This is a genomic window from Asticcacaulis sp. YBE204 (assembly GCF_000495855.1).
Lineage (GTDB): Bacteria > Pseudomonadota > Alphaproteobacteria > Caulobacterales > Caulobacteraceae > Asticcacaulis.
On the sequence record NZ_AWGF01000001.1, the window covers coordinates 115,343 to 171,347 of the forward strand.

At 61.0% G+C, this 56,005-nt stretch carries 55 protein-coding genes and 1 pseudogene (2 of these 56 cut by a window edge); 19 read left to right on the forward strand and 37 right to left on the reverse strand.

The genetic code is table 11. From position 1 onward, the window contains the following. Positions 1–428, forward strand: partial view of a folylpolyglutamate synthase/dihydrofolate synthase family protein gene (locus AEYBE204_RS21465; RefSeq protein ID WP_023460415.1) — the final stretch only. 871 nt of this gene lie to the left of the window's left edge; only the last 428 of its 1,299 coding nucleotides appear in the window; its start codon lies beyond the left edge, outside the window; its stop codon occupies positions 426–428. 180 nt (positions 429–608) lie between these two features. Here the strand turns inward: AEYBE204_RS21465 and trxA are convergent, their stop codons facing one another. The 7 genes from trxA to AEYBE204_RS21500 all read right to left on the reverse strand — a co-directional run bounded on the left by trxA (position 609) and on the right by AEYBE204_RS21500 (position 10,569). After that, a complete protein-coding gene (gene trxA, locus AEYBE204_RS21470) occupies positions 609–941 on the reverse strand; it encodes a thioredoxin TrxA (RefSeq protein WP_023460416.1) in 333 nt (110 codons plus the stop codon). 79 nt (positions 942–1,020) lie between these two features. Continuing rightward, a complete protein-coding gene (addA, locus tag AEYBE204_RS21475) occupies positions 1,021–4,512 on the reverse strand; it encodes a double-strand break repair helicase AddA (RefSeq protein WP_023460417.1) in 3,492 nt (1,163 codons plus the stop codon). Further along, the gene (addB, locus tag AEYBE204_RS21480; RefSeq protein WP_023460418.1) at positions 4,509–7,529 is read right to left on the reverse strand and encodes a double-strand break repair protein AddB; all 3,021 of its coding nucleotides are present in this window, start codon (positions 7,527–7,529) and stop codon (positions 4,509–4,511) included. Before addB ends, addA begins: the two co-directional genes overlap by 4 nt. Beyond that, positions 7,522–8,235, reverse strand: coding sequence for an N-acetylmuramate alpha-1-phosphate uridylyltransferase MurU (gene murU, locus AEYBE204_RS21485; RefSeq protein WP_023460419.1), 714 nt, complete (start codon positions 8,233–8,235; stop codon positions 7,522–7,524). Before murU ends, addB begins: the two co-directional genes overlap by 8 nt. Then, complete coding sequence (gene amgK, locus AEYBE204_RS21490) at positions 8,232–9,305, reverse strand: N-acetylmuramate/N-acetylglucosamine kinase AmgK (protein ID WP_023460420.1); 1,074 nt, start codon at positions 9,303–9,305, stop codon at positions 8,232–8,234. Before amgK ends, murU begins: the two co-directional genes overlap by 4 nt. Continuing rightward, positions 9,302–9,748 carry a tRNA (adenosine(37)-N6)-threonylcarbamoyltransferase complex ATPase subunit type 1 TsaE gene (gene tsaE, locus AEYBE204_RS21495; RefSeq protein WP_023460421.1) on the reverse strand — a complete coding sequence of 149 codons (447 nt, stop codon included), beginning with the start codon at positions 9,746–9,748 and terminating at the stop codon, positions 9,302–9,304. Before tsaE ends, amgK begins: the two co-directional genes overlap by 4 nt. Next, positions 9,745–10,569, reverse strand: a complete 825-nt coding sequence (locus AEYBE204_RS21500) for a GNAT family N-acetyltransferase (RefSeq protein WP_023460422.1) — start codon at positions 10,567–10,569, stop codon at positions 9,745–9,747. The genes tsaE and AEYBE204_RS21500 overlap by 4 nt, the downstream gene beginning before the upstream one ends. A 73-nt stretch (positions 10,570–10,642) precedes the next feature. On the opposite strand from AEYBE204_RS21500, the gene AEYBE204_RS40180 reads away from it, so the two are divergent. The 3 genes from AEYBE204_RS40180 (at position 10,643) to AEYBE204_RS21510 (ending at position 12,274) form a co-directional block, all read left to right on the forward strand. Beyond that, entirely contained in the window at positions 10,643–10,780 is a 138-nt protein-coding gene (locus tag AEYBE204_RS40180; RefSeq protein ID WP_155908172.1) for a hypothetical protein, read from the forward strand. A 75-nt stretch (positions 10,781–10,855) separates the two neighbouring features. Further along, complete coding sequence (locus AEYBE204_RS21505; protein ID WP_023460424.1) at positions 10,856–11,623, forward strand: hypothetical protein; 768 nt, start codon at positions 10,856–10,858, stop codon at positions 11,621–11,623. Positions 11,624–11,722: 99 nt separating this feature from the next. After that, positions 11,723–12,274: a hypothetical protein gene (locus AEYBE204_RS21510; RefSeq protein ID WP_155908174.1), complete on the forward strand. Its 552-nt coding sequence runs from the start codon at positions 11,723–11,725 to the stop codon at positions 12,272–12,274. A 65-nt stretch (positions 12,275–12,339) separates the two neighbouring features. Here the strand turns inward: AEYBE204_RS21510 and AEYBE204_RS21515 are convergent, their stop codons facing one another. Together AEYBE204_RS21515 and AEYBE204_RS39795 are read right to left on the reverse strand one after the other, a co-directional pair. Beyond that, positions 12,340–13,467, reverse strand: a complete 1,128-nt coding sequence (locus AEYBE204_RS21515) for a PQQ-dependent sugar dehydrogenase (RefSeq protein ID WP_023460426.1) — start codon at positions 13,465–13,467, stop codon at positions 12,340–12,342. Between the two features lie 291 nt (positions 13,468–13,758). After that, positions 13,759–14,577, reverse strand: a complete 819-nt coding sequence (locus AEYBE204_RS39795; protein ID WP_162148388.1) for a DUF3800 domain-containing protein — start codon at positions 14,575–14,577, stop codon at positions 13,759–13,761. Between the two features lie 377 nt (positions 14,578–14,954). Between AEYBE204_RS39795 and AEYBE204_RS39300 the strand changes: the two genes are divergently transcribed. Further along, on the forward strand, positions 14,955–15,722 hold the full coding sequence (locus AEYBE204_RS39300; RefSeq protein ID WP_023460427.1) for a slipin family protein: 768 nt from the start codon (positions 14,955–14,957) through the stop codon (positions 15,720–15,722). A gap of 51 nt (positions 15,723–15,773) precedes the next feature. Here AEYBE204_RS39300 and rplS read toward each other — a convergent pair whose 3' ends face one another. The 9 genes from rplS to AEYBE204_RS21570 all read right to left on the reverse strand — a co-directional run bounded on the left by rplS (position 15,774) and on the right by AEYBE204_RS21570 (position 22,867). Next, entirely contained in the window at positions 15,774–16,202 is a 429-nt protein-coding gene (gene rplS / locus AEYBE204_RS21530; protein WP_023460428.1) for a 50S ribosomal protein L19, read from the reverse strand. 22 nt (positions 16,203–16,224) lie between these two features. Next, complete coding sequence (trmD, locus tag AEYBE204_RS21535; RefSeq protein WP_023460429.1) at positions 16,225–17,001, reverse strand: tRNA (guanosine(37)-N1)-methyltransferase TrmD; 777 nt, start codon at positions 16,999–17,001, stop codon at positions 16,225–16,227. 160 nt (positions 17,002–17,161) lie between these two features. Continuing rightward, complete coding sequence (locus AEYBE204_RS21540) at positions 17,162–19,507, reverse strand: TonB-dependent receptor (protein ID WP_023460430.1); 2,346 nt, start codon at positions 19,505–19,507, stop codon at positions 17,162–17,164. A gap of 308 nt (positions 19,508–19,815) precedes the next feature. Then, positions 19,816–20,319 carry a hypothetical protein gene (locus AEYBE204_RS21545; protein ID WP_023460431.1) on the reverse strand — a complete coding sequence of 168 codons (504 nt, stop codon included), beginning with the start codon at positions 20,317–20,319 and terminating at the stop codon, positions 19,816–19,818. A 71-nt stretch (positions 20,320–20,390) separates the two neighbouring features. Then, positions 20,391–20,639 carry a hypothetical protein gene (locus tag AEYBE204_RS21550; protein WP_023460432.1) on the reverse strand — a complete coding sequence of 83 codons (249 nt, stop codon included), beginning with the start codon at positions 20,637–20,639 and terminating at the stop codon, positions 20,391–20,393. A 66-nt stretch (positions 20,640–20,705) separates the two neighbouring features. Beyond that, entirely contained in the window at positions 20,706–21,164 is a 459-nt protein-coding gene (locus tag AEYBE204_RS21555; RefSeq protein ID WP_023460433.1) for a YaiI/YqxD family protein, read from the reverse strand. Continuing rightward, positions 21,164–21,838, reverse strand: a complete 675-nt coding sequence (locus AEYBE204_RS21560) for a pentapeptide repeat-containing protein (RefSeq protein ID WP_023460434.1) — start codon at positions 21,836–21,838, stop codon at positions 21,164–21,166. Before AEYBE204_RS21560 ends, AEYBE204_RS21555 begins: the two co-directional genes overlap by 1 nt. Further along, entirely contained in the window at positions 21,838–22,188 is a 351-nt protein-coding gene (locus AEYBE204_RS21565) for a hypothetical protein (RefSeq protein WP_023460435.1), read from the reverse strand. Before AEYBE204_RS21565 ends, AEYBE204_RS21560 begins: the two co-directional genes overlap by 1 nt. Before the next feature lie 40 nt (positions 22,189–22,228). Further along, entirely contained in the window at positions 22,229–22,867 is a 639-nt protein-coding gene (locus AEYBE204_RS21570; protein WP_023460436.1) for a hypothetical protein, read from the reverse strand. A 52-nt stretch (positions 22,868–22,919) separates the two neighbouring features. Here AEYBE204_RS21570 and coaBC point away from each other — a divergent pair, with 52 nt between their 5' ends. The 3 genes from coaBC (at position 22,920) to AEYBE204_RS21585 (ending at position 25,087) form a co-directional block, all read left to right on the forward strand. After that, the gene (coaBC, locus tag AEYBE204_RS21575; protein ID WP_023460437.1) at positions 22,920–24,116 is read left to right on the forward strand and encodes a bifunctional phosphopantothenoylcysteine decarboxylase/phosphopantothenate--cysteine ligase CoaBC; all 1,197 of its coding nucleotides are present in this window, start codon (positions 22,920–22,922) and stop codon (positions 24,114–24,116) included. Next, the gene (gene dut / locus AEYBE204_RS21580) at positions 24,113–24,574 is read left to right on the forward strand and encodes a dUTP diphosphatase (protein WP_023460438.1); all 462 of its coding nucleotides are present in this window, start codon (positions 24,113–24,115) and stop codon (positions 24,572–24,574) included. Before coaBC ends, dut begins: the two co-directional genes overlap by 4 nt. A gap of 165 nt (positions 24,575–24,739) precedes the next feature. After that, positions 24,740–25,087 carry a hypothetical protein gene (locus AEYBE204_RS21585; RefSeq protein ID WP_023460439.1) on the forward strand — a complete coding sequence of 116 codons (348 nt, stop codon included), beginning with the start codon at positions 24,740–24,742 and terminating at the stop codon, positions 25,085–25,087. Here the strand turns inward: AEYBE204_RS21585 and dapB are convergent. Further along, on the reverse strand, positions 25,084–25,824 hold the full coding sequence (gene dapB / locus AEYBE204_RS21590; protein WP_369751791.1) for a 4-hydroxy-tetrahydrodipicolinate reductase: 741 nt from the start codon (positions 25,822–25,824) through the stop codon (positions 25,084–25,086). The two genes, AEYBE204_RS21585 and dapB, sit on opposite strands and share 4 nt — an antisense overlap. Before the next feature lie 114 nt (positions 25,825–25,938). On the opposite strand from dapB, the gene AEYBE204_RS21595 reads away from it, so the two are divergent. Then, positions 25,939–26,427, forward strand: a complete 489-nt coding sequence (locus AEYBE204_RS21595; RefSeq protein WP_031229508.1) for a DUF3828 domain-containing protein — start codon at positions 25,939–25,941, stop codon at positions 26,425–26,427. Position 26,428: 1 nt separating this feature from the next. Beyond that, on the forward strand, positions 26,429–26,914 hold the full coding sequence (locus AEYBE204_RS21600) for a DUF3828 domain-containing protein (RefSeq protein ID WP_023460442.1): 486 nt from the start codon (positions 26,429–26,431) through the stop codon (positions 26,912–26,914). Here the strand turns inward: AEYBE204_RS21600 and AEYBE204_RS21605 are convergent. The 4 genes from AEYBE204_RS21605 to AEYBE204_RS40185 all read right to left on the reverse strand — a co-directional run bounded on the left by AEYBE204_RS21605 (position 26,895) and on the right by AEYBE204_RS40185 (position 31,312). Then, on the reverse strand, positions 26,895–27,470 hold the full coding sequence (locus AEYBE204_RS21605) for a methyltransferase (protein WP_023460443.1): 576 nt from the start codon (positions 27,468–27,470) through the stop codon (positions 26,895–26,897). The genes AEYBE204_RS21600 and AEYBE204_RS21605 overlap by 20 nt on opposite strands. A gap of 49 nt (positions 27,471–27,519) precedes the next feature. Further along, on the reverse strand, positions 27,520–28,683 hold the full coding sequence (dnaJ, locus tag AEYBE204_RS21610; RefSeq protein WP_023460444.1) for a molecular chaperone DnaJ: 1,164 nt from the start codon (positions 28,681–28,683) through the stop codon (positions 27,520–27,522). A gap of 141 nt (positions 28,684–28,824) precedes the next feature. Then, positions 28,825–30,723, reverse strand: a complete 1,899-nt coding sequence (dnaK, locus tag AEYBE204_RS21615; protein ID WP_023460445.1) for a molecular chaperone DnaK — start codon at positions 30,721–30,723, stop codon at positions 28,825–28,827. Between the two features lie 250 nt (positions 30,724–30,973). Continuing rightward, entirely contained in the window at positions 30,974–31,312 is a 339-nt protein-coding gene (locus AEYBE204_RS40185; RefSeq protein ID WP_155908176.1) for a hypothetical protein, read from the reverse strand. A gap of 350 nt (positions 31,313–31,662) precedes the next feature. Here AEYBE204_RS40185 and AEYBE204_RS21620 point away from each other — a divergent pair, with 350 nt between their 5' ends. Then, on the forward strand, positions 31,663–32,607 hold the full coding sequence (locus tag AEYBE204_RS21620) for a dienelactone hydrolase family protein (protein WP_023460446.1): 945 nt from the start codon (positions 31,663–31,665) through the stop codon (positions 32,605–32,607). A gap of 70 nt (positions 32,608–32,677) precedes the next feature. After that, positions 32,678–33,031, forward strand: a pseudogene (locus AEYBE204_RS39800) (endonuclease domain-containing protein). Between the two features lie 145 nt (positions 33,032–33,176). Here AEYBE204_RS39800 and AEYBE204_RS21625 read toward each other — a convergent pair. The 4 genes from AEYBE204_RS21625 to hrcA all read right to left on the reverse strand — a co-directional run bounded on the left by AEYBE204_RS21625 (position 33,177) and on the right by hrcA (position 35,800). Continuing rightward, entirely contained in the window at positions 33,177–33,503 is a 327-nt protein-coding gene (locus tag AEYBE204_RS21625) for a BlaI/MecI/CopY family transcriptional regulator (protein WP_023460447.1), read from the reverse strand. 2 nt (positions 33,504–33,505) lie between these two features. Continuing rightward, positions 33,506–33,967, reverse strand: a complete 462-nt coding sequence (locus AEYBE204_RS21630; RefSeq protein ID WP_023460448.1) for a hypothetical protein — start codon at positions 33,965–33,967, stop codon at positions 33,506–33,508. A 126-nt stretch (positions 33,968–34,093) separates the two neighbouring features. Beyond that, positions 34,094–34,690, reverse strand: a complete 597-nt coding sequence (gene grpE / locus AEYBE204_RS21635; protein ID WP_023460449.1) for a nucleotide exchange factor GrpE — start codon at positions 34,688–34,690, stop codon at positions 34,094–34,096. Between the two features lie 24 nt (positions 34,691–34,714). Then, positions 34,715–35,800, reverse strand: coding sequence for a heat-inducible transcriptional repressor HrcA (gene hrcA, locus AEYBE204_RS21640; RefSeq protein ID WP_023460450.1), 1,086 nt, complete (start codon positions 35,798–35,800; stop codon positions 34,715–34,717). A gap of 110 nt (positions 35,801–35,910) precedes the next feature. Between hrcA and AEYBE204_RS21645 the strand changes: the two genes are divergently transcribed. Continuing rightward, positions 35,911–36,240 carry a hypothetical protein gene (locus tag AEYBE204_RS21645; RefSeq protein WP_023460451.1) on the forward strand — a complete coding sequence of 110 codons (330 nt, stop codon included), beginning with the start codon at positions 35,911–35,913 and terminating at the stop codon, positions 36,238–36,240. After that, positions 36,241–36,510, forward strand: coding sequence for a hypothetical protein (locus AEYBE204_RS21650; RefSeq protein WP_023460452.1), 270 nt, complete (start codon positions 36,241–36,243; stop codon positions 36,508–36,510). 3 nt (positions 36,511–36,513) lie between these two features. Here AEYBE204_RS21650 and AEYBE204_RS21655 read toward each other — a convergent pair whose 3' ends face one another. Beyond that, positions 36,514–37,515: a glycoside hydrolase family 43 protein gene (locus AEYBE204_RS21655; RefSeq protein ID WP_023460453.1), complete on the reverse strand. Its 1,002-nt coding sequence runs from the start codon at positions 37,513–37,515 to the stop codon at positions 36,514–36,516. 119 nt (positions 37,516–37,634) lie between these two features. Between AEYBE204_RS21655 and rph the strand changes: the two genes are divergently transcribed. Beyond that, the gene (gene rph / locus AEYBE204_RS21660; RefSeq protein ID WP_023460454.1) at positions 37,635–38,387 is read left to right on the forward strand and encodes a ribonuclease PH; all 753 of its coding nucleotides are present in this window, start codon (positions 37,635–37,637) and stop codon (positions 38,385–38,387) included. Positions 38,388–38,417: 30 nt separating this feature from the next. Here rph and AEYBE204_RS21665 read toward each other — a convergent pair whose 3' ends face one another. Together AEYBE204_RS21665 and AEYBE204_RS21670 are read right to left on the reverse strand one after the other, a co-directional pair. After that, on the reverse strand, positions 38,418–38,630 hold the full coding sequence (locus AEYBE204_RS21665; RefSeq protein WP_023460455.1) for a helix-turn-helix transcriptional regulator: 213 nt from the start codon (positions 38,628–38,630) through the stop codon (positions 38,418–38,420). Next, complete coding sequence (locus AEYBE204_RS21670) at positions 38,627–39,148, reverse strand: DUF2975 domain-containing protein (protein WP_023460456.1); 522 nt, start codon at positions 39,146–39,148, stop codon at positions 38,627–38,629. The genes AEYBE204_RS21665 and AEYBE204_RS21670 overlap by 4 nt, the downstream gene beginning before the upstream one ends. 130 nt (positions 39,149–39,278) lie before the next feature. Here AEYBE204_RS21670 and rdgB point away from each other — a divergent pair, with 130 nt between their 5' ends. Next, entirely contained in the window at positions 39,279–39,890 is a 612-nt protein-coding gene (gene rdgB, locus AEYBE204_RS21675) for an RdgB/HAM1 family non-canonical purine NTP pyrophosphatase (RefSeq protein ID WP_023460457.1), read from the forward strand. Positions 39,891–39,931: 41 nt separating this feature from the next. Further along, entirely contained in the window at positions 39,932–40,699 is a 768-nt protein-coding gene (locus tag AEYBE204_RS21680; RefSeq protein ID WP_031229517.1) for a dienelactone hydrolase family protein, read from the forward strand. Here the strand turns inward: AEYBE204_RS21680 and AEYBE204_RS21685 are convergent. From AEYBE204_RS21685 to AEYBE204_RS21700, 4 genes are all read right to left on the reverse strand, one after another. Beyond that, on the reverse strand, positions 40,676–41,206 hold the full coding sequence (locus AEYBE204_RS21685) for a copper chaperone PCu(A)C (RefSeq protein ID WP_023460459.1): 531 nt from the start codon (positions 41,204–41,206) through the stop codon (positions 40,676–40,678). The two genes, AEYBE204_RS21680 and AEYBE204_RS21685, sit on opposite strands and share 24 nt — an antisense overlap. 108 nt (positions 41,207–41,314) lie before the next feature. Continuing rightward, a complete protein-coding gene (gene trpS, locus AEYBE204_RS21690) occupies positions 41,315–42,310 on the reverse strand; it encodes a tryptophan--tRNA ligase (RefSeq protein ID WP_023460460.1) in 996 nt (331 codons plus the stop codon). Between the two features lie 124 nt (positions 42,311–42,434). After that, positions 42,435–44,045: a murein biosynthesis integral membrane protein MurJ gene (gene murJ, locus AEYBE204_RS21695; protein ID WP_023460461.1), complete on the reverse strand. Its 1,611-nt coding sequence runs from the start codon at positions 44,043–44,045 to the stop codon at positions 42,435–42,437. A gap of 127 nt (positions 44,046–44,172) precedes the next feature. Then, positions 44,173–44,721 carry a dihydrofolate reductase family protein gene (locus AEYBE204_RS21700; RefSeq protein ID WP_023460462.1) on the reverse strand — a complete coding sequence of 183 codons (549 nt, stop codon included), beginning with the start codon at positions 44,719–44,721 and terminating at the stop codon, positions 44,173–44,175. Positions 44,722–45,011: 290 nt separating this feature from the next. Here AEYBE204_RS21700 and AEYBE204_RS21705 point away from each other — a divergent pair, with 290 nt between their 5' ends. After that, on the forward strand, positions 45,012–47,384 hold the full coding sequence (locus AEYBE204_RS21705) for a TonB-dependent receptor (protein WP_023460463.1): 2,373 nt from the start codon (positions 45,012–45,014) through the stop codon (positions 47,382–47,384). 66 nt (positions 47,385–47,450) lie between these two features. On the opposite strand, the gene AEYBE204_RS21710 is transcribed toward AEYBE204_RS21705, so the two are convergent. Beyond that, positions 47,451–50,330, reverse strand: a complete 2,880-nt coding sequence (locus tag AEYBE204_RS21710) for a [protein-PII] uridylyltransferase (protein WP_023460464.1) — start codon at positions 50,328–50,330, stop codon at positions 47,451–47,453. Next, positions 50,314–53,052, reverse strand: coding sequence for a DNA mismatch repair protein MutS (gene mutS, locus AEYBE204_RS21715; protein ID WP_023460465.1), 2,739 nt, complete (start codon positions 53,050–53,052; stop codon positions 50,314–50,316). The genes AEYBE204_RS21710 and mutS overlap by 17 nt, the downstream gene beginning before the upstream one ends. A gap of 409 nt (positions 53,053–53,461) precedes the next feature. On the opposite strand from mutS, the gene AEYBE204_RS21720 reads away from it, so the two are divergent. Beyond that, entirely contained in the window at positions 53,462–55,744 is a 2,283-nt protein-coding gene (locus AEYBE204_RS21720) for an NADP-dependent malic enzyme (protein ID WP_023460466.1), read from the forward strand. A 41-nt stretch (positions 55,745–55,785) separates the two neighbouring features. On the opposite strand, the gene AEYBE204_RS21725 is transcribed toward AEYBE204_RS21720, so the two are convergent. Beyond that, a protein-coding gene (locus tag AEYBE204_RS21725; RefSeq protein ID WP_023460467.1) for an MFS transporter crosses the window boundary here: on the reverse strand, positions 55,786–56,005 show its end. The gene runs 1,466 nt beyond the window's last position; only the last 220 of its 1,686 coding nucleotides appear in the window; its start codon lies beyond the right edge, outside the window; the stop codon is at positions 55,786–55,788.

Sequence of the window (56,005 nt, forward strand, 5' to 3'; positions counted from 1 at the left end):
AGCGCCTGCGGTCCGGACCGTTGGTGGCCGCTCTGCCCGCCGACAGCGAACTATGGCTCGACGGCGGGCATAATCCCCATGCCGCCCGTGCTTTGCGCGCCCATATCGAAGCGCTTAATGTACGTGACCCTAAGCCGCTGCATCTGATCTGTGGTCTGATCAACACCAAGGACGCCGGTGAATTTTTCGGCCATTTCGAAGGTCTCGACCTCGATATAACCTGTGTCAGTTTTTCGTCCGACGCTGTGATACCGCCCGAACAATTGGCCGCGACCGCACACGAAAAAGGGCTTAAGGCCACGGTGGCCACAAGCCCTTTGGAAGCTATTCAGCGCCTTAGACCGGAACCCGCACGGGTGCTGATCTGTGGTTCGCTCTATCTGGCCGGCGATGTGCTCGCGCTCTCGCCTGAAACGTGGCCGATCTGAACTTCTTATTCCTCCCTAGCTTTTCTGGGGAGGGGGACCGCGCCTGAAAGGCGTGGTGGTGGGGTATCTTGCGGAGGTTCAACGGCCACAGTCGTTAGAAGCAAGAATCCCCACCACCACATCTCACATGCTTCGCATGCTCGTGCGGTCCCCCTCCCCGACAAGTCAGGGAGGTACAGGTTAAGCGACGCCTGCTTCGTTCAGCCACTCGACCAGCTTCGACTTCGGCATGGCGCCGACCTTCATCGAGGTCATCTTGCCGTCCTTGAACAGCATCATGGTCGGGATGCCGCGCACGCCGAACTTCGACGGTGTCATCGGCGAATCGTCGATATTGATCTTGGAAATGGTCAGCTTGTCGCCATAGGCCTCGGCCAGTTCGTCGAGGATCGGCGCGATCTGTTTACACGGGCCGCACCATTCGGCCCAGAAATCGACCAGAACCGGCTTGTCCGACTTCAGGACGTCGGCTTCGAAGGATTCGTCGGTGACTTTTACCGTTGCACTGGACATGAGAATTCCTAACTGCCCGTCTGTATCAGGGGCGGATACGCTTGTTCGTCCCCCAAGGTAGGTAAGACGCGATAAGAAATCAATGGCCGCCGATTTCCGCCAGCCTGAGATTTACTAAAGTCTCGCTTAAGGGCGTCAGTTTCGGCCCGTCCGTCCACAAAAGCGCCGCTTCAATGCGTTTTTCCGGATAGATTTGTCGCAGCAGTGCCACATAGCCCGCCATCTGACGCTGATAATCAACCGCGGCATGTTCCGCCGAGTCCGGTGCCGGGCGATTCGATTTGTAATCGATGACCAGTACGCGGTCGTCCTCGACAACCAGCCGGTCGATTCGTCCCGACATGAAGACGGCATCGCCCTGCGCATTCGTGCCAATTCGCCCCGCCAGAGCGACTTCCGGTCGCGACTTGGGGCCGAAGGCCTCGGCAAAGCGCGCGTCGTTCAACACCCCGAACACGGCCGCCTGGATTTCCTCGCGCTGGGCATCGTCGAGGTCCGGTTGCTTGGCCAGCCATTGCGTCGCCACGATCTTGCGACGCTCGACGGGCATTTCGGGCAGGATTTCAAACAGCTTGTGAATCTTGATGCCGCGCCCGAAACGGCCCAGACCGGGCCGCCCGGCCAGCGGCGACGGTGCGCGATCGGTTTGCGTCCGGTCGTCGTCGCTCAGTTGCGATACGGAGCGCCAGATAATGTCCGTTTCCGGATCATCGGTCGGCGAGGCCGTGATAAAGGCCGGCAAGGGTTCCGTCTGTGGGATCGCCCGTGCCTCGGCGGTCATCGATTCCGACCGCTGACCATAGACCAGCACCTGCGTGCCGTCCGTCGCTTCGGCATCCTTAGCCACTCCGAAATCGACCCGCGTTTCCATATCGAAGGCCACCACATCGGGCAGTCGTGCAAAACCGTCCGCCGCCAGATCGTACCAGTCGGGAAACAGACCGTTGGGCGAGGTCTTGCCGCGATAGCCGCACAGGGTCAGGCGGTCGCGCGCCCGCGTCAGGGCCACGTAGAACAGGCGTAACCCCTCTTTCGCCTCGCGATCGCTGCGGGCGGTCTTGATCTGCGTGACCGCCTCCGGATCGAAGTGTTTGCCGCGCGACGACAGGAAGATATCGGCCTCGTCCGACAGGACCAGCAGATCGTCCTTTTGCGTCGATTTGAACCCCGGCGACATCGGCAGAATGACCCACGGCGCTTCCAGGCCCTTCGATCCGTGTACGGTCATGACCCGCACGCGGTCGCCGCCTTCTTCCTGCTCGCGCTTGATTTCCGACGCGTTGAATTCGCACAGATTGAGGAAGGTGATGACGCCGATATCGCCGACGCCCTCGCCTTTGAGCGCCAGATTGAGCGTCTCGTCCAGCACGTCCTCGCATTCGACGCCCAAACGCGTGATGAAACGCTGGCGCTGAGTGCGGCCTTCTGGATCGCGGCGATTGAGAATGCGCCCCAACAGGTCGAAGGCCGTGCGGTCCGGCGCTTCGCTCAACACCCAGCCCAGAAAATTCCGCGCGGCGGAAAAGCGCGGGTTCTCGCTTGCGCGCCGCCCTAACGCCTGCCACAGGCGCGTGTCCGGCGTTCGCGCCAGATCGTAGAGATCGTCTTCACTGAGGTCGCACAGAGGACTGCGCAGGACACAGGCCAGGGACAGACTGTCCGTCGGTTGCAGGCAAAAACGCATCAGGGCGCGCAGGTCCTGAAAAGCGATATGGTCGCCCAGTTTGAGCCGATCCGCACCGGACACCGCGACTCCGGCGATTTTCAGCTCACGGATGATGTGCTCGAACAGGGCATCGCGCTTACGCACCAGAATGAGCACATCGCCCGCATGCATCGCCCGCGCGGAGCGTGTACCCTTGTCGATAACGCTGCGCCCCAGATCGATTTCCGCGCGGATATGAAAAGCCAGTTGTTGCGCCAGGCGCTTGGCCGGGGCCGCCGCGGAGGCATCGACCGGCTCGATATCGGCGTCGTCGTCTACGTGGTCGGGTACAGGTAGCGGGAAGACCGGCGGCCATAGTTCGACCGTAGCGGCTCGTTCTTCGCGTTTGGCCTCGTGGATGATCTTTTCCGCCGTAAAATTCAGCGCTTCAGAAAGATCGGGCTGATCGAACACCGCATCCACCGCCCCCAGCACCTGCGGCAGGGAGCGCCAGCTTTGCACCAGTTGCGGGACGACGAAGGGCTTACCTGCCGATTCCGCGCGTAGCTGGTAATAGTGCCGCATCCCTAAGAAAAGATCGGGCTTGGCGCCCTGAAAGCCATAGATCGACTGCTTTTCATCGCCCACGGCAAATACTGTGCGGTCGGCATTGGCCAGCGACGAGATCGAGCCTTCGCCCGCGAAAAACTCTTCGGTCAGGGCCTTGACGATATCCCACTGATCGGCGGACGTATCCTGTCCTTCGTCGACCAGAACGTGTTCCAACCCGCCATCCATCTTGAACAGCACCCACTGCGACATCGAACCCTCCGCCAACAGACGTTTGGTCCGTCCGATCAGATCCTGAAAATCGAGCGCGCCGGTCTGGCGTTTCAGCGTCTGATAGATGTCGCTGAAATCGGTGAACAGCCGCAGGGCATCGAGCGTGTTCATCGCCGTTTCCGCGGCCTTGCGCTGGGCCACCACCTCGGCGAACCGCACGCGCGTCCGATCGAGCCAGTCGCGGTCGCATTGCGCGCTTTTGGTAGAGCACAGCTCTTTGCGCGGCCCGTGCGTCCCGGTGTAGAAAATCCTGTACATCGCATCGAAATCGAACGGATTGCCGTTCAGAACGGCCTCGCGCAGGCTCAGCAGGGTGACCGACAATTCCTGATTGCCCTTGGTGCTGATGGTGGCCAGAGACCGCGCCAGTTCGGCCACTTCGTCCCAGTCAAGGTTTTCCGCAAACCGATCAACGACCATGTCCGGGGTTGCGGGCGCGTCCAGTCCCAAACACTGGAAAACATAGATACTGAGCGGTATATTGCCAGCCTCGGCTTGCAGGCGCGTCAGCTGATCGGCGATCTTGTCGTGCTGATGAATAAACTGCCCCAGAAGCTGCTCGAACTTCTGCGCCTTCAGTTGACGGATCAACCGGTCGCGATAGGCTGCATCCGGCAGGGTCAGGACCGCATCGAGCGCCTGTTGCGCCAGATCCTTCGCCACCAGATCGTCAAGGACCTGAAACGACGGACTCAGGCCCGCTTCGAGCGGAAACCGTCGCAGCAGTTTTTCGCAAAAGGCGTGGATGGTCTGGATCTTCAGCCCACCTGGCGTTTCCAGCGCCCGCGCAAACAGCGCCCGCGCCTTCGACAGATCGGCGGGGTTTTCATCGATGGCGACCAACTGTTCGGCCAGTTTGACGTCCTCGGCCACCGCCCAGCCGCCCAGTCGTTCGTATAAACGCCCCTGCATTTCGGCGGCGGCAGCTTTTGTGTAGGTGACGCAAAGAATATGTTCCGGCTTCGCGCCGCGCAGCAGCAGTCGCGCCACGCGGTTGACCAGGGTCGAGGTCTTGCCCGACCCGGCATTGGCGGTCAGGAAACAGGAAACCTCCGGATCGGCGGCGGCATTTTGCGGGTTCATTCGTCGTCCTCGCGCGTATCGCCCACGTCTTTGTCGCCCAGCACGTGCCATTCGTAGAGTCGCGCCAGCTGATCATAGTCGCCGCCACGCTCCAGTCGGAACTGCGGCGCGCGCCACGAGACATAGCCCTGCGACGGGTTTTCGTATTGCGATACGCGCTGCTTGAGCCGAATCAGCGCCTTGTCGGCCATTTCGTCCGTCGTCAGAGGGTTTTTCTTATCGTGAACGATCCGCTCTTTCACTGCGTCCTGCGACAGGCGGACATAGCTGAGCGTCCCCAGCCCCTTGGTGCGATGAACGTCCTCCAGCCCGTCGAAGGTGCCGTATTTCAGAATCGCCGCCGTCAGGGTAAGTTGCGGGTAAAACCCGCCCAGTACGGCCTTGGGCGACGGCGGTTGACCCGTCTTGAAATCGAGCACGTCCATGCCGCGATCATGCACCTCGACGCGGTCGGCCTTGGCGGTGAGGACGAAATCGCCGCGCGGTATGGTAAAGCCCAGTCTGCCCTCGCGCTCGATCAGCAGGCGCGGTTTGGCTTCGCGCCGTCCGGCTTCGAACCTGACGAATTCACGCGCCAGATCGGGGAAGAGGGGACGCTGCAAGGCCAGTTGCGCCTCGCTGAGGTTTTCGGCGCGCAATTGCGCCTCCAGCATCTCACAGAACAGGGCCTCACCCGCAGCGCCGAGCGGCGTATCGGCTTGTGCGAAAGCTTCAGCCACGGCGTGGATGGCCGTACCGCGACGCAGGGCCTCGAACGGTTCATTGGGCCGGTCGAGCGGTCTCAGTTTCAGGATGTGGCTGGCATAGACGGCATAGGGATCGCGTTCCAGAGTCTCGACCCGCGTGACCGAAAGCTGCAAGGGGCGGACGGCAACGGGCGGTGCCGGATTGGGCCGTGCTGCCGGTTTCAGACTGTCCGGCACGGGGGTTAGAGCCGCATCCATGCGTCGGGCATAGTCTAGCCACTTCGTGTCGCCGGGAAGGTGTTCGCCCGCACCGCCGACCAGGGTTTCCAACCGCCACAGCCAGCGCGATTGCACCTGCGGTTCGCCTTCGCGGCGACTGCGTGTGATCAGCCAGACATCGGGTCCGCAGGCGGCTTGAACGAAGTCGTGCGCCGACAGGCCGGTGCGTCGTTCGGGCGAGGGCAGGCCCAAAGCCCTGCGCATCGGCCGCGACAGAAACGGATCGATTTCGGCGGCCTGAGGCCATACCCCTTCTTCGAGACCGGCCAGTATGACCCGGTCAGCCGAGAACATCCGCGCTTCAATGGCCCCCAAAATCGACAGGCGCGGATGGGTGTGTCCCCCCGTTCGCACCGTGGCGGTGCGCAGCGCCCGGCGCAGGATATCGGCGAAGACCTGCGCATCTTCGACACCATAGCCCACGCCCTCGTTCAGCAGGTCCGAGACGAGGCCGGACAAGGCAGCACCGGCAGCCCCTTGCCACAAAACCTGCCCGTCGTCCGCCGCCAGAGCTTCCGCGCGTCGCGTTAGGGCGCGTACATAGTCAGACAGGTCTGTTTTTTCAGATTCATCGGACGCGATCAGCGAAATATAGCTTTCCCAAAGCGCCGCCGCTTCGAAGCGTTCGGCAGCGACCAGACGCGCGCGTACTTCTGCGAAATCCTTGGGTTTTGCTCCCCGGAAACCTTTCATATCGAGCTCGTCGAGGTGCGGATGGTCAGCATATTTCGACACGGGGTTGCGCAACAGACTGAGCAGGCTTACCGGATCGATCGGATCAAGCGACAGGTCGATCAGATCGTGAAAAAAGCGGCCCGCCTGTGAGTGGATTAGCGACTCGCCCGCCGATGAATCCGCCGCCAGTCCCCAACGCGACAGGCGCGCCGACACCCGCCGCGACAGAGTAATATCGGGGGTGATAAGGGCGACGGTCTGGTCCGGTGTCTCTAAAGCCTCGCGCATCAGCAGCGCGATCACCGCCGCTACCTCTTCGTCGTTGCGACCTTCCAGATGGTTGAGCCCTTTGAGGCCGTCGGTGATCGCCGTCGTTGATCCCGCCTTGAGCGCTTCGATCTGAGCGCGCCAGTCCTTGGTCGCTTCGGCAGGACGCAGGGCTTCGTTGATCAGGCGGCGCCGCGCCAGACGCGCGCGATCGGCCTCGCCCGACGCTGGCCAGGTCCGCACGTTTTCACGTGAAACACCGTGGCGATCCAGCAGGCGTTTCATGGCACCCTGAGGGTGCGAATCCTCGATCTGCGCCCACACATCATCGGCCAGCGACGCGTCGAGCCCCGGCAGGATGACCGCGCCCTGAGGCAGCTTGCTGATGACCCCCATCAGGTCGGCCATGGACGGTGCCGTCCCGGTCGACCCTACCAGCAGCAACGGCGTTTCAGGCGGGTGCCTTTCGATAGTGTCGGCCAGTTTGCGGATCAGTTTGGCCTGTCGTTGGCTGGGGTCCATCAGGCCGAGGTCATGCAAACGGCGCGGCCACATATCCACTACGATCGACAAAAAGCGCGCCGAAATCTGCCAGTGCTCGGCCCAGGCTTCCAGCGCGCCGTGCGTCTTGTCGGGGTCATGGACCAGACGTTCCAGTTTCGGCCCGGCATCGATTTCTTCAAGCGCCAGCGAGTCGAAAAAGCCGCTCAGGGCATCGGCCAGTTCCAGCGCCGTCCGGGCATTGAGCGGCTGACTCGATTCGAAATGGGCGCGCACCAGTCTGGCCAGTTCGAACCGCCGCCGCGTCGGCGACAGGGCGGGTGGCAGATCGAGGGCCAGATATTCGAGATCGAACGGCGGTTCGCCTTCATCGAGATCGCCGATGGCGCGCACCTGCGGCAGCAACAGAGCGCCTTCGCGGCACTGATCGGTAAAGGCCCGCGCCATGACCCGCGCGCCGCGTCGCGTCGGTGTCAGGATTTGCGCGGACGACAGTTCATCCCCCAGAGCCTCGCACAGGCCGCGCGCCAGATCGTCCAGAAACGGTCGCCCGGAGGGGATCGAAAACCACCGCGGCGCTGCATGGACGAACAGGTCTGTCTTAGCCACGGGCCAACCTCTGGTCTGCGGCGTCGCGCGCGGTCGGATCGCCGACGTGCATCCAGTCGCCGCTCATCCGTGTGCCGAACAAGCGCCCTTCGGCGGCCTTGGCGCGCCAAATCGGCGTCAGGGAAAAGGCATCGTCCGGCACGTTGTCGGCGATGCCGGGCTTGGTGATATGGACGCCCATATAGTTGAATGGCGCGGCCTTCGCGTCGCCGCGGAAGGTCAATCGTCCGTCATCGGACAGGAAGAAATCCCCCGCCCCGTCGAAGCCCGACGACCGACCCATATCGGCCAACAATAGCCGGGCGTCCATGCGCTCCGAATCCCAGCCGTCGATCAGATTACGGATCGCTGTATCGGCACCGCCGTCCTCGATCCAGACGCTATCGATATTGGCGACCAGAATGGGGCTATCACCGAGCAAGGGCCGCGCCTTTTTGAGCCCGCCGCCGGTTTCCAGCAGCTTATTGCGCTCGTCGGAAATGACGATCTCGACGTCGTGGCGGTCTCTCAGATGTGCCTCGAGACGATCAGCGAAATAGTGGACATTGACCACAAACCGTTCAACGCCTGCGCTTTTCAGCCGGTCGATCATATGATCGATGAGCGCCCGTCCGCTAACCTCGACAAGGGCCTTGGAGCGGTCGTCGGTCAGGGGCCGCATGCGCGTGCCTAGCCCGGCCGCCAATACCAATGCGGTACGGATCACGATAGCTTTCCTTCAAAACCGTTCGTCATAAACCAAGCCCGCAAGTTTTCCATTCCCGGCGCGTTCAGATTACGGCTCAGATGCCGCCACATGCGCGGCATGAAGCCCTCATAACGCGGCTTGGCATCGCGAGTCACCAGTCGGGCGAAGATACCCAGAATGCGCGCCTCGTTCATCGCCGCCAGCGCGGTGTAGTTCTGCATGAAGGCGTCCCGGTCGACATCTGACCGCAGACTGAAATAGTGATCCAGGCACAGCACTTCCAGTTCCGGCGAGACATCGCGCCGCGCATCCTGAAGCAGGGAATGCAGATCCCAGCTCGGGTGACCCTTCAGGCAGTCCTGAAAATCGATCATCCCGACGCGCGCCACGCCCTCGCGATCCTTCAGCCAGAGCAGGTTTTCGGCGTGATAATCACGATGGATAAACACTGTCGCGCCCGTCGCCGCGCGTTGCTGCAAGGGCGCCCACAAAGCCGCCCAATCGGCCGCGGCATGATCCGACAGCACCACCGAGGCGTCATATTTGGGATACCACTCGACAAACAGGTCGACACCTGTTTTCAGAGCCAGCGCGTCATAGGTCAAAAGGGGCCACCCGGCCACGTCTGCGGGCGGCGTCACCTCATGCAGCTTTGCCAGAGCCGCCACGGCCTCCAGATAGAGTGGCGCTTCCGGCTCACCGCCTTCGATCAGGCGCGCGAACAGACCGTCGCCAAGATCTTCGAGGATCAGAAAGCCGTTTTGCGCATCGAAATCGCGCAGCTTAGGCGCCGATAATCCGTGTTCGGACAGATAGGTCGCCGCCCCGACAAAGGCCTCGATCTTTCCTGCCGCCAGACGCGCCGAAGCGTTGTAACCCAGGGCTTTGCGCTCGGCCTCGGTGGCATCGGGGGGGCACGGTTGCGACTCCAGCGCCGGGGCCTGATCCATCAGCATCAGGGTCGAACCGTCCGTGTGTACCAGCCGCTCGTAGCGCCGCGTCGAGGCATCGCCCGGCAAGGCGTCGCGCCGCCAGTCGCTCAAACCCGCCTGCTGCAAAAACCGAACGCGTAAATCCTCACGACTCATATTTTTCCATCCTCAGGCCGCGTCAGGTTGACCACGCGGCCCGTCTCCCCCTGATCGTTGGTCTGCTGTTTTAGGCGCACCACCCACGGTGCGTCAAAGCCCAAATGAGCCAGCCTTTGCGGCCATTCGATCAGGCAGATATGGCTGTCGGCCAGTTCAAACAGGCCCACCTCGTGAACCTCTTCCGGATCGGTCAGGCGGTAGAGATCGAAATGCGCGATATCGACATCACGGCCTTCGTAGGTCTGCACCAGGGTAAAGGTCGGCGACGGCACGTCTTCGTCGGGTGAGGTCAGGGCGCGAATCAGACCGCGCGCGAGGGTCGATTTCCCCGCCCCCAGATCGCCGAGCAGATAGACGACATCGCCCGCGTTCAACTGGTCGGCCAGCCATGCGCCGTAGGCGATGGTCTCTGCCTCGTCTTTGAGAAAGATGTCGCTCACAGGGCTGCCTTATCCGGATCGTTGCACAGGTCGCGCTCGATATAGGCCTTGAGACGGTTACACAGCAAGCCGGTTTCCATATCGAGTTTGTCCGGCGGCAAAACCGGCCCTACCGTCAGGTCGAACCGCTTTCCGGCCTTGTTGAGCAATTCATGAAACAGGGTAATATCGCGCAGTTCCGGCGAAAAACGGTTGAAGGTATGGAACCATACCGAATTGGGCCCGGCCACGTGGATCGGCACGATCGGCGCCTGATATTTCTGCGCCAGCGACACCGCGGTCGTCGCCCAGGGTGGATCGCTCAGGCGGCCCTGCGCATCGCGTCGCGCCAGCCGTCCGGCAGGGAACAGGACGACACAACGCTCAGACTCAAAGGCGTCACGCGCCGCCACCAGCGTGGCGCGGGTCTTTTCCCGCGTGCGCTTGGCCTCGACCCATTCGACGGGGATAATGACTTCGCTCAGGCGCGGGCTGACGCGCAGGGCGTCGGCATTGGCAAAGAAGATGGCGTCGTCGCGCACCCGCCTAAGGGTGTCGTAAACCGCCACGCCGTCGGCAATACCGGTCGGGTGATTGCACAGCACCACGCAGCGCCCGGTTTTCGGAATGCGCTCGATAGAACGAACCACCACATCGAGCGACAGAAGCCGCGATACATAGTCCAGCGCCGCCTCACCCGACATTTCCGCGATGGCGTCCGCCATACCGACCGCCTTGCCGTAGCCCAGCAGGCCGTAGAGCAACGGCTTAACCAGCGGCCATGCCGCCGAAGTTACCAGTTTCGGCGCGCGTTCCTCAATCAGTTCCTCGACGATATGCATGGGGCGATCATGCCCGTGTTCGTTCACGGATCAAGTGTGTTTTCTCCCGTGAAAATTGCTGCTATCGAAGCGCATGGCCTCGACCGACCCGCATAATCCGAACAAAAGTCTCGACCGGCGACAGATCAAATCGCCCCTGTGGTACGGTCTTTTGTGGTTTGCCGCCCTCACCGGGACTATAATCGGCGCGCTCGCCCTGCTCGGCGGCTGAAATCGTTAACCAAAGCCTTAACAGTGGCCCTCGTTCGCGCTTATAGTGCGGTGTTCAAGAGGGGCATCTGGCCGCATGACCAAAAAACATATTCTGTACGCGATCCTGATCCTGCTGACCGTGACGGTTCTGGGCGGCATCGGCTATTGGGCCTACTGGAATTTCTTCATCCGCTGGAGCCCGATCACGGTGACCCAGAACCAGAAGGAAATCCAGACGCTGCTGGAATCGTCGGGCTTTGCCGCGTCCGGCAAGGAAGGCCCGGAAATGTGGGTCATCACCTACCGCAACTGCGCCTCGTGCAAGGTGTGGGAAGAGCAGGAACTGCCGAAATTCGAGGCGATCTCTGCCGATATCCGCATCATTCCCTTCGCCCCCATCGATGTCGAAGGCAAGACCAAGACGACGCCGACCGAACGTTCGACCATCGCCGAAATCTGGCTTAACCGGTCGTACCCCCTTTATCGCCAATGGCGTGCGGCGTCGGAAGAGGCGTGGCAACCCACTTTCCGCCCCGCCGACGGTGATCTGGCGCGCACGGCGGTGGTCGGCGCCAGCCGCGACTTCATTGCACAATTGGAACCGCTGCTAGCCAATAATGGTGTGCCGATCCGCTACCCGCTGGTCATCTGGCGCGATGGGACCGAGCATATCAAGATCTGCGCCTGTTCGGATGAGCGCATGTATCACTATGTCCGCGACGATCTGCACGCTCCGGCCACCCTGACCGAAAAGACGATGGTTCCCGCGACGCCGATGGTCGAACAGAAATTACCGGAAGCGGGGACCGCGGCCAGCGAAGCGGCGGCCTCGGTCGCCAATTACGGCCCGGATGCGTTGTAAGCTTACAAAGGCTGCAAGGCGGGCGACTACCCCTGAACAGGGGTTTACCGCAGCGCATTAAAACGGGCATGCTTGGATCGAACAGGCTGGGGTAAATCCATGAAACGGTTAGTCGGATTGGTATTGGTTGCGTTAAGCCTGATCGAATCACCGATGGCTTTGGCGGATTCCGTCAAGGGTGAGATGGTGCTCGACGGCAATCGCATGAAGTTTGCCGACCCTGACGGCTGGTATAGCTTCCGCACCCCGGTGACCGGCGAAACCGCGCAAAACGAGGACGGCACCCGGACCTTCATGTGGGACTCGTCCGACGGTAAATACTATTTCAATGTCTCGCGCGGCAAGGCCGAGACGCCTATCCCTGCCGACCAGCTCGACGCCGCGGTGCAGCAGATGATCACGCCGGGCTCCGCCGACGACCTGGCCATCGCCAAGGACGTTACGGCCATCACCGGTCGCGAGGTGATCACGCTCAATGGGCCGCAGCCGGTCAAGATGGCCGTCTGGCACGTCGAGGTAAACGGCGGCAAGCTGTTCTACGGTGTGCTTCTCGTCCCCAAGGGCTCGATGGCGATTATCTGCCTCGGCGACCGGCCCGATTGCGGCACTCTGCTGACCAACGATTTCCGCATCGAAGCGGGCGCGTTTTAAGCGCATCCCAAAAAGTGCCCATGACACTATCTGGGATTTTTGGATCAGATGCGCGACAACTAAAGTCAGCCTTTGGGGACAATCCGAACGATACGTCCTTCGGCATTATCGAACGCTACATAGAGCGCGCCATCCGGCCCCATGACCACGTCGCGGACCCGTTCCTTGAACTCGGTCAGGAGTTTCTCTTCCTTGACAACCTTCTCACCATCCAGCGTGATCATGTCGAGATACTTGAACTTGAGCGAGCCGATGAACAGCTTGCCCTGCCACGCCTTGTGCGGACCGTCGTAAAACCACATGCCCGACGGCGCGATTGACGGCACCCAGTAGTGCAGGGGCTCTTCCATACCCGCCTTTTGCTTGGTGCCAATGACGCCGCCGCCATATTCCTCGCCATAGGTGACCAGCGGCCAGCCATAGTTCTTGCCGGCACGGGCGATGTTGATCTCGTCGCCGCCCTGAGGCCCGTGCTCGTTGGTCCAGAACTCGCCGCTTACCGGGTGGATCGTACCGCCCTGCATGTTGCGGTGGCCATAGGACCAGATTTCCGGCTTGGCACCTGCGGTTTTCACGAACGGATTATCAGCCGGGATGGAACCGTCCGGCTTGATGCGGATCGTCTTGCCGAAGGTCGTACCGAGGTCCTGCACCTTGCTGCGATAAGAGGCGCGTTCGCCCAGGGTCGCGAACAGGTATTGCCCGTCCTTCGAGAAGGCCAGACGTGAGCCCCAGTGGTTCGGCCCCTCGACCTTCGGGCTCTGCTGCCAGATGACTTTCGTGCCGGTCAGGGCCGTACCTTCCAGCTTGCCGCGCGCAATCGCCGTCCCGGCCGTGTCGCCTTCACCCGGCTCGGAAAAGCTCAGATAGACGAGACCATTTTCGCTGAACTTCGGGTCAATGGCCACGTCGAGCAGACCGGCCTGACCGTAATCGACCACCTCAGGCGTCCCGGTAACTACCTGTGCCGACTTGCCATCGGCGCTGATCAGTTTCAGCGTCCCGGCTTTTTCGGTCACCAGTAACCGCCCGTCCGGCAAAAAGGCGATGCCCCAGGGCTGTTCGATACCTTCGGCAAACACCGTTGCGTCATAACCTTCGGCCGAGGTCGAGGGCTTGGTCTGGGCGCAGGCGGGGGTCGACATCAGGGCGGTCAGGGCCAGACCGGACAGAAGGGCATCGCGACGGTTCATGGCGTCTCTCTTTTTATGGTGCTGGATATTGTCATCGCCAATTTAAATGCCGATTAAAAAATCTACCACTTCAAAAATCAACAACGTGACTTTTTTGATTCAGTGAAAAATTTTTATTCCATTTTTCACAAAAAGAGCACGTATGTTCCCTTTTTGTTCAATTGACTCTTGCAAAACGTACCAGATTCGCTATTATTGTTATTGGCGAGCAAGCGCTGGGTTAAACTCCGAGTTGCCTTACGGCGGCAGCATCCACTGCGATGTGTATCAGGAGCCAGGGGCTCGCCACCCTCATTTTAATTGAAGTAAAAAGTTGCGGCGCTCGTTACAAATAGGATTTTTTCCTAACGGTGGAATAAGAGTAACGCCAAAATTTAAAATTTTTCCCTTTGATTTTATGTATTTGCCTTGCAATAAATTAGCATACCTCGGCTCAAAATTGCCGTACGCATTTGGCTCAATAGCGCAAAACATTGCACTTGTCACGACATCTGCAATTTGCAAACCCGCTCTTTTAGAGTGATTTTCCACTTCAATGGAATCTATGTCTAAAATTGACCAATCAATTTTATAGTTTGAATATATTTTCTCCTTTCCATCTCTTATTAACGCAAGGTAATCTTTCATTACTTGGTAATTTGTACCACCTCTCCTCGAAAAAACAATCTTGATCGAGCAAGAGTCTATTTTGCTTTTCTTTGCCGCATATGCGCACGCATTGGTTATTCTTTCTAACAAAAATCTAACCAAATAATTATATAAATGTTGAGGTTTTTTAAAAATTTCTCTTTTTGGGTGATCAGCTATCGTAATTTTATTTGACGCGACAAGGCATATACCAATTTTCTTACCAGACAAAATCTGACAAGCGACTACTTTTTGGTCATGCTTTAAATTTCTAAAATGAAGATCTTTTGCTTTGCTTCCATTGAAGCTTGATAATATCTCATCTCGCCATTTAGGGAGAAATATATCATTTTCTGAACGCACAATACATGCACCTAAGATAAGCCAAGCAGATTGACCGCTTGCTCCGGGAGAAGCCTTTAGCTTTCCAAAACCTTCGTCACCAGCTTCATCTATGTATGCAATAAATGTCGGCTTATTCAAAAAAAGAGACCTTAACGTGTATTTCTGAAATGAACTCAAAAGAGTTTCGCAGGCTACGTCAAGGAAAAACCCATTATTAATGCGGAGCTTCACCAAATGAGGGCATAAAACTTCGCCGTGTCACCTTCACAGGTGTCGTAACTTGACCTTAAACGCGCCGCCTTCCATTGTCCGTTCGCGCCTCTGAATAAAGGCCGTCCGGATAATTATAGATCGCCGATGTGACGGTATAAATCAGGGGTGCTCTGCATTTTGGTTGCATCCCCCGCCTTGCGGGCCGGTGTCACAAAGCGGACAATCGGGCCTGAAGGTTTTGCGCCTCCCCCGCCGTTCGCGACGCCGGTCCCGCAAGGTTTCAGCTTTTTGATTTTAAGATCATGACAAACATCGAGCCACCCGCCGTCATTACCTTCGTCATCCTCGTCGCCGTTCTGATCGGTGCCCTGTGGCTCAATTCGCGCTATCAGCGGATGACCGTCTATGCCTATCAGTGCGGTCTTTTGTACGAGAAGGGCGTCTTCGTGAAACGGCTGGAGGCCGGGATTCACACCTGGCACCCGCGCACTCAGTTCATAGAGATCGTCGATACACGCAAACGCCTGATCGTCCTGCCCGGTCAGGATATCCTGACGCGCGACAACGTCAATATCCGCCTGACTCTGGCCGGATTTTATCAGATCAGCGATGCCTATACCGCCACCACCGCGCACGAATCCTTCCACGCCAGCCTGCATAATCTGGCGCAAATCGAGCTGCGCCGTGCCGTGGCCGAACTGACGCTGGAGGATTTGCTGGCACAGAAAGGCGAACTGGATGAACGCCTGACCGCCGTGCTAATGCCACACGGCACGGCGCTAGGTCTGACCTTAAGCGACTTCGCCGTCCGCGATGTCCTTTTGCCGCCGCACCTGAAACGCGCCTTTGCCGGAGTGCTTGAGGCGCAAAAGGATGCCCAGCGCCAGATCGAACAGGCACGCGGCGAACAGGCCGTCCTGCGCAGCCTCGCCAATTCGGCGCGGCTCTACAGTGACAATCCGATGCTGTTGCAAGCGCGGCTGATTCAGGCCCTGTCGAAGGGTGGCAACACCATCACCTATAGCGCCGAGCAGGGGTTGTCCCTGACGCCCAAACCGAAAAAGAAATAAAAAAACCCCGCTGGCGACCAGCGGGGTTTCATATTCAGACGTTTGAAAGGCTTAGCCTTCCGTCGTGTCCGTGGCGGCCAGTTGAGCGCGCAGTTCGTCGCCCTTTGAGCCGCGGGTCGAGTTTTGCGAACGCTCGATGATCCGGGCCGACTTGCCGCGACGGTCGCGCAGATAGTACAGCTTGGCGCGACGCACGACGCCGCGACGCTTGACTTCGATCGACTCGATGGCCGGCAGAAGCAGCGGGAACTTACGCTCGACGCCTTCGCCGAACGAGATCTTGCGGACGGTGAAGGTTTCGTTGATGCCGGTGCCAGCGCGGGCGATCACAACGCCTTCATAGGCCTGGACGCGCTCGCGGTCGCCTTCCTTGATCTTCACGTTGACGCGGACGGTGTCGCCCGGTTGGAAGGCGGGAAAGGTCTTGCCTTCGCGCAGCTTGGCGACTTCTTCGGCTTCGATTTGCTGAAGCAGGTTCATGATAGTACTCCGATAGTGAGGCTTACGCCTTTGGCGTGCCTTTTGCCTGTGATTTGGAAAGATACGCGTCCCAGAGATCCGGTCGGCGTTCTTTCGTGGTTGCCTCTCTCTGCTGCTGCTTCCACACGGCCATTTTTTTATGGTCGCCGGATAACAGCACTTCGGGGATGTCGAGGCCCTCGAAATTCCGCGGTCGCGTGTACTGCGGATGTTCGAGGAGACCATCCTCAAAACTCTCTGTATCGAGGCTTTCCGATGCGCCGAGAACCCCCGGAATAAGCCGCACCACCGCCTCGATCGTCACCATCGCCGCCGATTCTCCGCCCGCAAGGACGGCGTCGCCGACGCTGATCTCTTCGAACCCGCGCGCATCGAGTACGCGCTGATCCACCCCTTCGAACCGCCCGCACAGAACGATCAGGCCCGAGGCCTTCGACCATTCGCGGACTTTTGCCTGAGTGATAGGGCGACCGCGGGCACTCATATAGAGCTTGGGGCGGTCGTCGTTTTCACCCAGACTATCCCCCAATAAACTATCTAAAGCCTTGGCGATCACGTCGGCCTTTAAGACCTGACCGGGACCACCTCCGGCAGGGGTGTCGTCGAGAAAGCCGCGCTTATCGCTCGAAAAGGGGCGAATGTCCACAGGCTCAAGCGCCCAAAGTCCAGATTCTTTTTCGGCATTCCCCAGCACCGACACGCCCAGCGGCCCGGGAAAGGCTTCGGGGAACATGGTCAGGACGGAGACGCGGTAAGGCGCGGGGGTTTCAGAGGCGGTATGTTCTGGCAATTCGGTCATGTGGCTGGCTCTGCAAGGCCCCCACCACCATGCGCTGCGCTCATGGTCCCCCTCCCCACAAGTGGGGAGGTATGAAGGCTGAATACTCCCCCGCCACGCGGGGGAGGTGGCGCATAGCGCCGGAGGGGGGCCTTAGCATAGACACCCCGGAAAGCAAAGTTTAACGCTTGAGTCTCAACGTCACGCCCAAGGTACGCGGCTGGCCCATAAAGGCATTGAACGTGCCCGTCTGCATCGGCGCGCTGAACACGACCTGATAATAGTCCTCATCGGTCAGGTTCTGGCCCCAGATATCGAGCGCCACCGAACCATCCTTGCGGGCAAAGGTCAGGCGGCCATTAGCGAGCGTATAGGCGCCTTGAATCTTGATCGGCGCGAGGTCGGAACCCGTATTATAGTTCGAGTTATAGCGCGTATCGAGCGAGGCATCGAAATCGAGCCCGAACAGCTCACGGCTATAGTCGACCTGCGCCGTCACCGACCATTTCGGCGCGAACGAGGCGCGCGCATCGGTCAGGCGTGGCAGGCCGCTGACGATATCCGGACCGAACTGGCTTTCGGCATAGGTCGCCCCGGTCACGAAACGCCAGCCATTGCGCAGGCGCAGGCGTGCCTCTGCCTCGACCCCGCGCGAGGTCAGCTCCGGCACCGAGGTGACAAGGAAGGTCGTCCCCAGGAACGTATTGAGCTGGAAATCCTTGAACTTCTGATGGAAAGCGGCGGCATCGAGCGCCAGACGCCCGTTCCACCACCGGCCCTTGAAACCGGCCTCATAGGCCGTCACGGTTTCCGGTGCGAAGGCTGTATTGGTATCGGCGGCATAGGTCGCGGTCTGTTCGCGATCGAGGTTGAATCCGCCGCCTTTCCAGCCGCGCGACACCGAGGCATAGGTCAGGATCTTATCCGTCGCCTGCCAGCTCAGTTTGAACGTCCCGGTCACCGCCTCGTCGCTCATTTTCTGACCGAGTTCGAGGTGGTTGAAGGCCGGGTTGGAAAAGGACTGACACAGGGTGCCGAGCGAGGCCGAGCCCTTGGCCTGCGCCGAGGCACAGGCGATGCCGTTGTCGGAATTGGCGTAGCTGGACAAAAGGGTCTTGGTCTGGCGGTTATAGCGCAGGCCCAGCACCGCGGAGACGTCCGAGGTGATATCCCAGTCGAGATTGGTGAAAATCGCGGCATTGCGTTCGCGCTGACGATGGACATCTGCCGCGCCCTGCCCCGCCACATAGGACTGCCCGACCGCCAGACCGGTCAGTTCCGAGACGCGGTTGATATTGGTGCCGCTCGACAATATTAGGCCGAGATAGGGCTCAAAATCGACGCCGTAGAGGTACTGATCGTGGCGCGTCAGGTCTTCGGACGACAGATAGGCCCCGACCAGCCAGTCGAGCGTGCCGGTATCGCCCGACAGGCGGACCTCCTGACTGATCGTCTCGAAACGGTTGCCGAAAGCCCCGCCCGGTTCGCGATAATAGATATCGGCGCCGCTGAAATCGGCATCGTAACCCTGCTTGTGGTCGTAGCTGCGGGCGGCGGTAATGGCGGTAAGCTCGACGCTGTCGCTCAGGCGCACGACGCTTTCGACCGACACGCCCATGTCGACGATGTCCTGCGCCGTCGAACGATTGAGCCAAGCCTGACGGTCATGCACGTCCGGCGTCTTGACCACGCCGTCGCCGGCCGATAGTTGATCCACATAGGCCGCCGCGGCGCCGACCGATACGGCGGTTCCGGCGCAGCAGTTTTCGTCACGCTGCGTATAGTCGGCGATCAGACGCACCTTGAGCCGGTCCGCCGCCATGTACAACAATTGCCCGCGCGCCGAGTAGTAGTTCTGGTCGCCGTCCTCATTATCCGTGCGCGGCCCATCGCCCGTATGGATGTCGTACTGGCCGTCGCGCTGACGGTGGACGAGGCTCAGGGAGCCTGCCAGACGTTCGGACAGAGGCCCCGAAACAAAGGCATCCACCGCGTAGGTGCCATGCTCACCCGCCGTTAGCTCCAGCGTCTGGACAGGTTGGAAAGCCGGGGCCTTGCTGACCACCTGAATGACACCCGCCGAGGCCCCCTTGCCGAACAGGCTGGTCTGCGGCCCCTTAAGGATTTCGACGCGCTCGACCTGCCCCAGATCGCTCATGGCGGTGGCCGTGCGGGCGCGCACCACGCCGTCGATGACCACACCGACCGAGGATTCAAGGCCCGGATTGTCACCGACCGTGCCGACGCCACGCAGACGCGCCGTGGTCTGGGCCTCATTGGCGGTCGAGGTGATCAACAGCGACGGCGTCAGAAGTTGCACGTCCTTGAGGTCATAGGCCCCGGCCACGCGCATTTGCTCGCCCGTCACCACCGCCACGGAAATTGGGGCCTTCGCCAGAGGTTCGGGCTTTTTCTGCGCCGTAACCACCACCTCGGTGACGTCGTCCTGCGCTGCGGCGGGCGTCACGATCAGGGCGAGGAGGGTGCCGCACAGGGCGGTGGCGGATCGCAGTCGGCAGGCGGTCATAGGCTTCTGGGTCTCTTAACGCCTCGATGAGGCAAAATGAACGCTTTTCCCTAAAACGTTCAATAATTAAGTGCAAGGCTTATCTTTATGACGGCCTTATTTTCGCGCCTCACGCGCCCGAATGGTGACCACAATGGGGCAAAAGAACCTAAGGCGACGCGTCCAACACGTGCCGTCTTAGCATTTAATGCTTATGATACCGCAGCTTAGTGCGCATTCCAAAAAGTGTGAAACGGTTTTTGGAATCAAATGCGCGACAAGATAAAAGATTAGAGCACAGTTCCGATCCAACCGGATCGGGACGCGCTCTAATGCGGCCACTCTTCTTTCAAAACATCGGCTTTGCCGTCTTTCCAGCGCACTTCCAGCGACGGCTTTTCGGGTTTGCCCGCGGCAAACAGTTCATAGATCACCGAGGCGTCGGTCTGGGTGCTCTCAATCACGCGCACCGGCGTCAGGCCCTTCACCGTTGCTCGGACCAGATCGGGGGCCGTGGTCCAGTCGATATCGCGCTGAATCTCGACAACCTTATAAGCTTCGCCCTCCTGCAACAGGTCGAGTTCGACTTCGGAGCCGTCAGGGCGGGTGCCTTCGACGTCGTAATAGACGCGGCCTTCGCGTTCCTTGCGCTCGAATTCCGCAATGGTCAGGCCCGGAATGGCCGCGATGGCCGCCGCCCGCACGCCTTCGGGCAGATCGACCGCGGCGGGGGGCGATTCCGGCGGTTTTTGTGTCGGTTGCGCGGGTGGTTCCGTCGCGGGTGAGCAGGCGGTCAGAGTAAGAGCGGCAGCAAGCGACAACAAACGTTTCATGGCATCCTCCTGTGATTTTCACGGAGGCTAACACAGCCGGAGGCCAGTCTTAAATACGCTTTCAGCATGGATTACCTTGTGTAGCCAAGGTCTTCCTCACCCTTGCCGCCCTCGCGGACAAGGTTAAGATCGTCGGCTTCGTCTACAGGCTTGCCTTGACCGAAGTTCAGATCGTCATCCTGTTCTTTGGTGGGTTCGATATTCTGATTGATATCGTCCGCGTCATTCGTATCGATATCGAGGTCACCGATGGACGACTCATTATCGCGTTCGTTGGTCAGCAGGTCTTCAGGCGCAATTTTCGGTTTCGGATCGGTCATGACAGTCTCCTTTTTCAGGAGGATCACGAAATAACCCTAAGGTTTCGAGCCGGAACCGTTGCCTCTTTATAAAGCCAGCCTTTTGGCCTTGACAATGATCTGATCCAGCGTTTGCAAAAACTGCGAGCGATTGGCGGCGGAAAAGGGGGGCGGCCCGCCGGTGATCTCGCCCGTCGAGCGGATATGCTCCATCAACGCCCGCTGGGAAAGCGCCGCGCCGATCGAATCCGGTGTAAAAGCGCGGCCGTTCGGCGCGATGGCATAGGCCTGTTTTGCCAGCACGCGTCCCGCCAGAGGGATGTCGTTGGTGATGACGACGTCGTGCGCCACGGCCTGATCGGCGATCCAATCGTCAGCGATATCCGGCCCGGCATCGACGATCATTCGCTCGATCAGCGGCGATTTGGGTATCTGGATAAAGCTGTTCGACACAACCACGGTGCGCAGACCATAGCGTCCGGCGACCTTGTAGACCTCGTCCTTCACCGGACAGGCATCGGCATCGATATAGACGGTAACGGGCATCAGCGGACGTTCAACCCCAGTTCGGACAGCAATTCCGCCGCCTGCGCCCGCGAAATGGTCGCGCCCTTGAAGCGTTTGGCGTCCTCTAGCCGCACCCCGCCGATATCGGTGCCGCGCAGATCGGCCCCTTCGAAGCGCGCCTGATCGAGCAGAGCGTCGCGCAAGCTGCATTCCTCGAACACCGCCTGACGGAAATCGCAGCGTTGCAGATCGGCATTGTGCAGATCGAGGGCCTTGAGAGTCTGCTTGTTGAAGCTGAAACCCCGCAGCCGTGCATCGTTCAACCGGCATTCCTCGAAGGTCACATCCAGATTACGGCTGTCATTGAAATTGGCACCGGTCAGCTTGCAGCGTTTGAACACGGCCTGCGGCAGGACCGCGCCCTTGAACGGCGTATTGTTGAAATCAGAGCCGGTAAATTGCGCTTCGGTCAGGTCGGCCGAGGTAAAATCGGCCTGCCCGCCCTTGCAGCCGATGAACTGCGTCCGCTCCAGCTTTGCCGATTTGAACTTCGCCTTGCGCAGGATGCAGTCTGCGAATACCCAGCCGTTGAGGATCATGTCGGACAGGTCTGTCTCTTCCAGCTCGCAGCCTTCCAGCCGCACGGGCTCGCCCTTATTGGCCAGCAGCATGACCGCGCCGCGGTCGAGAATCTGATCGGTTATGGTCGTCATCAGGGGGCATCCTCCTCAGGTAACGCCAGATAGAGCAATAACTCGGCTAAGACCAGCAAACTTGAAGTGATGAAGCCAATCCAGCCCGCCGTCGAAAGCTTCTTTTTACCCGCCAGAACAGCCGTCCAACCCCATAAGATGAAACTAACGATGCGCGTCGCCAACAAAGAAACCCGCACGAATGGATGGCTGTAGGCATAGCCACAAACGGTCTCCCTGCCGTCTTCATTTATGAAAGCGCAGGTCAGAGTGTCAGGCAAACCGATATGAATAAAGGTAGCCATCACCATAATAAAAACAGGCGACCAGGCGAGCCATGTGGGTTTGCTGATGTGGTGATTCTGCGGCATCAAATCCGAACCTATTTTACCGTATCGGTTTAGCGGGCAATTATTCTTCGCTACCACCATAGCTGTCGCGTGTAATCGTCCGGCGTTCGGATTCGATCTGTTTCTGCTTTTGCCAGTAGGCCGCGCCTTCATAGGGCCGGAACAGGGTGCGCGGCGCCCCTTTCTTGGTCATCACCGCAAACACATTGCGGTTGGGATCATAAAACAGCGTGTCGCCATTATTACGCGACAGGGTCTGCACGCCTGGTGGCGGCGCATGGATAAAGCCATGCACGATGGCCAGCCATTCCTCGTAGGATTTGGCGCCGACCTCGCTGCCGTGTTTCTCGAAATGGTAGGTGGCATTCTCATAGGCCGTATACTGACGGTTCGACGACCACAGCGGCCAATCGCCGAATTTCGTCTTCGTCGCCTTTTCTGCCGGCCCCGGCTTGAGACGGATCGCGGTTTGCTTGACCGGCTCGACCGCCCCGACTTCGGCTGTCCCGATCTCAGGGGCAGGTGCCTCGGCCACCACCGGCGGCGGGGTATCAGCCACCGGCGCAGGCGTCTCACGCGGGGCGACCTGAGCGGCAGGCGCTTCGCCCTTGCCGTCGGTCAGGACGGCAGAGGGACCAGCATCGCAGGCTGCCAGCGCCAACAGCATCAAACCGGCCAAAGCCTGTTGTAGGATTTTCATTCCCGCCCCATATCTATTGCCACACCCTGAGACACGATTTAAAGCCGTTCCCATGACCTCTGCAACCCCCCGCATATTGTTGATCGTCGGCGGCGGCATCGCTGCCTATAAGTCGCTGGAGCTGATCCGCCTGATCAAAAAGGGCGGCATGGAGGTCCGCGTCGTCCTCACCCAAGCCGCGCAACAGTTCGTGACGCCTTTGAGCGCCGGGGCCTTGTCGGGCGACAAGGTCTATACCGACCTGTTCGACCTCAAAGACGAGGCCGAGATGGGGCACATCACCCTGTCGCGGCAAGCCGATCTGGTCGTCGTCGCGCCTGCCACGGCGAACCTGATGTCGAAGCTCGCCGCCGGGCAGACCGACGATCTGGCGACGACGCTGTTGCTGGCGACCGACAAGCCCGTTCTGATGGCCCCGGCGATGAATGTGCGCATGTGGCATCACCCGGCCACGCAACGTAACCTGAGCACTCTGCAAAGCGATGGCGTTTTGTTCGTCGGTCCCGACGAGGGCGACATGGCCTGCGGCGAGTTCGGTCTGGGCCGCATGTCAGAACCCGAAGCCATCTTCACCGCCATCCAGGGCGCGCTGAAACCCAAGACTCAACCGCTGAAAGGCCGTCACATCCTGATCACCGCCGGGCCGACCTTCGAGCCGCTCGATCCCGTGCGCGGCATCACCAACCGATCCTCCGGCAAACAGGGCTACGCCATCGCCGCCGCGGCCGCGCAAGCCGGGGCAAAGGTGACGCTCATCTCCGGCCCGGTCAGTTTGGCCACCCCCGACGGCGTGACGCGCATCGATGTCGAAACCGCCCAGCAGATGTTCGAAGCCGTCCACGCGCACCTGCCCGCCGACGTGTTCATCGGCGTCGCCGCCGTCGGCGACTGGCGCGCCAAGGACATCGCCCGCGACAAACAGAAAAAGGGCGTCAACGACGAACTGAGCGTCACCCTTGTCAAGAACCCCGACATCCTGGCCAGCGTCGGCAAGCACGAAACACAACGCCCGAAGCTGGTCATCGGTTTCGCCGCCGAAACGCGCAATGTCGAGGTCTATGGCCAGACCAAGCTGCGCACCAAGGGCGCCGACGCCATTATGGCCAACGACGTCTCAAAGGACGTGTTCGACGCCGACACGACCAATATGATCCTGATCGACGCCTCGGGCCCCACCTCGGGCCGTAACATGACCAAGGCCGAGGCCGCCGCCGACCTTATCCATTACATAGCCGCGAAATTGACATGACCTATACGCCGACCGCTCACATCATCCAGTTGCCGCACGCTGCCGGCCTTGCCCTGCCGGCCTATGAGACCGAAGGCTCGGCCGGGCTCGACCTGCGTGCCGCCATCGCCGAGGGCGAGGTGCTGACGCTGAAACCGCTGGGTCGCGCTCTGGTGCCGACGGGTCTCAAGGTCGCCGTGCCGCTCGGTTTCGAAGTGCAGGTGCGTCCACGGTCCGGTCTAGCGCTGAAATTCGGCATTACTTGCCTCAATTCACCGGGCACGGTCGATTCCGACTATCGCGGGGAAGTCGGCGTCATCCTGATCAATCTGGGCTCAGAAGACTTTGAAATCCGCAGGGGCGACCGCATCGCTCAGATGATCGTCGCCCGCCATGCGCGTATCGAATGGTCGGTGGTTGAAAGCCTCAGTGATACCGAACGCGGCGCGGGCGGATTCGGCTCGACGGGCAAGGCCTGATTACGACGTTATTTCGTTTCACCTGTAACGCGAAAAGCACGCTTGCGGCCTTTACCCATCCGGCGAACCACCACACACTGCTATCCATAAACACAGGCCTGACCCCGTGTCGTCCCTGATAAGAAAAGCCGTGCGTAAACGCTTTTACAGGTAACGAGGTGGACTATGGCGAGTGTGATCGATCTGACTCTGGTGCTCAGCGACCTGATCGTCGCGGCTCTGAACGGGCTGAACTGGATACCGGTCGTGGTGTTCAGCCTGCTGATCGGCGTCATTCAGTCGCAAAAAACCGCCTATCTGATCAAGGCCTTGCTGGCGACGGGACTGGCCCTGATTATCAATGCTTTGTGGCCACTGGCCTTCGGCCTGACACCGGTCCTGCCCGATCCTCTGGCGATAGAAACGCAGATTCAAACCGCTCTGATGTTTGTGGCGGCGTTCCTGATCATCCGCTTTTTATGCGTGATCAAGAACACCATTTCGCTGACACCGAAGAAAAAGGCTGAGGTTTAGTTAAACCCCAGCACGTCCTGCATGTCGTAAAGCCCCGGCGACTGCTTGACGCCGAACAGCGCAGCCTCGACCGCACCCCGCGCGAACAGGGTCCGGTCCCGCGCCGAATGCGACAAGGTGATCAGTTCGTCTTCCGCGGCGAACAACACGCTGTGTTCCCCGACGATACCGCCGCCGCGAATGACCGAAAAGCCGATCGTGCCGGGCTCGCGCTGACCGGTCAGGCCGTCGCGTGCGGCGACTTTCGCGTTGTGCAGAGATACGCCACGACCGTCCGCCGCCGCGTGGCCGAGCATCAGGGCTGTCCCCGACGGCGCATCGACCTTGCGCTTATGGTGGGCTTCGGTGACCTCGATATCCCACTCCAGCGCGTCGAGTTTCGCCGCCGCCTGCTTGACGAGGCCCATCAGGATATTGACCCCCAGCGAGAAATTACCCGAGCGGATGACGACATTGCGCCCGTGATAGGCATTCAGCGCCGTTTCCTGCTCCGGCATGAAGCCGGTCGAGCCGATTACGTGGACCTTACCGCCCGCCGCCGCACAGGCCTCGGCGATGGCCAGAGTCGCGTTCGGCGTGGTGAAGTCGATCACCGCATCGGCATTGCTCAGGTCGATCTCGTCGCCCTTGTCGAAAGTCGCGGCGATGTCCAACCCGCGCTCGGTCAGGACGCGAATGACGGCCTGACCCATGCGGCCTTTAGCCCCGGCAACGGCGAAACGTGTCATGCGATCAATCTCCTTAATTCGCGTCACCCTTAGACAATCGATGCGACCAGCGCAACGTATGACGGCGTTTGTAAGTGGCAGCGAGCGCATAACCGCGTTAGGGTCGCGCGGGGAGAACCGCTCATGCACCGTCGCGCTCTATTGATATCCGTATTGGCCCTGTCGGCCACCGCCGCCTATGCGGCGCCGAAGACGCCGGAGGCGATGATCCGTGCCTTCTACGCCTCGTATCTGAGCATCAAAAACGAGACGATGGAGTTTCCGAAGCCGGAGATCTCCCTGAAAGACCTCTTCGTGCCGGACCTCTACAAGCTGTACCAAAAGGGTGAAGAGGAGCGCGACGGCGACCTGCCGCTGCTCGACTGGGACGTTTTTGCCAACGGCCAGGACGTGCTGATGACCGAGTTCAGCCTCTCGACCGAGGTCATCGACGCCACGCATCAGGTCGTCACGGCGCGCTTCAAGAATTTCGACACGCCAATGACCGTCCACTACGATTTCGTGCTGACCGGCGGCAAGTGGCGCGTGACCGATGTCCGCTATCCCGGCGACGAGGACGCCCCGGAGGGCTTCTCGTTACGCGGTTACCTCACCCAACCACCGGAGCGCTGATATGGATCGCCGCCTGTTCCTTCTTGGCCTTCTGGCTGTCGCTTCACCAAGCCTTGCCGCCGTTCAGCCACCGCGCGACTTGATTCAGAAGTTTTACCTGATCTACGAGGCCGAAGGCACGCACGGCACCGGCAACCCGGTCGAAAAGGTACACTTGCGCGACTGGATGACCGACGATCTGCGCGCGCTGTACGACAAAGGCACCACGACCCAGCCGGGCGAAGAAATGCCGATCCTCGACTTCGATCCGTTCATCGATGCTCAGGATTACGAGATCACCGAGGTCGCGGTCACGACGAAGATGCTCGACAAAAAACGCCAGTTGGTGACGGCTGCGTTCAAGAATATCGGCACACCGACGGTCATCCTATTCGACTTCGTCCTGACAAAGAAGGGCTGGCGGATCAGCGATGTGCGCTATCCCGTCACCAAAGATCGTCCGGGCGGGTTCTCGCTGAAATCGTTCCTCAAGACGCCGCTGATCTGAACCGGTAGACCTTGGCCGGGACGACGCCCGGCTGTCCGAAGTCGGGCACATCGTACCCGGCCACTTCATCGAGATTATGCAGCGGTAACGGTTTGCGCCCCGGATCGCCAACCAAAACCTCGATCCCGGCGACCTGACAATGCGTCAGGAATGCCTCGACGCGGACAGCCAATTCGGCGTCGAAAAACACGTCGCCGACCGTCATCACGTCGCAATCCGGCGGCGATCCGTCGAGATAATCCGTAGTCTGAATATCGAACAAAACCCCGTTGGCCTCGGTGTTCAACCCTGCCGCAATCGCTGCCAAAGGATCGATATCCACCGCCGTTACGGACGCCGCCCCGGCCTTAAACGCCGCAATGGCGACGATCCCGGAACCCGTACCTAAATCCAGCACCCGGCGGCCTCTGACGACCTGCGGATGATCGAGAATATAGCGCGCCAGCACCGTGCCGCCCGCCCAGCCGAACGCCCAGTAGGGCGACGGCCCGTCATCGCCGACCAGCCGCCGTAAACCGCTGCGGGCATGGGCCTGATAGAGGCTGATTTCCGGCACCGACGGCGCGGGCGCGAGCGTCAGATTATCCCGGATAAACCGTTCCGGATCAGGCCGTGCCAGTGATATCGTCCCAGAAGCGCTTGGCCTTGTGCATGAAGCCCTGAGACTGCGCATAGGATTGCGCCTCGGCGATCTCGGCAAATTCCTGCATCAGTTCTCTCTGACGCGGGCTGAGGCCCTTCGGCGTTTCCACGAACAGTTCGACGATCAGGTCACCCTTGTGCTTGGAATTGAGCACCGGCATGCCCTTGCCCTTGATCTTGACCTTGTGGCCGGTCTGCGCGCCTTCGGGAATCTGAACCCCTAGCTTGCAGGTGCCGTCGCAGTTTTCACCGCCCATCAGGCACGGCACCTCGACCTCGCCACCCATAACGGCAGTGGTCATCGGCACGGGGATCATGCAGTGCAGATCGGCGCCGTCGCGCTCGAAGATCTCGTGATCGCCGACGCTGAGGAAGATGTACAGGTCACCCTTGGGACCGCCCTTGGCCCCGGCCTGACCTTCGCCGCTCAAACGGATACGCGCCCCGTCATCGACGCCTGCCGGGATGCGGACATTGAGCTTGCGGTTGGCGCGGACCTGACCGTGACCGTGACAGTTGGTACACGGCTCCTTGATCATCTGGCCGGAGCCGTTGCAGGTCGGGCAACCGCGCTCGACCTGAAAGAAGCCGTTCGAGGTGCGCACACGGCCATGGCCGCCGCAGGTCGTACAGGTGACAGGTTTGGTCCCGGCCTTGGCGCCCGAACCGTTACAGACTTCGCAGGTCAGGGTCGTCGGCACGTTCAGCTCGACATCGGCGCCCTGATAGGCCTGTTCCAGCGTGATTTCGTAGTCGTAGCGCACGTCGGGACCGCGTTGCGGGCCATTGTTCTGACGGCGTCCACCACCACCGAACATGTCACCGAACATTTCGGAGAAGATATCCTCGACATTGCCGAAGCCTTGCGGCCCGCCGCCGCCAAAGCCACCACCGCCGCCCTGACCATTGACACCGGCATGGCCGAAGCGATCATAGGCCGCGCGCTTATTGCCGTCGGACAGGACCGAATAGGCTTCGTTGACTTCCTTGAACCGCGTTTCGGCCTGATCGTCGCCCTGATTGCGGTCAGGGTGATGCTCCATCGCCTTTTTGCGGAAGGCCGATTTCAGCGTCGCGTCGTCCGCGTCGCGAGCCACACCCAGAATTTCGTAATAATCACGCGCCATTACACACAAGCCTTGTCTTCCCAAGCCCCCGCCTGGGTTGCCTGCAACATCCTCACCGGCACCATAGCCGATATCACCGAAAACTCAAAAAAAGGGAGTCCAACCGAAATCAGACTCCCCCTTCTCTCTTAGAAGACCGGCTTAGGCCTTCTTTTCGTTACCGTCGACTTCCTCGAACTCGGCATCGACCACGTCGTCCGAATCGTCGGCCGCGTCGTCACCGGCTTCGCCATCGCCTTGCGCGGCGTACATGGCTTCACCCAGCTTCATCGAGGCGGTCAGCAGCGTCTGGTGCTTGGCCTTGATGTCCTCGACGTCTTCGCCATCCTTGGCCGCCTTGAGGTCGGTCACAGCCACTTCGATCGCCACGCGGTCGCCTTCGGCCACCTTGGCACCGAAGTCCTTGAGGGCCTTTTCGGTCGAGTGGATCAGGGCGTCGGCCTGATTGCGGACTTCGATCAGCGACTTGCGCTTTTCGTCTTCCGCCTTGTTGGCCTCGGCGTTCTTGATCATTTCCTCGATGTCCGCATCAGACAGGCCGCCATTGGCCTGAATGCGGATCGAGTGCTCCTTGTTCGTCGCCTTGTCCTTGGCATGGACCTGCACGATGCCGTTGGCGTCGATGTCGAAGGTCACTTCGATCTGCGGCACGCCGCGCGGTGCGGGCGGGATACCGACGAGGTCGAACTGACCGAGTGTCTTGTTATCGGCGGCCATCGGACGCTCGCCCTGGAAGACGCGGATCGTCACGGCCGACTGATTGTCGTCGGCAGTCGAGAAGGTCTGCGACTTCTTGGTCGGGATCGTCGTGTTGCGTTCGATCAACGGGGTGAACACGCCACCCAGCGTTTCGATGCCGAGCGTCAGCGGGGTCACGTCGAGCAGCAGCACGTCCTTGACGTCGCCTTGCAGAACGCCGGCCTGAATGGCAGCGCCGAGGGCCACGACTTCGTCCGGGTTGACGCCCTTGTGCGGCTCACGACCGAAGAAGGCCTTCACGGCTTCGACGACCTTGGGCATACGGGTCATGCCGCCGACGAGGACGACTTCATCGATGTCCGAGGCCTTCAGACCGGCATCCTTCAGCGCCTGCTGGCACGGGGCGATGGTCTTCTGGATCAGGTCTTCGACGAGGCTTTCCAGCTTGGCGCGGGTCAACTTGAGGTTCAGGTGCAGCGGGCCCGAGGCGTTCATCGAGATGAAGGGCAGGTTCAGGTCGTATTGCGCGACCGTCGACAGTTCCTTCTTGGCCTTTTCGGCCTCTTCCTTGAGGCGTTGCAGGGCCAGCTTGTCCGAGCGCAGATCGACGCCGTTTTCCTTCTTGAACTCGTCGGCGAGATAGTCGACGACGCGCATGTCGAAATCTTCACCGCCGAGGAAGGTGTCGCCGTTGGTCGACTTCACTTCGAACACGCCGTCGCCGATTTCCAGCACCGAGACGTCGAACGTACCGCCGCCGAGGTCGTAAACGGCGATCTTCTTGCCGTCGTTCTTGTCGAGGCCGTAGGCCAGAGCGGCGGCGGTCGGCTCGTTGATGATGCGCAGGACTTCGAGACCGGCGATCTTGCCGGCGTCCTTGGTCGCCTGACGCTGGGCGTCGTTGAAGTAGGCCGGAACCGTGATGACGGCTTGCGTGACGGTTTCACCGAGATAGGCTTCGGCGTCTTCCTTCATCTTCATGAGGATGAAGGCCGAAATCTGCTGCGGCGAATAGTCCTTGCCGTGGGCCTTGACCCAGGCGTCGCCGGTCGGGCCCTTCGAGATGTCGTAAGGGACCATGCCCTTGTCCTTCTGGACCATCGGATCGGAGTAGTTGCGGCCGATCAGGCGCTTGATGGCGAAGAAGGTGTTGCCGGGGTTGGTGACCGCCTGACGCTTGGCGGGCTGCCCGATCAGGCGCTCCGAGTCGTCCACGATCGCGACTACCGACGGCGTGGTGCGCACGCCTTCGGCGTTTTCGATGACCTTCGGGTTCTTGCCGTCCATGACGGCGACGCACGAGTTGGTCGTACCAAGGTCGATACCGATGATTTTAGCCATGAGTCTGGGTCTGCTCCGTTATAGGCAATGGTCTTTCGGGGCCTTTTGAAGATAAGCACCCCGCTTGTCCATCCCCGTTGAGATGAAAAATGACGAATTTTCGGGAGCGTGGCAGGGAAAACCAACCGTTTCGATCCCGACTGTGACACCGATATGGGGGCCGATGCGGCCTGTGCAAGAGGGGGTAAGCCCCGAATGGCAGCAAATTTAGTGTGGTTTTTCAGATGGGCGACAAACGGTTGCGCATAGGTCAGGGATAGAGCAACTGATCCGGTGTCTGCGGACTAAACAGGATTTGACCTTTGGCCGCAGGATGAGTCGCCTCGATAAGCCGGTAAGCCTTACCGTCAAACCGGATCAGAGACCTATAGCCCGGCTGAACGCCACCGCCCTGAGTCCAGATCGACAGGTCCGGATACGCCCTATTGCCAGTCAGCCGACGGATCGACGGCCAGCCCTGTATGTCGCCGATAACGCGGTACGATGTGCCGGTCCGCTCCAGTATCAGCAGATAACAACCGCTTGTGCCACATATGCCGCCACCGGAGGCATAGACCAGAACCAGAGACCGGCCTCCGTGGCCAGGCATGGTTCGAACGGACACCCGCAAGGGGCCGGAATATTTACTCGGATATTCCTGTGTTTCTTTATAGTGATTTTGAAGAAATGATCGAAGACGCGGTGACAAAGCCTTCGCAGTTTCCGCACCTGATTGCGTTGCCGGTCGTGGCCCAAAGACTCCATTGTCCGGTTCGATCCCGGCAAAGGCATCTGATGCCAGAAAAAACACCATACAGGCAACCAGATAAGCAATACCCGAAACCGTCCTTTTCATGCTTTGCGCCTCTAACCCAGACCGCTTGTTTTCGCCTCACGATGCGTTAAAACCTGACGATAAGCAAATCTTTCAAGCCCCCAAAGCTATCCAAGGAAACGACCATGTCTGAGCGCCAAACGGGCCCTTCTTTCAACCTCACCCGTCCCGAAGGCAACGAACCGCAGGACTTCCACCTCAGCCGCCGCGGGATCGCCGGTCTGTTCTTCGCGGGCTATGCGCTGGGGGCCGGGGCCGTCAATGCCGAGACGGTAAAGACCGCCGCCGACGGCCTGATTGCCAAGGATCTCACCATCGGCACCGATACCGGCTATCAGATTCCCGCCTATATCGCCTTCCCGGAGAAGGCCAAGCGCCTGCCGGTGGTGCTGGTCGTGCCGGAAATCTTCGGTCTGCACGACTATCTGCGCGATGTCTGCCGCCGACTGGCGCACGAAGGCTATGTCGCCCTGACCTTCGACCCGTTCGCCCGCGCCGGTAATGCTGCCGCCCTGAAAGACACCGCCGAAATCCGCAAGGTGGTCGAAACCGCGACCAATGCTCAGGTCATGGGCGACCTGAAAACCCTGATCAACTGGCTGAAATCGAACCCCGACGTCGGTCAGGGCAAAGGCACCTTCGGCGGCCTGAACAAGTTCGCCAATACCTCGCGTATCGGCATCACCGGCTTCTGCTGGGGTGGGGCCGTGGTGTGGATGGCGGCGGCCTCGATCCCCGACATCAAGGCGGGCGTGGCGTGGTACGGACGTCTGGAGCGCCCGGCCAAGACCGATTTTCTCGGCAAGGAAGAGCGCGAATGGCCGATCGACACGGTGTCGCGCCTGAAGCGCCCGGTGCTGGGGCTCTATGCCGAGCAGGACGGCGGCATCACCCTCGATAGCGTGGCCAAGATGAACGACGCGCTCAAGGCTTCGGGCAAGACCAGCCATATCAAGCTGTTCAAGGACGCCAAGCACGGCTTCCATGCCGACTACCGCAACCTGTACAACGAAAAAGCCGCCAAGGAAGGCTGGTCCGACCTGCTCGGCTGGTTCAAGACGTATCTTTAATTCATACTCCCCCGCCACGCGGGGGAGGTGGCATTTGCGGAGCAAATGACGGAGGGGGGCCTTGCCGTATTTGAAACCCAAGCATGGTCTGGCCCGTCAGATGCGCCGTGCCCTGACCCTGCCGGAGCACATACTCTGGGACCGTATAAAAACCCGGCAAGACGGCGGGCCTGTGTTCCGACGACAATAGGCTTTCGGCCCGTATATTCTCGATTTTTACTGCGTCCGCGCGAAACTGGCTGTGGAGGTCGACGGGCAGCATCATGGGTTAGATGAAAATGCCGCGCGTGATCTAAAACGCGACGCGTGGTTGGAAGCGGAAGGCGTTTTCGTGTACCGGATCAATGCGTCGGAGGTATTGCACGACGCTGACGAAGTTGCCGATGGCGTATGTCGGTTAGCAGCGTCGCGACTGAAACCCTGAAAGGCCACCTCCGTCAGCCCTTCGGGCTGCCACCTCCCCCGCATGGCGGGGGAGTATGAAGAGATTGGCTGGTTCAAGACGTATCTATAAGCAAAAGAGAGGATATGGCCGCAAGGGTCATATCCTCAGTTGAAGGCACAGGGCGTTAATCTCTGCCTATGATGTGCGCATCGACAAACGCCCTGAACGCGTGGGCATCGCCTTCGAACAGACGTGTGATTAGCCCCCGAACTTCGCTCTCAGCATAGGCGTCCCGCGCGATGAGGGGATAATATCTGAGCGTGCCGCCTTCGCGCTGAGAGCGAAGCGCCTGTTTGTGCATCAGGCGTGCGATGAGCGTCTTGATCGTTGCGTCGCCCCAGTCGCGCGACGCCTTAACCTCGTCGATCAGTCGCGCCGGCGTCAGCGGCCCGCATCGCCACAGAGCTTCAAGGATGGCGCTTTCAGCGTCGGTAACGTGCGGCGCGCTCATGCCTAGGCCCCCAGAACCGTGCGATCGATACGCGCCTCGACGGCCCAGTTGCTGATCACGGCCACCGATCCGGCGATCAGGCCCAGCAGGATCAGGGCCATGATCTCGGCCCCGCCCGGTGCCAGCACCCACAGCGGCGGCGTGTCCTTCACATTGGCCAGACCGACGGCCATGTTGAGCGCCCCGAAGGCGGCCCCGACCAGACCCGCCAGCGGTCCACCCAGACGCAAACCTCTGAGATAGGCCGATCCCCCCGCCAGTCGCGGCCCCTGCATCAGCTTGCGCCCACAAACAACCAGCGCGGCGATGATCGACAGCACCAGCCCGATGATCAGCAGTTTCACCGGCGGCGCGGCGTCCTGAAAAATAACCAGCGGCGTATAGGCGGGACGCGCCAGCACCATGGTCGGCACGGCGGCGAACAGGGTAAGCACAGACAGAACGCGGACAGAACTGACAGACATGAAACACCTCCAGATTACGTTTGTAAAATACATATCTTACATTTGTAATCTGAAGTCAAGCAGACAAATTAAAGGCGGAACCGGACCTGCGCCCCGTTCCGCCTCTTAGGTAAAACCGTTTAACGCTTAGGCCTGCGTGTCCACATTACCGCCCGACGCGTCGCCATTGGCGGCATAGGCACCGTTAGAGGCCGCTGCCGTTTTGGCCGCCGTGACGACCATGGCCGGACGGATGACGCGGCCGAACAGCTCGTAGCCCGCTTGCATGACCATCAGGACGCTGCCGCCCTCGACCTCGGTGGAAGGCTGTTCCATCACCGCCTGATGGAAGTTCGGGTCGAACTTGTCGCCTTTCAGCGGCGTGATCTTCTTGACGTTGTTCTTTTCGAACGCGCCGATCAGCTCCTTGTCGGTCATCTCGATGCCCGAGACGAAGTTCTTGAAAGCCGGATCGGCGATCTCCTTAGGCGTCGCCTGAAGCGCGCGTTGCAGCACGTCCGCCACGCCCAGCAGGTCGCGGGCGAAACGCTGGATCGCGAAGGCGCGCGCATCGTTCATTTCGCGCTCGGAGCGGCGCTTGACGTTCTCGGCCTCGGCGGCGTAGCGCAGGGCCTGTTCCTTGAGCGCCGCGTTCTCCACCTGAAGCTGCTCCAGAGCCGCGTTCAGCGTCTCGATGGCGTCGTTTTCAAACGGGGACTCGGTGTTTTGGGTCTCTTCGGTCATGACATCTCTATCGATTTGAGGGCGCTAATCTAACAAACGCCCAAGGATTTTCGCGGTATAGTCCACAAGTGGGATGATGCGCGCATAATTCAACCGGGCGGGGCCGATGACCCCGATGGCGCCCATAACCTTCTGGGTTTGGCCGCCTGCCCGCATGTAGGGGGCTGCAATAACAGCCGAACCCGACAAAGAAAACAGTTTCGATTCCGATCCGATGAAAATTCTCACCCCCTGCGCCACCTTGACGTGGTCGAGCAGGTTGATCAGCTCCTCTTTTTCCTCCAGATCCTCGAACAGGGCCCGCACGCGCTCAAGGTCTTCGAGCGCCGAGGCCTCCAGCAGATTGGCCTGGCCGCGCACGATCAACGCCCGCTTATCGCTTCCGCCGCCCGACCATGCCGCCAGCCCGGCCTCGATCAGATGCGCCGCCGCAACGTTGAGCTGCTCGCGTTCGCTGTCCAGTTCCGTGCGCAACTCGCGGCTGGCCTCCATCAGGGTCCGGCCCCGCAGCCGCGCATTGAGATAGTTCGACGCCTCGATCAGCACCGAGGGCGTCACCCCGGCCTCCAGCGTCATCAGGCGATTTTCGACCCGCCCGTCGTCGAAGACCAGCACAGCCAGCGCCTGATCGACGCCCAGCTTGACGAATTCGACGTGCTTGACCCCGGCTTCGAAGGACGGTGTCATCACGACCCCGGCCCCACCGGCCAGACCCGACAACAGGTTCGAGGCTTCTTTCAGGGCGTGGTCGAAGGTCATGCCCCTGCCCGTCAGCCGCGCCTCGATTTCGCGTTTCGCCGCTTCGCCGATATCGCCGATTTCGAGCAGGCCGTCGACGAACAGACGCAGACCCTGATGCGTCGGCATCCGCCCCGCCGAGACGTGCGGCGCGCTCAACAACCCCAGATGCGCCAGATCCTGTAAGGTGTTGCGGATCGACGCCGGCGACAGGGCGATTCCGCCGCGCGACAGGGTGCGCGACCCCACCGGCTCGCCGGTTTCGAGATAGGTTTCGACCACCTGCCGGAAGACTTCGCGCGCCCGTGCATCCAGCTCCCCCAAGGGGGCCGTGGTGCTGAGAAGCGACGAAAGCGAGGTTTTCGAGATCATGATCCTAACGATATAGAGGCGTTACCGGGCTTGTGAAAGGTGAAACGCTTTCGGCCTATAAATTGCCACGATTGCGGCGAAATCTCTGCGCATTGAGGTGGGAGGCCCTTATGAAAATCCGTCTGTTCGTAACGACCCTGACGACCGCATCCGTGCTGGCTTTCGCGGCGGGTGCCGTGACCGCCCCGGCGGTGACCCTGACCAATAAACCGGTCTATGGCCCGGCCAAGACGGAGAAGACCGCCGATCACCTGCCCAGCGATTACCAGCCCAAGGCGAAGAAAAAGGGCAGCGACTACGAGCCCCTGCGTGGCCCGTGGCGCGTCACCAAGTCGCTCAAGCACAAGGGCAAGGAGCCGGTGGACGAAGACGGCAATACCTATGCCTGCATGGATAAAGAGTGCAAGGTCTCGCGCAAGGTGGACGAGAAGCGGGATTAAATGGCTATCATCTTTGCCGGTAAATCGACCTGCGCGATTTGTCAGAACATCCTGTTAGCCACAGACGAAATATTGATGTTTCCCGCCTTTATCCACGATAGGGCCGATCCCTTCTGGGACATTTCTGACAACGCCGTTCACAGCACCTGTTTCAAGCAATGGCCGGAAGCGCCCGCGTTTCGCGAACGCTTCAATCAGGCATGGCGACAGCAAGTGCCGCATCACCTTCGCCTGATGCAGGCCGACGGCACCATTATCGACGCCGTTTGAACCCTACTTCTTCGCCGGTTTCGACACGCCCTCGTCGGTCTGAACGATCGGTTTGATCGTGCCGTCTTCGTTGTAATAAAGATACTCGACCCGCACCGCGCGGCGGAAGCTGCCGCCCTTCTGATCACCGATGTTCAGGCCCCCGTCGTGATAGAAGAAGTACGACTTGCCCTTGAATTCGATGATCGCCGGGTGGATGGTATTGCTGTTGTGAGCCATGCCGGTCAGGACGCCGCGATAGGTCCACGGCCCTTCGACCGACGGCGCGGTGGCATAGGACATATATTCGCCGTCCTTGGACTTGTCCCATGACGCAAAGGTCACGTAATACATCTTGCCGCGCTTATGCAGCCAGGGGCCTTCGGTATAGTTGGCCATCGGGATTTCGCGGATCGGGCCGTCCAGCTCGGTCAGGTTCGGCTTGAGCTTGACCAGAAACAGGTTCTCATTGCCCCACATCATCCACGCCGTGCCGTCGTCGTCGATCAGAACCGTCGGGTCGATATCGCTCCAGCCGTGCTTGCCCTGCGGGGTCATGCCGTTGGTGATCAGCGGCTTGCCGATGGCGTCAACGAAGGGACCGGTCGGTGTGTCCGATACCGCCACGCCAATGGCCATCGAGGCACGCATGGTCTCGTCGCCGCGCCATTTGGCCGTGGCGAAAAAGTAGAACTTACCGTTTTTCTCCACCACCTGAGAGGCATAGGCGTCGCCGGTGGACCAGCTAAAGTCGGTGGGTTTCAGCACCACGCCGTGCGCTTCCCAACGCTTCATGTCGGTCGAGGAATAGACGCGCCAGTCGGGCATACGGTAGGTGTTGACCGAAGAATCGTCGCGCCCGACATAGAGATAGACGCGCTTACCCACCACCAACGCGGCGGGATCGGCGGTGAAGACGTCGGTAATGATCGGGTTAGCACCCGGCTTGGGTTTGGGCGTTTCGGCCCACGCCGGTTGGGCAACGGCCAGCGCAAGGATAGCGGCGGACAAACGTAACGCGATCATGTGACATCTCCCTTTATTGGCATTTGTCTGACTTATTGACCATCGAGTGTCAACCCAAAAACCTTTTGCGCCCGTGGGGCTATCCTGTTACGCAGACCGGATAATCTGGAGCCCCGCCAATGTCGCAATTCGAAGCCCTCAACGCGCTGAAAACCCTCCGTCCGTCGAACCGTCAGCCGGATCAGTTGCGCAAGGTGACGATCGAAACCGGCGTGACGCGCTATGCCGAGGGCTCGTGCCTGATCAGCTTCGGCCATACCAAGGTGCTGGTCACGGCCTCAGTCGAACAGGGCGTGCCGCCGTTCCTCAAGGGCAAGGGTCAGGGCTGGGTCACCGCCGAATACGGCATGTTGCCGCGCTCGACCCACACGCGCTCACGCCGCGAAGCCGCTGCCGGCAAGCAGTCGGGCCGCACGCAGGAAATCCAGCGCCTGATCGGGCGTAGCTTACGCGCCGTGGTCGATCTCAAAGCTTTGGGCGAACGTCAGATCACCATCGACTGCGACGTCATTCAGGCCGACGGTGGCACGCGCTGCGCCTCGATCACGGCGGCCTGGGTCGCCCTCTCGCTGGCCTGCGACAAGCTGAAAGACCAGAAGCTGATCACCGGCAACCCGATCATCGATCAGGTCGCGGCGATTTCGTGCGGCGTCTATGAAAACACGCCGGTGCTCGACCTCGACTACGATGAGGACTCGTCGGCCGAAACCGACTCGAACTTCGTCCTGACCGGGTCGGGCCATATCGTCGAAGTGCAGGCCACCGGCGAAAAGCGCGGCTTCTCACGCGCCGAATTCAACGCGCTGTTCGATCTGGCTGACAAGGGCGCGAAAGAAATCTTCGCTCTGCAACTGGCGGCGCTGGGCCGATAAAATCCTTCCCCGTAAACGGGGCAGGATGTTTTACCCTTCGTCCTCGTCGCGGCGACCGAGCAAATCGCCGGGCGTGCAGTTCAGCGCCCGGCACAGGACATCGAGCGTGCGCAGTCTTACCGCCACGGCCTTTTGATCGCGCAGCAGTTCCAGATGGCGCACCGCGATTCCCGTCCGGTCGGACAGTTCGACGATCGACAGCCGCCGCCGCGCCAGTAACTCATTGAGGCAGATCGTAATCATATGGTCAGGTTCGCCTCCGCCCTGAGCCGTGCGCCTTCCTTGAACACCTCGGCCAGCACGAAGACGACCAACACCGAAAACCACGCCGTCACCGCGCGCATCCCGTAGACCGGCTCGACCGGCATGTTGAGCAGGTGCTCGGCGAGGCTGCGCGAGACGTAGGAATAGATCTCGACCCCGGCCAGACCGAAGCCGATCCAGCGCAGGCGTCGCGTGTTGTCGGGGTGGAAAACATCGCCTTCGGCCAGGGTCCGAAAGACCTGCCGCGTCCACAGCATGATCATCAGGTAACCGCTCAACGATACCCCGAAGGCCAGCATCAGGATCGCCTGTTCGGTGCCGGTGATATCGGTGGCGACGTTCATCCGCGCCACGACTTCGGACGCCAGTGTCGGCACCGATAACAGGCACAGTGCCGCCAGCACCACCGCCACGATCATGGCGAACAGGCCGTAATAGACCACGTCGAGCGCGGTTTTCAGCAGGCTGGATATCGAGCGGGGGCCCAGAAAACGCATCGTCATTCCTTTGATACGGTCATCCCAACCATATCCTGCTACGTCAATGCCACAAAAAGCCGCGCGCCCCAAATTACACCTTTTTCATCCGGGTTCGTGTGTTTAAACAGGATCAAACGGAGGAACGCGCATGGCCCTGACCCTGATCCCCGGCGACAAGCTGATCGCCGCCACCCACAATCCGGGCAAGGCGCGCGAAATCGACACCCTGCTGGGGGGCCGGTTCGAGATCGTCACCGCCGGATCGCTCGGCCTGCCCGAACCCGACGAGACCGAAAACAGCTTCGTCGCCAACGCCATCCTCAAGGCCCGCCACGCGGCGACCAAGGGCGGCCTGCCGGCGCTGGCCGACGATTCCGGCCTGAGCATCGCCGCGCTGAACGGCGATCCGGGGATCTACAGCGCGCGCTGGGCCGGGCCGCACAAGGACTTTTCCCGCGCCATGGAGATCATCCATCACAAGATGGTGCAGGCCGAGGTCCACAACCCCGACACCTTCTCGACGCGCGCGTGGTTTACCTCAGCTCTGGCCGTGGCGTGGCCCGAAGGCCATGCCTGCGTGTTCGAAGGCGTCGTCCACGGTCAGATCGTCGCCGCGCGCGGCGATAACGGTTTCGGCTACGACCCGATCTTTCAGCCAGACGGCTACGACATCACCTTCGCCGAAATGGACGAGGCGCAGAAGGATAGCCTGAGCCACCGCCATCTGGCGTTCGAACGGTTGAAGGCGTTTCTGTTTTAATCTAGTCTCTACGCGGGGACGTGATTTTCGAGGTTTTTTCCATGCTGGAAACCACAGCCGCGCGATGGGCGCGGCTCGACGCCTGTACCGAACATTTCGGTCCGGCCGATACAACCCCGCGTCCGGCGATGCTCCTGTTCCACGGCTGCGGCGGTATCCGCCCGCATATCTATACCTATGCAAAGGCTGCTGCCGAGACGGGTATCCGCGTCTTCGTCGTTGATTCCCTGAAAGTGCGCGGCTGGGGCCGGATGCAGGGCGTGACCCTCGTCTGCACCGGTGCGGCGTTGCAAGGTTATGAGCGCTCCGGCGATGTGCTGGCGGCGCTGTGGGGCGTGTCGCAACGACCCGACGTGATCGGCGATCTGATTATGCTCGCGGGTTTCAGCCACGGCGGCTGGTCGATCATGGACCTGATGACGCAGACACTCAGCAAGCGTGGCGAAGCACGGCTGGCCGATCCCGACGCCGAATTGATCAAAAGGGTCAAAGGGATATTCATGGTCTATCCCTATATCAACTTCCCGGCGCGCAGCGTGAAGCACCCGTGGCTCTATAGCATCCCGACCACGGTGGTCCTGGCCATGCGCGATCATTTGACGCCCTATAAGCGCTCGGTCGAGGTCTTCGAGCGCCTGAGCGAACAGGGCGTACCGATGCACACGCTCAGCCTCGACGCCAGCCATGCCTTCGACGAGAAGGACAACAAGGGCGCGGTGATGGACTTCAACGCCGACGCCATGCGGCAGTCGATGGAGGCCATGACCGCGTTCATCGAAGAAGTATTAGTGAGCCCCGTGGTCGCTTAACGGCGCATTCGATACCGGCATCTCGACCGTCACCGAACCAGCCTTCTCGAAGGTCAGGCTGACGGCCTGGGTCTGACCGTCTTCGGGGCGGGTTTTTAAGCCCAGCAACATGATGTGGTTGCCGCCGGGCTTCAGTTCGATGGTCTCACCGGCCTTGATGACAACGCCGTCGGGCAGCGGCGCCATCATCATCTTGTCGCCGTCCATTTTCATGGTGTGCAGTTCGACCTTATCGGCGCACTCGCAGGCCGCGGAAACCAGCCGGTCATCGGTCGCGCCGGTGTTCTTGATCGTCACATAGGCGGCGGTATTGGGGTTCTGACCCAAGGCCGCGCGCACGGCATAGCGCGTCAGTTCCATTGCCGCGTGGGTTTTCACGCCGTCGATATTGGTCTTGGTCTCGACCTTGGTCACGCCGTCGGTCTGGGACTCGGTGCTGACCTCGGTTTTGGAACCGCACGCCGCGAGCGTCAGGGCGGCGCAGGTGAGCAGGATGAACTTACGCATGATTTCTTCCTTTAGCATCAAAAGCCAAATCGAGGCGAAGGGCCGCCCCGAGCCTTGATTTGACGATATGATCAAACCACAAAAACGCCTGCGTTTTTGTGAGATCGTTTACCCCCACAAGCCGATAATCTTCTTCACGTCCTTAACCACCGGGGCGCTGACCTCGTTGGCACGCTCGGCACCGATGGTCAGTACACGGTCGATCTCCGCCGTATCGGCCAGCAGCGCGCGCAGGCGCTCCGAAATCGGCGCCATTTTGTCGACCACGACCTCGGCCAGTGCCGGTTTGAACGCGCCGAAACCCTTGCCGCCGAAATCGGCCAGCACGGCCTCGACCGACACCCCGGCCAGCGCCGCATAGATGCCGACAAGGTTCTTGGCTTCCGGACGCTCAGCGAGACCCGCCTCTTCCGACGGCAGGGCGTCGGCGTCGGACTTGGCCTTCTTGATCTTAGAGGCGATGGTGTCGGCGTCGTCGGTCAGGTTGATGCGCGAATTATCCGACGGGTCGGATTTCGACATCTTGGCCGTGCCGTCGCGCAAGGACATGATCCGCGCGCCCGGCCCCTGATAGAGCGTATCCGGCAGGGGGAAGTAGTCGGTCTTGTAGTCGTGATTGAACTTCTTGGCCACGTCACGGGTCAGCTCAAGGTGCTGGCGCTGATCCTCACCGACCGGCACGTGGGTCGCCTTGTAGATCAGGATATCGGCGGCCTGAAGCACCGGATAGGTGTAGAGCCCGATCGAGGCGCGTTCCTTGTCCTTGCCCGCCTTGTCCTTGAACTGCGTCATGCGGTCGAGCCAGCCCAGACGCGCCACGCAGTTGAACAGCCACGCCATTTCGGTGTGCGCCGGGACCGCCGACTGCGCGAAGATGGTCGACTTGGCGGGATCGACACCCGCCGCCAGGTAACAGGCGGCGATCTCGCGGGTCTGCGACAGCAGCTTTTCCGGGTCCTGCCAGACGGTGATCGCGTGCAGATCGGCGATCATATAGAAGCGCTCGGCCTCCAGAGATTGCATGTCGGCGAACTTTTTCAGCGCGCCGAGATAGTTGCCGAGGTGCAGGGAGCCGGAGGCCTGAATGCCTGAAAGAATACGCATGTAAGTGATCCTAGCCCTTTTCAGAGCGATATGACAAAAAGTGCCAAAATACGTCTTTGGGGTTTTTGTCAATAATATCGCGACTAAACAAAAACTTAGAGCGAAATGACGATTCTAACTAAAGTCATTTCGTTCTAAGCGCTTTCTTGATATCGGACGGGCGAATGGCCCGCGTGACGAACAGAAGGGCGATATAGAGCAAAAGCCCGGCAAAACAAACGGCGACGATGGCGATTTCCTTGGTCCCGTGCGGCATGACCTGCGCGATCGGTCCTTCGATCAACGGGCGATAGTAGGAACAGGCGGCACAGAACGCCCCCATCAACCCCCCGGCGATCAGCACCTTGATGAGACCGATGGCCGGTTTCGCGCCTAACACCCACGTCTTGCGGTGCGCCAGCGTGAACAGCATAAGAAACACATTGACCCAGGCCGCCGCTGAGGTGCCGATGGCCAGACCAGCGACTCCGATGAGCGGGAACAGGGTCAGGCCGCAGGCCAGATTGACGATGACCGAGACCACCGCGAACTTCATCGGCCCAAAGGTGTCCTTGCGCGCAAAAAATGCCGGGGTCAGGACGCGGGCCAGCACGAAGGCCGGTACGCCCCAACCATAGTGCAGCAGGGCCGAAGCCGTTTCCCGCGCATCGTGCGTCAGGAATTCACCGCGCGTATAGAGCCCGTCGATCAGGAAAAACGGCATGGCGATGATCGCGGCAGCCGCCGGCAGGGTCAGGGCCATGGACAGCAGCACGGCTTCGTCCATCACGGTCTGCGACCGTTCGTGATCGCCCGCCTGTACCGAGCGCGACAGGGCGGGCAGCAGCGCTACGCCGATGGCGACGCCGACGAGCCCGAGCGGCAACTGATAGAGCCGGTCAGCGACGTTGAGCCAGGTCCGCGCCCCGTCGATGGCCGAGGCCAGCCACGACGACACGAAGACATTGATCTGCGTCGCGGCGGCGGCCATGGCCCCGGGCACGGCGAGGATCAGCAGGTTGCGGATTTCCGGCGTCAGGCTAGGGCGCGCCAGTCCGATCTTTGCCCCCGTCTTGCGGCACCCCCAGACAAGCAGCGCGGCCTGCGCCAGACCGGCGGCGATCACCGCCCACGAGGCGGCAAAGGCGGCGGTGACCGGGTCTTTCGCGAACCAGACGAAGATGAGCATGAACAGGTTGAGCAGGGTCGGTGCCAGCGCCGACAGGGCAAACCGGCCTCGCGCATTGAGCACCCCCGACAGCAGCGCCACCATGGTCATGCACGGCAGATAGGGCATGGTGATCTGGGTCAGTATGACCGTCAGGCGCATCTTTTCCGGGTTTTCGGCATAGCCTTCGGAAAAGACCGCCATGATCTGCGGCATGAAGATCTGCGCGATGACGCTGAGGACGATGGCGACCAGCGTGATCGTCGCCATGGCGTCACGGGCCAGCCGGTCAGCGGCCTCGGGACCGTCCTTTTCCAGTGTCGCCGAATAGGCCGGGACAAAGGCCGCGGTAAACGCGCCTTCGGCGAAGATGCGGCGGAACAGGTTCGGGAATTGCAGCGCGGTGGAATAGGCGTCGGCGGCGATATTGCCCGACGCCCCCATGGCCGCGGTGATGACCAGGTCGCGGGCAAAGCCCATGACGCGGCTGATCAGGGTCACCCCGCCGAAGACGAGCGACGAGCGGGCGACGCTTTGGGGTTTGGGGCTCTGGGGTTCGAGCGGCGGGGAAGCAGAGGAATCGGACACGTAACAGCCTTGAACAGGAAACGACCGAGGCGGTGACGAGCCCCATCCACCGCCTTACATCCTTCCCCGTTTACGGGGAAGGTGGATTTTTAGCGTGAGCTAAAAAGACGGAAGGGGGAACCGAGGTTTAGGGCTTTGGCGCATAGACCAGACATACCGTATCGTCATCGATCTGCGTATTTGAAACCAGCCGAAGCGGCGGGCGGGCATCGTGGAAAAACGGCTTGCCGCCGCCCAGCACGAACGGGCGGACGTGCAGGTGATATTCGTCGATCAGGCCCAGCTGTGTCACAAGCCCGGCCAGTTGCGGGCCGGTGACGCTGATCGTCCCGTCCGTTCCGGCTTTCAGCGCGCGAATCTGTGCCTCGATATCTTCGGAAATGAGGGTGGCGTTCGGACCAACCGCCCCAAGCGTGCCGGAGACGATCCATTTCGGCAAGCGACGCCACGCCACAGCGAATCTTTGTCGGGCGGCATCCCATTCGGGGCGATCCTCGTCCCAATAGCGCATGACCTCGTACATCCTGCGCCCATAGAGGCTGCCCGCATAGCCCTCGACGGCCTGAGTCCAGACGTCGAAATGCGCCTCGCTGGGCGGCGGCATGATAAAATTGCCGCCGATGTCATCGACATAACCGTCGATCGACACATTCATTGCCAGAACAAACTTCGCCATAACGACCCTCTCCCCGATGATTTGATCGATGGGTTGTATCACCGCACGCAACACAAAGGCCACACTGCGCAATACTGATGTCGGCTTCGCAACCGATTTCACAAATGTTTCGCAAACCACGACTAAGGGGGGCGACGCCGGGGGCGGTTTCACGAGTCATTAAGGAATGTCTCTGCAAAACCAAGCGGTATTGTTGGCTCGGCGGATCGTCGCGACTGAGCACCCACCCCGGTTTGTCAATCAGAACCGTCCGCGTTCCGGACGGTATCGCTTCCGGGATTTATCTTCACATGACCGTGTCATCGCGCGCTAAACCTCTTTCCACAGGCCTCGCCGTCCTGCTGTCCAGCACCATTCTGTCGGGCGCCCTGCTGGTCGGCGCCGCGCACGCCGCCGACGCTCCGGCGGGCGACGACGCCGACGTCACCGAAGTCGTCGTCGTCGGCAAGGGTCAGACGCGCTCGGTCTCGACGCTTCTGCCCGCCAATCTCGACGTCGTGCCGCCGGGCACCAGCATCCAGAAGGCCCTCAACTACCTGCCGGGCGTCATGGCGCAGTCGATCGACGCACTGGGCACCAATGAGCAGTCCCTGTCGCTTCAGGTGCGCGGCTTCAACACCACCCACCTCGGCTATTCGCTCGACGGCGTGCCGCTGGGCGACGGTGCCTACAACAACTATAACGGCCTGACCATCAGCCGCGCCCTGATCTCGGAAAACCTCGGCCGCGCCGATCTGGCGACCGGCATTGCGGGCCTGAGCCTGCCGTCCACCAGCAATCTCGGCGGCGCCCTGATCTACACCTCCAGCAATCCGCATAAGCAACTGGGCGTCTCGGCCAGCCAGACCTTCGGCAGCGAAGACAGCGCCCGCACCTTCGTCCGTTTCGACACCGGCGAATATAACGGCTTCTCGGCCTATCTGTCGGCCCACTATACCGAACAGGACCTGTTCGTGAATCAGGGTGCCTACAACAAGTCGTGGGGCAGCCAGTTCAACGGCAAGGCGCAGTACCTGTTCGAGCGCGGCAAGATCACGGCCTTTGCCGACCTGTCGAGCACCAATCAGGCCGACGACGCCTACCTGTCGAAAGACATGCTGTCGCGCCTCGGCCCGGACTGGGGCGGCTATGCCCCCGACTGGCAGTCCTATCTCAACCGCGCCTACTGCACCGTGACCGGCCCGACCGCACCGACCAAGTGCGTCGCCGCCCCGTCGCCGCAAAAGAACTCGGACGTCACCTTTACCAACGGTCAGATCCTGCGTCAGGACGAGCTGTACTACCTCGCCGGTGAGTACGAGATCGCCACGGGCCTGACCGTCAGCGGCAAGGTCTATAAGCACACCGACAAGGGTGCCGGTAACAACTTCATCACCGGCTGGTCGACCCAAGGCACGACCTCGACCGCCGACGACATCCCCGTACAGATCCGCGACACGCGTTACACCATCGACCGCGACGGCGTGATCGGCAGCGTGAGCTGGACCGTCGCCAATCACCACGTGCAGGCGGGTTTCTGGACCGAAGATAACGTGTCCTCCGCCGCACGCTATCTGTGGCAGAACGTCACGGGTCCGTTCAGCCTCGCCCACTTCATGGATAAGGACGGCCAGCCCGACCTCGCCCAGTGGGTGCAGGAAACGACGTGGAAGACCAAGCAGTTCTACGTGCAGGACACCGTCACCCTGTTCGACGACGCGGTAAGCATCGACTTCGGCTTCAAGAGCACCGACGCGACGTCCGACGCCAAGGCCCTGCCGGGTATCGCCAAGACCGCCGCCGCCGCTTCGACCCAGTTCGCCAGCGGTTCGCTGAAGGCCAAGGACAGCTTCCTGCCGCAGATAGGCGCGCGCTGGACGATCACCCCCGGCCACGAAGTCTATGCTAGCTACTCGGAAAACATCGCCATGTTCCAGGGCGGCTTCAAGCTTGGGCCGCAATCGGTGTCGCAGACCGTGTGGGATGCGCAGGGCAAGTATCTTGAGCCGGAAACCTCCAAGAGCATCGATGTCGGCTACCGCTATATCGGTGACACGCTTCAGGTGTCGCTGGCGGCCTACGACGTCGATTTCGACAACCGCCTGCTCCAGTACAACCCTTGCCCGACGAACCAGCAGCAGAACCCCGGCTGCGGCAATTCGTTCCACAATGCCGGCGGCGTGACCAGCAAAGGTGTCGAAGCCGGTGTCCTGTGGAAGCCGCTGTCGTGGCTGACCTGGTACAACTCGGCCTCGCTCAACAAGACGACCTATAACGAAGACCTCAACTGGTGTACCACGACCTGCGTGATCAAGGCCACCAAAGGCAAGCAACAGGTCGACACGCCGAAGGAAATGCTGTCCAGCGCCGTGACGGTGAAGGGCTACGGGGTCTCCGCTTCGCTGCAAGGCAAGTATACGGGCCGTCGTTACTACACCTACACCAACGATCAGGGCTTCGGCGGCGTCACGACCTTCGATCTGGGCGTCAATTACGACTTCCGCCACGTCGGTTTCATGAAGGGCGCGAAGCTGTCGCTGAACGTCACCAATCTGACCGACAAGCGCTATGCCTCGAACTTCGACTCGAGCGTCTTCGCGCCGGACGACGCCGCGGGTTCCATTCTGGTGTTCCACACCTCGGCCCCGCGCCAGACCTTCGTGACGCTGGGTTACAGCTTCTAAATAAGGGCTGTCTGCAAAAAAACGCGCATCCGGTCATGATCGGGTGCGCGTTTTTCGTTTGTGGGCTTACCGCGCCAGCGACGCCTTGGCGCGGGTCGGGGCCGATTTCGGACGCGGGGCCGGAGGGTCGAGCACGTCGCTCAGGGCGCGGCGGATCTTGTCCTTTTGTCCCTTGTTCAGGCGCTCGCGCGTGAAGTGATCGACGACATAAAAGGCATCGACCGCGCGTTCGCCGTAACAGTCAATGTGCGCCGAAGCGATATCGAGACGCGCCTTGTTGATCACGCTGGCGACGTCGGCCAGAAGCCCAGGACGGTCGCGGCCCGACACCTCGATAATCGTCATGTGGGCGTTGGAATCGTCGTCGAAAACCACGGTCGGCGCAATGGCAAAGGCTGCCGCACGACCAGCCAGGGTCGATTTATGCACCACCGGCGGCGCGACTTCGCCGAGCGCCGCCTTTTCCAGCGACTGCTCAAGCTGCCTCAGGCGAGACGGGTCGTCGTAGCCGAACGGCTTGCCCTGAGCGTCCTGCACGTAGAAGATGTCGAGTGCCTGCTTGGTGGTCGAGGTGAAGACCTGCGCCCCCACGACGTTGGCCCCCATATTGGTGAAGCAGCGCGCGAGATCGGCGAACAGGCCCGGACGATCGGCACCGCTGATGCAGAAGGCGGCGGCGTTGCGCGCCGTGTCGATATGAGCCCGCGCCGAGGGTTCGGACTCAAACGTGGACCACGCCTGCTGGGCGTGTTGTCTGATCTCGTCCGGGGTGAACGAAAAGAGGTAGGATTCCTCCATCGTCTCCAGCCACGCCCGCATGTCGCGGTTGTTGCCGCCGAGCTGTTCGCGCAGGGCATTGGCGCGGGCATGCAGGTCCTCGCGCACATGGGTCACCGCGTCGCCTTCGGAGTTGCGCCCGCCGCGGAAAGCCGACTCGGTGGCCGCCAGAAGCTCGCGCATCAGCTGGCCCTTCCAGCCATTCCACACGCCCGGCCCGACGGCGCGGATATCGGCGACCGTCAGGATCAGAAGCTGGCGCAAACGCTCCGGTGTCTCGACAATGCGCGCAAACGACGCCACGGTTTCCGGGTCCGATACGTCGCGTTTCTGCGCATAGTCCGACAGCACAAGATGGTGACGCACCAGCCACGCGACCTGATCGATCTGCCAGTCTTCGAGCCCCAGCCGCGCGCAGGCCCGCCGTGCGGCGATCTCGCCTTCGATCTCCTGCCCCAGTTCGCCGCCCTTACCCGTATCGTGCAGCAGCATGGCCAGATAAAGCGTTTCCTTGTTGGCCAGATTGGGGATCAGCGCGGTGGCCAGCGGATGCTCTTCCGGGTGCTGGCCCAACTCGATTTCACGGATCAGGCCGACGGCGCGCAGGGTGTGCTCGTCCACCGTATAGGTGTGGTACATGTTGAACTGCGTCTGGGCGACGATCTGGCCGAATTCGGGGATATAGCGGCCCAGAAGCCCGGTCTCGGTCATCAGCGACAGGGTGCGATACGGGTTCTTGCCGCGCACCAGAATGTCGAGGAAGACCTCGGCGACCTTCTTGTCGCGGCGCAGGGCCGCATTGATCAGTTTCAGGTTCCGCGTGATCGCCGTAAAGGCGTCCGGATGCAGGTCCAGTTCCATCCTGTCCGCCATGCGGAACAGGATGAACATGGCGATCGGCGACTTTTTGAACACGTCCGGATTTTGCACGCTCAGGCGACCGGAATCGATGACGATGCCGGGATGCTCCGGCTTGGTCAGCGACATGATACCCGACTGAATCATGTGACTGAGGCGCGTCAGAGGCTTGGTCTTCTGCGCCTCAAGCTTGGTGCAGAAGATGCGCGTCAGGGCGCCGACTTCCTTGGCGACAAGGAAGTAGCGGCGCATGAAGCGTTCCACCGCCGGTTCGCCGTCGGCGTCGACATAGCCCATCAGACGGGCGATTTCCGGTTGCAGGTCGAAGCTCAGACGCTCTTCGGCGCGGCCTGCCGTCACGTGCAACAGGATGCGGACCTTCCACAGAAAGTCGAAGGCCTGCACGAAGGCGAGGCGTTCCTTCTCGGTCAGCATGGCGTCGAGCGCGCCCCAGCCATTGGGGTTCTGCGGCCGCGGGCTTTCGCGCAGGACGGGGGCAGGGCCGGACGCCGAAACATATTTGGCGATCCAGAACAGGGTGTGCAGGTCGCGCAGGCCGCCCTTGCCCTCTTTCAGATTGGGCTCGACGACGTAGCGCGAGGTGCCCGACTTGGCGTGGCGGAAATCGCGCTCCTCAAGCTTGGCGGTGACGAAATCATAGGCGCCGTGGCGGATGACGTCGAGGTTCAGCTTTTCCTTGAGGCTTTGGACCAGCACCGTATCGCCGGCCAGCGGACGGTATTCGAGCAGGGCCGTCATGACCGTATGGTCTTCGCGGGCGATGCGGATGGTCTCCTCGACCGTGCGCGAGGCGTGGCCGACCTTGAGGCCGAGATCCCAGAGGCTATAGAGTATGAATTCGATGACGCTTTCCGAATGCGGCGTCTCTTTCCACGCGCGCAGGAACAACAGGTCGAGATCGGAATAGGGGGCCAGTTCGCCGCGTCCGTAGCCACCGACGGCGATCAGAGCCAGACGCTCTCCCTCGGTCGGATTGCGCGCGCGATAGACGTGGGTCAGGGTAAAGTCCCACAGGGCGTGGACGATCTCGTCGGCCTGTTTCGACAGGGCGCGCGCCGTGGACAGGCCGCCACGGTGCTCTTCGACATGCGACAGCAAGCTTTCGCGCGCCATGTCCCATTCGCGCTTGAGGATGGCCACGGCCTTACGCCGCAGATCGGCCACGTCACCGGTCGAGTCCTCATAGGCCTGGGTCAGCTTGGCGCGCAGAGCCGCACCGTCGATGCTGTGGGTCAGCAGGGCCGGGCTGGTCTTGGGCTGGAGGGCAGCGGTATCACCGAGTGGGGGCATGGGCGTCGATCTTAACCAGACTCCGTAAACGATAGATAACCTCAAGGGCCTCGCGCGGGCTCAAATCGTCCGGGTTCAGTGCTTTCAGTGCCTTTTCCACCTCGGATTCCGCCGGTTGTTGCGCCGCAGCAACATTGACCTGCGCCTGTACGGTGGCAAACAAAGGCAGGTCGTCGAGTTTCAGCTGATGCGAGCGGTCGGTTTCCAGCCGCTCCAGAATGTCCTTGGCACGGGCCACGACGACCGGCGGCATCCCGGCAAGCTTCGCGACCTGCACGCCGTAGGAGCGATCCGCCGCCCCGCGCTTGGCTTCGTGCAGGAAGATCAGGTCGCCATTCCACTCCTTCGCGGTCATGGAGATATTGTGGGTATGGGCGAGTAAGGATTCAAGCTGGGACAGTTCGTGATAGTGGGTCGCGAACAGGGCGCGCGCCTTGACCACCTCGTGCAGGTTTTCCGCGCAGGCCCAGGCGATGGCCAGACCGTCGAAGGTCGCCGTGCCGCGCCCGATCTCATCAAGGATCACAAACGAGCGCTGCGTCGCCTGACTGAGGATCGCGGCAGTCTCGACCATCTCCATCATGAAGGTCGAGCGGCCCTGCGCCAGATCGTCCCCGGCGCCGACGCGCGAGAACAGACGATCGACCACACCCAATCGCAACGACGCGGCAGGCACGAACAGCCCGGCCTGCGCCATGATGACCAAGAGCGCGTTCTGACGCAGAAAGGTGGATTTACCGGCCATGTTCGGCCCGGTGACCAGAGTCAGGCGCGGCCCGCTTTGGCCCGACGCGTCGAGACAACCGTCATTCGGCGTAAACGGCTTGCCCTCGGCACGCAGGGCGACGACCACGACCGGGTGCCGTGCCGCCCTGGCGTCGAACACAAGGCTGTCATCGACGATCGGGCGCGTGGCCTCCATGTCCTCGGCCCATTCGGCGGCGGCGGACGCCACGTCGAGCGCGCAGAAGGCATCGAACATGTCCTGCAAGGGGTGAGCGTTGCGGCGGACCTCTTCGCGCAAATCCTCGAACAGGGCCAGTTCCAGCGTCAGGGCATCCGACGCGGCGCGCGCGATACGGGCGTCCATGTCGATCAGGTCCGGCGTCGAAAACCGCATCTGGTTGGCGAGGGTCTGACGGTGAATCAGACGCTGCCGATCGCTATCGCTGAGGCTATCGGCCTGTTTCGAAGTCAGCTCGATGAAATAGCCCAGCACGGCATTATATTTGATCTTCAGCGGCAGGCCGGTTTCCTGCTGAAGATCGGACTCCATGCGCAGGATGATCTGACGCGAGTCGTTGCGGAGCGTGATCAACTCGTTGAGATTGCTGTTGTACCCGGCCTTGATGAAGCCGCCGTCGCGCGTCGACAGCGGCGGTTCCTCGACCAGCGCCATGTCGAGCTTGAACAACAGGTCGGCGACGGAATCAGACACCGTCAGGGCCTTGATATGGCTGCGGATTTCGACCGGACAACGCGGATCGAGGGCGTCTTCGGCATCCGTCTGTTTCAACACCCGGATGGTTTCACCGGCGAGTTCGAGGCCGTCCTTGATGACCTTTAAATCGCGCGGACCGCCACGCCCCAAACCGAGCCGCGACAGGGCGCGCGCCAGATCGCTCATCCCGCGCAGGGTATTACGCAGGTCTTGACGCAGGCCACGATGTTCCAAAAACCATTGCACGGCGTCGAGGCGTGTATTGATCTCGTCCGGGCTGTTCAGGGGCCGCGATAGGCGTGCCGCCAGTAGTCGCGAACCGCCCGACGTAATGGTGCGGTCGATGGCCGACATCAGCGAGCCTTCGCGGCTGCCCTTCTGCGTGCGCTCGATCTCAAGGCTTTGCCGCGTCGAGGGGTCTATGGCGAGAAAGGCCAGCGACGTCGTCTTTTTCGGCGCTTTCAGGACCGGGACCTTGCCGGCCTGAGTGAGGTCGATATAGGCCGCCAGCATCCCCATGGCCGAGACCTCGGCGAGGCTGAACGTCCCGAACCCGTCCAGCGTATCGACGCCGTAAAGCCGTTTCAGCCGCGCCTCACCCGCTGCCGGATCGGACAGCGACGCCGACTGGGGTTGCAGCACCCCGCCGCAATATTTGAGCAAGCCATAGACATTTTCGTCCTGCAACAGGCGGTCGGCAACAAGGCTTTCCGACGGGCGCAACGCCGATAGGTGCGTTCCCAAGGTTTCCGGCGTCGTTTCCAGACACTCGACCTCACCCGTGGACAGTTCCAGCGACGCCAAAGCCATGACCCCGGCCCGCTGCGACAGGGCGATCAGCCGATTGGCTCCGCGTTCCTCCAGCAGGGTATCTTCGGTCAGGGTGCCCGGTGTGACGATGCGTACGATGCCGCGCTTGACCACCGATTTCGAGCCGCGCTTCTTGGCTTCCGACGGGTCTTCGAGCTGGTCGCAGACGGCAACGCGGAACCCGGCGCGGATCAGCTTGGCGATATAGGCCTCGGCGGCGTGGGCGGGGACGCCCGCCATGGGGATTTCCTCGCCCTGATGCCGCCCGCGTTTGGTCAGGGCCAGCGACAAGGCCCCTGCCGCCTTTACGGCGTCGTCGAAAAAGACCTCGTAGAAATCACCCATGCGGAAAAACAGCAGGGCGTCAGGGTTTTGCGCTTTGATTTCAATATATTGCGCCATGACCGGCGTCGCGCCGTCAAGCTGAGCCTTAAGATCGGAATCGGTTTGGGAAGAGGTCGTCGCGTTCATGCGAACAAGTTAATAAGTGTTAAGGCGAAAGCCTAGCCGGAAACGACATGCGCAACCGATTTCCACAGGCTTGGTGCTTATCCTCCCTGCGCTCGCGCGGGGAGGGGGACCGCGCCTGAAAGGCGTGGTGGTGGGGTGTCTAACTTACTTTCCGGGATGGTGTTCGTTGAACCTCGGCAAACCACCCCACCACCGTTCGCTCCGCTCACGGTTCCCCTCCCCGCCAGCGGGGAGGTATAAGTAGACTGCGCGGAATTCCGCACGGTGTTTCATATGTTGAAACGAAACAAAATGTTTTTTGAGAAAAAGTGATTGATAAACCTGTTTATCTCCGGGGCTTCCTGCAATACTAACACCCTAGGTAAACACTCAATTGTCTGACAAATAAGCGGAAACGCAGGAAGCCCGAATGCCGATCGACAAGACCAAGGTCAGCGACGAAGAAGCGCTGAATTTTCACCAGTATCCGTCGCCAGGCAAGATCGGGCTTCTGGCCACCAAGCCGATGGCGACCCAGCGCGATCTGGCCCTGGCCTATTCGCCAGGTGTCGCCGTACCGGTGCGCAAGATCGCCGAAAACCCCGATGCCGCTTACGACTATACCTCCAAGGGCAATCTGGTCGCCGTCATTTCGAACGGCACGGCGATCCTCGGCCTCGGCAATCTCGGCGCGCTGGCATCCAAGCCCGTCATGGAAGGCAAGGCCGTCCTGTTCAAGCGCTTTGCCGATATCGACAGCTTCGACATCGAAGTGACGACGCAGGACCCCGACGAATTCATCACGGTGGTCAAGAACATCACCTCGACCTTCGGCGGCGTGAACCTCGAAGACATCAAGTCGCCGGAATGCTTCATCATCGAATCCGCCTTGCAGGATCTGGCCGACGTGCCGGTCTTTCACGACGATCAGCACGGCACGGCGATCATCGCCGCCGCCGGCCTGATCAACGCGCTGGAAATCACCGGCAAGAATATCGAGGACGTCAAGGTCGTCCTGTGCGGCGCCGGCGCGGCGGGTCTGTCTTCCATCGGCCTGATCAAGGCCATGGGCGTAAAGCCTGAAAACACAACGGTTTGCGACATCCACGGCGTTGTCTATAAGGGCCGCACGGTCGAAATGGACCAGTGGAAATCGGTCCATGCCACCGAAACCGACAAGCGCACGCTGGCCGAAGCCATGGTCGGCGCCGATGTGGTGCTCGGTCTGTCGGCCAAGGGTGTCATCACGCCCGACATGGTCGCCTCGATGGCCCCTCAGCCGATCATCTTCGCCATGGCCAATCCGGACCCGGAAATCACCCCGGAAGACGTGGCGAAAGTGCGCGACGACGCCATCGTCGCCACGGGGCGTTCGGACTACCCCAATCAGGTCAATAACGTCCTCGGCTTCCCCTACATCTTCCGTGGCGCGCTCGATGTCCGCGCCCGCCGGGTCAACCACGAAATGAAGCTGGCTGCCGCGCAGGCTTTGGCGCAACTGGCCCGTGAAGACGTGCCGGACGAGGTCGCCGCCGCCTATCAGGGCCGTCACCTGAAATTCGGCAAGGACTACATCATCCCCACGCCGTTCGATCCGCGCCTGATCTGGTACATCCCGCCCTTCGTGGCGCAGGCCGCCATGGATACCGGCGTGGCGCGCAAGCCAATCACCGACATGGACGCCTACCGTAAGACGCTGGAAAAGCGCCTCGATCCGTCGGCGGGCTTCTTGCAAAATATCACCGCAACCGTGCGCTCGCGCCCGTCCAAGCGCATCGTGTTCGCCGAAGGCGAGGACGTCTCGGTCATCCGCGCCGCCCACGCCTTCAAGGCGCAGGGACTGGGCACGCCGATCCTCTGCGGCCGCGAAAACCTCGTCACCGCCAATATGCGCGCGGCAGGTCTCGACCCGGCGGAAGAAGGCATCGAAATCGTCAATGCCCGTTTGTCGCACCGCAACGCCGCCTATTCGCAGCTTCTTTATAACCGCCTGCAACGTCAGGGCTTCCTCAAGCGCGACGTGGACCGCCTGATCAATCAGGACCGCAACTCGTTCGCCGCCGCCATGGTCCTGTCGGGTCACGCCGACGGCATGGTGACGGGCGTCACGCGCTCCTTCGATCAGGCCTTCGACGACGTGCTGCGCGTGGTCGATCCGGCCCCCGGCGGACGCGTTATGGGGATGTCAATCGTGCTGGCGCGTGGCAAGACCATCTTCATCGCCGACACCACGGTGGCCGAACTGCCCGACCCGGATGACCTCGTCGAAATCGCCGTCGAAGCCGCCATGGCCGTGCGCGGCATGGGCCACACCCCGCGCGTCGCCTTCATGTCCTATTCGACCTTCGGCAACCCGTCGGGCGAACGCTCCGAACGCGTAGCCAAGGCCGTGGCCGAGCTTGAAAAGCGCGGTGTGGACTTCGAGTTCGAAGGCGAGATGCCGCCCGACGTGGCGCTCGATCCGGCGCTGTGGGCCAACTATCCGTTCCAGCGTCTGACCGCACCCGCCAATATTCTGGTCATGCCGGCGATCCACTCGGCTTCGATCTCGACCAAGCTGGTACAGGCCTTGGGCGGCGCGACCGTCGTCGGTCCGCTGCTGCTCGGTCTGTCGAAGCCGGTGCAGATCTGTCAGTTGTCGGACTCGGTGACTAAGATCCTGACCATGGCGACCTTCGCCGCCTACGATATCCGAGCCAATATGGGCGGGTAATAGCCGTCAGGCTTTGAAGAATTTTAAAAGGGCGGGGCTGTTCAGGCCTCGCCTTTTTCCTTGATGGCACCCACCCGGATCAGCCACACCGCCAGAACTACCGCCACAAACCCGATCACGGCGGTATAGGTGAAGAACAGCATGTAACCCGCGCCCAGAGCTTCGCGGCTGACGCCCAGAGTCTCAGCGGGTTTGGTGAATGATACGGCGGGCAGATTATGCAGCCACGGCAGGAACGGCGCGGCCAAGCCCCCCTGATCG

What these genes read in the sequence shown, in the direction of transcription:
- trxA (WP_023460416.1), bottom strand. Translation starts at nt 941, where the DNA reads ATGTCCAGTGCAACGGTAAAAGTCACCGACGAATCCTTCGAAGCCGAC.
- addA (WP_023460417.1), bottom strand. Translation starts at nt 4,512, where the DNA reads ATGAACCCGCAAAATGCCGCCGCCGATCCGGAGGTTTCCTGTTTCCTG.
- amgK (WP_023460420.1), bottom strand. Translation starts at nt 9,305, where the DNA reads ATGAGTCGTGAGGATTTACGCGTTCGGTTTTTGCAGCAGGCGGGTTTG.
- AEYBE204_RS21500 (WP_023460422.1), bottom strand. Translation starts at nt 10,569, where the DNA reads ATGCATATCGTCGAGGAACTGATTGAGGAACGCGCGCCGAAACTGGTA.
- AEYBE204_RS40180 (WP_155908172.1), top strand. Translation starts at nt 10,643, where the DNA reads ATGGCCTCGACCGACCCGCATAATCCGAACAAAAGTCTCGACCGGCGA.
- AEYBE204_RS21505 (WP_023460424.1), top strand. Translation starts at nt 10,856, where the DNA reads ATGACCAAAAAACATATTCTGTACGCGATCCTGATCCTGCTGACCGTG.
- AEYBE204_RS21510 (WP_155908174.1), top strand. Translation starts at nt 11,723, where the DNA reads ATGAAACGGTTAGTCGGATTGGTATTGGTTGCGTTAAGCCTGATCGAA.
- AEYBE204_RS21515 (WP_023460426.1), bottom strand. Translation starts at nt 13,467, where the DNA reads ATGAACCGTCGCGATGCCCTTCTGTCCGGTCTGGCCCTGACCGCCCTG.
- AEYBE204_RS39300 (WP_023460427.1), top strand. Translation starts at nt 14,955, where the DNA reads ATGACAAACATCGAGCCACCCGCCGTCATTACCTTCGTCATCCTCGTC.
- rplS (WP_023460428.1), bottom strand. Translation starts at nt 16,202, where the DNA reads ATGAACCTGCTTCAGCAAATCGAAGCCGAAGAAGTCGCCAAGCTGCGC.
- trmD (WP_023460429.1), bottom strand. Translation starts at nt 17,001, where the DNA reads ATGACCGAATTGCCAGAACATACCGCCTCTGAAACCCCCGCGCCTTAC.
- AEYBE204_RS21540 (WP_023460430.1), bottom strand. Translation starts at nt 19,507, where the DNA reads ATGACCGCCTGCCGACTGCGATCCGCCACCGCCCTGTGCGGCACCCTC.
- AEYBE204_RS21545 (WP_023460431.1), bottom strand. Translation starts at nt 20,319, where the DNA reads ATGAAACGTTTGTTGTCGCTTGCTGCCGCTCTTACTCTGACCGCCTGC.
- AEYBE204_RS21550 (WP_023460432.1), bottom strand. Translation starts at nt 20,639, where the DNA reads ATGACCGATCCGAAACCGAAAATTGCGCCTGAAGACCTGCTGACCAAC.
- AEYBE204_RS21555 (WP_023460433.1), bottom strand. Translation starts at nt 21,164, where the DNA reads ATGCCCGTTACCGTCTATATCGATGCCGATGCCTGTCCGGTGAAGGAC.
- AEYBE204_RS21560 (WP_023460434.1), bottom strand. Translation starts at nt 21,838, where the DNA reads ATGACGACCATAACCGATCAGATTCTCGACCGCGGCGCGGTCATGCTG.
- AEYBE204_RS21565 (WP_023460435.1), bottom strand. Translation starts at nt 22,188, where the DNA reads ATGCCGCAGAATCACCACATCAGCAAACCCACATGGCTCGCCTGGTCG.
- AEYBE204_RS21570 (WP_023460436.1), bottom strand. Translation starts at nt 22,867, where the DNA reads ATGAAAATCCTACAACAGGCTTTGGCCGGTTTGATGCTGTTGGCGCTG.
- coaBC (WP_023460437.1), top strand. Translation starts at nt 22,920, where the DNA reads ATGACCTCTGCAACCCCCCGCATATTGTTGATCGTCGGCGGCGGCATC.
- dut (WP_023460438.1), top strand. Translation starts at nt 24,113, where the DNA reads ATGACCTATACGCCGACCGCTCACATCATCCAGTTGCCGCACGCTGCC.
- AEYBE204_RS21585 (WP_023460439.1), top strand. Translation starts at nt 24,740, where the DNA reads ATGGCGAGTGTGATCGATCTGACTCTGGTGCTCAGCGACCTGATCGTC.
- AEYBE204_RS21595 (WP_031229508.1), top strand. Translation starts at nt 25,939, where the DNA reads ATGCACCGTCGCGCTCTATTGATATCCGTATTGGCCCTGTCGGCCACC.
- AEYBE204_RS21600 (WP_023460442.1), top strand. Translation starts at nt 26,429, where the DNA reads ATGGATCGCCGCCTGTTCCTTCTTGGCCTTCTGGCTGTCGCTTCACCA.
- dnaJ (WP_023460444.1), bottom strand. Translation starts at nt 28,683, where the DNA reads ATGGCGCGTGATTATTACGAAATTCTGGGTGTGGCTCGCGACGCGGAC.
- dnaK (WP_023460445.1), bottom strand. Translation starts at nt 30,723, where the DNA reads ATGGCTAAAATCATCGGTATCGACCTTGGTACGACCAACTCGTGCGTC.
- AEYBE204_RS40185 (WP_155908176.1), bottom strand. Translation starts at nt 31,312, where the DNA reads ATGCCTGGCCACGGAGGCCGGTCTCTGGTTCTGGTCTATGCCTCCGGT.
- AEYBE204_RS21620 (WP_023460446.1), top strand. Translation starts at nt 31,663, where the DNA reads ATGTCTGAGCGCCAAACGGGCCCTTCTTTCAACCTCACCCGTCCCGAA.
- AEYBE204_RS21625 (WP_023460447.1), bottom strand. Translation starts at nt 33,503, where the DNA reads ATGAGCGCGCCGCACGTTACCGACGCTGAAAGCGCCATCCTTGAAGCT.
- AEYBE204_RS21630 (WP_023460448.1), bottom strand. Translation starts at nt 33,967, where the DNA reads ATGTCTGTCAGTTCTGTCCGCGTTCTGTCTGTGCTTACCCTGTTCGCC.
- grpE (WP_023460449.1), bottom strand. Translation starts at nt 34,690, where the DNA reads ATGACCGAAGAGACCCAAAACACCGAGTCCCCGTTTGAAAACGACGCC.
- hrcA (WP_023460450.1), bottom strand. Translation starts at nt 35,800, where the DNA reads ATGATCTCGAAAACCTCGCTTTCGTCGCTTCTCAGCACCACGGCCCCC.
- AEYBE204_RS21645 (WP_023460451.1), top strand. Translation starts at nt 35,911, where the DNA reads ATGAAAATCCGTCTGTTCGTAACGACCCTGACGACCGCATCCGTGCTG.
- AEYBE204_RS21650 (WP_023460452.1), top strand. Translation starts at nt 36,241, where the DNA reads ATGGCTATCATCTTTGCCGGTAAATCGACCTGCGCGATTTGTCAGAAC.
- AEYBE204_RS21655 (WP_023460453.1), bottom strand. Translation starts at nt 37,515, where the DNA reads ATGATCGCGTTACGTTTGTCCGCCGCTATCCTTGCGCTGGCCGTTGCC.
- rph (WP_023460454.1), top strand. Translation starts at nt 37,635, where the DNA reads ATGTCGCAATTCGAAGCCCTCAACGCGCTGAAAACCCTCCGTCCGTCG.
- AEYBE204_RS21665 (WP_023460455.1), bottom strand. Translation starts at nt 38,630, where the DNA reads ATGATTACGATCTGCCTCAATGAGTTACTGGCGCGGCGGCGGCTGTCG.
- AEYBE204_RS21670 (WP_023460456.1), bottom strand. Translation starts at nt 39,148, where the DNA reads ATGCGTTTTCTGGGCCCCCGCTCGATATCCAGCCTGCTGAAAACCGCG.
- rdgB (WP_023460457.1), top strand. Translation starts at nt 39,279, where the DNA reads ATGGCCCTGACCCTGATCCCCGGCGACAAGCTGATCGCCGCCACCCAC.
- AEYBE204_RS21680 (WP_031229517.1), top strand. Translation starts at nt 39,932, where the DNA reads ATGCTGGAAACCACAGCCGCGCGATGGGCGCGGCTCGACGCCTGTACC.
- AEYBE204_RS21685 (WP_023460459.1), bottom strand. Translation starts at nt 41,206, where the DNA reads ATGCGTAAGTTCATCCTGCTCACCTGCGCCGCCCTGACGCTCGCGGCG.
- trpS (WP_023460460.1), bottom strand. Translation starts at nt 42,310, where the DNA reads ATGCGTATTCTTTCAGGCATTCAGGCCTCCGGCTCCCTGCACCTCGGC.
- AEYBE204_RS21700 (WP_023460462.1), bottom strand. Translation starts at nt 44,721, where the DNA reads ATGGCGAAGTTTGTTCTGGCAATGAATGTGTCGATCGACGGTTATGTC.
- AEYBE204_RS21705 (WP_023460463.1), top strand. Translation starts at nt 45,012, where the DNA reads ATGACCGTGTCATCGCGCGCTAAACCTCTTTCCACAGGCCTCGCCGTC.
- AEYBE204_RS21710 (WP_023460464.1), bottom strand. Translation starts at nt 50,330, where the DNA reads ATGCCCCCACTCGGTGATACCGCTGCCCTCCAGCCCAAGACCAGCCCG.
- mutS (WP_023460465.1), bottom strand. Translation starts at nt 53,052, where the DNA reads ATGAACGCGACGACCTCTTCCCAAACCGATTCCGATCTTAAGGCTCAG.
- AEYBE204_RS21720 (WP_023460466.1), top strand. Translation starts at nt 53,462, where the DNA reads ATGCCGATCGACAAGACCAAGGTCAGCGACGAAGAAGCGCTGAATTTT.